The following is a 57,671-nucleotide window of genomic DNA, read 5'->3' as shown; positions in this document are numbered from 1 at the left end:
GGCTCCCTCGTCGCCCGGAGCCTGGTCGCCCCGGAGCGCATGTCCCGGGCGGTGGCCGTCATGTTCGCCGGGCTGACGGTCGCGAACGTGCTCGGTGTGCCGTTCGGCGCGGTGGTCGGCGAGCGCTGGGGGTGGCGGGCGGCGTTCTGGGCCGTCACCGGGATCGGGATGCTCGCGCTGGCGGGCCTCGCCGCCCTCGTGCCGGCCGGGACGGGTGCGGTACCGGGGGCCGTGACGGGCGGCGGTCCACGGGAGCAACTGCGCGCGTTCCGGTCCGCGCAGGTGTGGCTCACCCTCACCGCGACCGCGCTCGGCTACGGCGGGATGTTCGGGGCGTTCAGCTACATCGCCTACACCTTCACCGAGGTCGGCGGGTTCTCCTCGGCCGACGTCGCCTGGCTGCTCATGGTGTACGGCGTCGGCCTGGTCGTCGGGAACGTGGTCGGCGGACGGGCGGCGGACCGGGACCGGGACCGCACGCTGGTGCTCGCGCTGCTCTCGCTGACCGTCACCCTGGCTGTGTTCGGTCTGCTGGCCGGCAGTGCGATCGCGTCCGTGCTCCTGGTGTTCCTGATGGGGTTGACCGGGTTCGCCGCCGTACCCGGCATGATCACCCGGGTGACGGATGCGGCCGGGGGCGCGGCGCTGGCCGCGAGCGCCAACGTGTCCGCGTCCAACGTCGGCAACGCCCTCGGCGCCTGGCTCGGCGGCCTGGCCGTCACGGCCGGCCTCGGCTACACGGCGCCGCTGTACACCGGCGCCGCGCTCACCCTGGCGGCGCTGGTCGTGATGGCCGTCGCCGCGCGCCGGGCCGTTGCTCCCGCCGGGCCGGGCGGCTGAGCACCGGCCGGGCGGCTGAGCACCGGCCGGGCGCCCGGGCGGTCGCTGTCCTTGCCGTGCAGCACCTCGGGCGCCCTGAGCGGCGTCAGACCGGCAGGTGGTGGGTGAACCAGTCGCGGGCAAGATGTGCGACGCGCTCCAGGGTGCCGGGTTCCTCGAACAGGTGGGTCGCGCCGGGGACGACGTCGAGCCGGGTCTCGCCCGGGATCTGCCGGGCCGCCGCCTGGTTCAGCCGCAGGACCTCCCGGTCGAGTTCGCCGACGATCAGGAGGGTCGGCCGGCGGACCGACGCCAGCGCGTCCGGGGCCAGGTCCGGACGGCCGCCCCGGCTGACGACCGCGCGGACGGTGTCCGGACGCGCGGCGGCCGTGACGAGGGCGGCCGCGGCGCCTGTGCTGGCGCCGAAGAGCCCGCGCCCCAGGCCGGCGGCAGGCCCGTACTCCCCGAGCCGGTCGGCGAGGTCGGTCAGGCGTGCGGCGAGCAGCCCGATGTCGAAACGGAGTACCCCCGAAACCGCGTCGGTGCGCTCCTCCTCGCGGGTGAGCAGGTCGGCGAGCACGGTGCCGATCCCCGCGGCGTACAGCTCGCCGGCGACGTACCGGTTGCGGGGGCTGTGCCGGCTGCTGCCGCTTCCGTGCGCGAACAGCACGATTCCCGTGGCCGCCTCCGGGACGGCCACGTCGGCGTCGAGCCACACCCCTGCGGCGGGTATCCGCACGCTCTCCACGACGGCGTTCACGGTCCCTCCTCACCTGCGGGTCCGCCCGCCGGCCCGGGTCCGGCACCGTCTCGGGTGATTGCCCCGGCGGAAGCGGGTACCCGGCCGCCGTGCGAATGCGAACCAATCGCATCAGGCACGCCTAAAAGTTTCATACCCCTCACGGACAAGGGAGGAACAGATGAGCACGGTCAAGGAAACCGTGGACGTCGGCGTCCCGATCCACACGGCATACAACCAATGGACCCAGTTCGGTGACTTCCCGAGCTTCATGGAGGGCGTCGACGAGGTCAGGCAGCTCGACGACCGGCACAACCACTGGACCACCAGCATCGGCGGGGTGCGGCGCGAGTTCGACACCGAGATCGTCGACCAGTTGCCCGACGACCGCATCACCTGGCGGACCGTGGACGGCGACACCAGCCAGCGGGGGACCGTCCGCTTCGAGCCCCTGGACCCGACGCACACCCGGATCGAGCTCACGATGGACGTCGAGCCCTCCGGGATGGCCGAGAAGGGCGCGGACGCGCTCGGCATGATCGACCGGCGGGTCAAGGGGGACCTGCACCGCTTCAAGGACTTCATCGAGCAGCGCGGCGCGGAGAGCGGCGCCTGGCGTGGCCGCATCCGGCCCGGCGACCCCGGCGGCCTTCACTGAGGACGACCGGCGCCAGCGCCGTCCACCGGGAAACCCCGGACCCGCCGCGCGGGTCCGGGGTTTCCCGTCGGTCACTTCGCGCCGCCGCCACCGCCCCCGAAGGACCCGCTGGAGCCGGGCTGCCGGCGGGGGCGGGCCCTGTCCCGGCTGGGCCTGCTGGGCGCGTTGCCGAGCTGGTGCGGGGTGAGCCGCTCACCGCCGTCCGCGGCCCGGGGCACCTCGTTCGGCTCGCGCATGCTCCGCTCCTCGCGCACCGGCCCGGAGTCGGGCAGCTTCGGCTGCTCCGCGGGCCGGGGCGGGGCGGGCTCGCGCCGCCGGACCCCGATGCCGAGGCGCACGGCGCCCATCAGCGCGGCCGTGACGAGCACACCGCACACGACGATGACGATCATCCCCGCCGCCGAGCCGGCGGCGGCCAGTTGCTCCAGTGCTGTGTCCATCAGCGCCGGGTACCCGCCACCAGGCATCGAATGCCCGGCGGCGAGGCGTGGCGGACCCGATGCCCGGCGGGACACCGGTAGCGTCGCCACGAAGCTGACATATCTTCCATGTCGCCATCTGCCCGTCGTGCCGGTTTCCTCGGGACGGCCGAGGAGGACCGTGAGCGAACTCTCGCACCGCGTCGGCACGGTGCCCGCGCCTCCCGCGGCTCCGACCCTGCCGGGCCGCAGACTGCTCGGCTGGCTCTCCACCACCGACCACAAGGTGATCGGCCGCCTGTACATGGTGACGGCGTTCTGCTTCTTCCTGTTCGCCGGGCTGCTGGCGCTGGGCATGCGGGCCGAACTGGCCCACCCCGGGCTGCAGTTCCTGAGCGACCAGACCTACAACCAGTTCGTCACCGTCCACGGCACGATCATGATGCTGCTGTTCGCGACGCCGATGTTCGCGGGGTTCGCCAACGCGGTCATGCCGCTCCAGATCGGCGCCCCTGACCTGGCGTTCCCGCGGCTCAACGCGCTGTCGTACTGGATGTACCTGTTCGGTGGGCTGATCGTGGTCTCCGGGTTCCTGGTGCCCGGCGGGCCGGCCGCGTTCGGCTGGTTCGCGTACGCGCCGCTGAACAGCGCCTACTTCTCCCCCGGCGCGGGCGGCGACCTCTGGGTGACGGGGCTGGTGGTGTCGGGTGTGTCGACGACGCTGACCGCGGTGAACTTCCTCGCCACGGTCCTGTGCCTGCGCGCCCCCGGCATGACCATGTTCCGGATGCCGATGTTCACCTGGAACGTGCTGTTCACGTCGGTCCTGGTGCTGCCCGCGTTCCCCGTGCTCACGGCGGCCCTGCTCGCCCTGGAGTCCGACCGCAAGTTCGGCTCGCACGTCTTCGACGCCCACAACGGCGGTGCGCTGCTGTGGCAGCACCTGTTCTGGTTCTTCGGGCATCCCGAGGTGTACATCGTGGCGCTGCCGTTCTTCGGGATCGTCTCGGAGATCATCCCGGTGTTCTCGCGCAAGCCGCTCTTCGGCTATCTGCCGATGATCGGGGCCACCACCTCGATCACCATGCTGTCCGCGGTCGTCTGGGCGCACCACATGTTCGCGACCGGGGCGGTGCTGCTGCCGTTCTTCTCGATCATGTCGTTCCTGATCGCCGTCCCGACCGGGATCAAGTTCTTCGCCTGGATCGGGACGATGCGCGGCGGCTCGCTCTCCTTCGAGACGCCGATGCTCTGGTCGACGGGTTTCCTGGTGACGTTCCTGCTCGGCGGGTTGAGCGGGGTGCTCGTCGCGTCGCCCCCGCTGGACTTCCACGTCACCGACTCCTACTTCATCGTGGCCCATCTGCACTACGTGCTGTTCGGGACGGTGGTCTTCGCGACGTTCGCCGGGTTCTACTTCTGGTGGCCCAAGTTCACCGGGAAGATGCTCGACGAGCGGCTCGGCAAGGTGCACTTCTGGCTGCTCTTCCCGGGGTTCCAGCTGACGTTCCTGGTGCAGCACTGGCTCGGGGCCGAGGGCATGCCCCGCCGGTACGCGAACTATCTGCCGGCGGACGGGTTCACCCTCCTCAACGCCCTCTCGTCGGCGGGCGCGTTCCTGCTGGGCGTCTCCACGCTGCCGTTCCTCTACAACGTCTGGCGCACCGCCCGCACCGGACGGCGGGTCGAGGAGGACGACCCGTGGGGGTACGGGCGCGGCCTGGAGTGGGCGACGAGCTGCCCGCCGCCGCGGCACAACTTCGTGGCGCTCCCCCGGGTGCGCTCGGAGTCGCCGGCGTTCGACCTGCACCATCCGGAGATCGTGCGGGCGGCGGAGCGGGAGGGGCCGCGGTGAAGGCCGAGGCGCTGCTCTTCGGCGGGGTGGCGGTCTTCTTCGGCGCCGCCGCCGCGCTGTACGGCGTGTGGTCGCACGCCGACCCCACCGGGACGACGGCGCTGGTCGTGGCGTTCGGGATGGCCGCGCTGGTGTCGTTCTTCTGCGCGGTCGGCTACGTCCGGCACGGCCGGCGCCCGCAGGACCGCACGGACGCGGAGGTGGCGGACGCGGCCGGGCCGGTGGACTTCTTCCCGCCGCACAGCTCCTGGCCCGTCGTCACCGCGCTCGGGTTCGCGCTCGCGGCGACCGGGGTGGTGTTCGGGCTGTGGCTGTTCCTCATCGGCCTCGGTGTTCTCGCTCGGGGTGTCGCCGGTCTGGTCTTCCAGCACGTGAACCGGGGGGCCGAACAGGACTGAGCGGCCGGCGCGGGGCGCCCGGCCGGAACGAGGTCACCGGGCGGTGGCCGCTCTCGTAGCCACCGGCGAGGTTCTGCCGCACCTCACCGGTCTCCTCGCCCGCGGCCAGCCGTTCCTGTTCGGCGTGCAGCAGGGCCCGGCACAGCGCGCGGGTGAGGAAGAAGGCGATGACCGGGGCGGCGATCAGCAGGACGCGGAAGATCCAGGTCAGTGCGTTCACCGAGATCCGGAAGGTCTGCGCCATGACGTCGTTGCCGCCGGCCAGCAGCAGCACACCGTAGAAGGTGATGCCGGCGACGCCGAGCCCGGTGCGGGCGGGCCGTTCGCGCGGGCGGTCGCAGAGGTGCTGCTCCTGTCGCCACTCGCCGCTCAGCCGCTGCTCGGCGAAGGGGTAGGCGTACAGCACGAGGAAGAGCAGCGCGGGCAGGACCACGGCCGGCAGCAGCACGTTCCACATGAGGGTGTGCCCGGCGAGGTTCGTCTCCCAGGGCGGGACCAGCCGCAACGAGCCCTCCAGGAAGCCGACGTACCAGTCCGGCTGGGAGCCGGTCGACACCTGGTCGGGGCGGTACGGACCGTACTTCCACACCGGGTTGATCTGGGCGACCCCGGCGAGCACCACCAGCACTCCGCAGACGGCGAGCGACAGGCCGAGGGAGGAGGCCGTGAAGCGCGGGTACAGCGGCTTCCCGACGACGTTGGTGTTCTTGTGGCCGGGGCCGCGCCAGTGGGTGTGCTTGAGCGAGAAGACCAGGATCAGGTGGACGGTGACCAGGGCGATCAGCGCGCCCGGCAGCAGCAGGATGTGCAGGCTGTACAGCCGGGGGACGATGTCGTGGCCGGGGAACTCGGAGCCGAACGCGAACATCGCGAGGTACGTCCCGGCGACCGGGATCGACTGCATGATGCCCTGGGCGATGCGCAGCCCGGTGCCGGACAGGAGGTCGTCGGGCAGGGAGTAGCCGGCGAAGCCCTCGGCGAGGGCGAGCGTGAAGAGCGTGACGCCGACGGCCCAGTTCAGCTCCCGGGGCCGCCGGAAGGCGCCGGTGAAGAAGATCCGCAGCAGGTGCACGCCGATCGCGGCGACGAAGACCAGCGCGGCCCAGTGGTGGGTCTGCCGCATGAGCAGGCCGCCGCGGACGTCGAAGCTGATGCGCAGGGTGGAGTCGAAGGCCCCGGACACGGGCTGCCCGAGCAGGGGGACGTACGACCCCTGATAGACGACGTCCTGCATCCCGGGTGCGAAGAAGAACGTCAGCCACACGCCCGTGAGCACGAGGACGATCAGGCTGTAGAGGGCGATCTCGCCCAGCAGGAACGACCAGTGGTCGGGGAAGGACTTGCGCAGCAGCTGCCCGGCCCCGTCGTGGACGGGCAGCCGGGCGTCGGCCGCGTCCGCGAGCCGCTCCCCCGCCGCGCCGTGCTCGGGATCCACCAAACGCCCTCCTCGCCTCCCGCCATCCCTTGCCCGGGCGGCGCGGGGCGAGCACCCGGCCGGCGCGAAACACTCGCGCGGCCGGGCCGCGGCACCCGATCGGCTGAGAGCGCGGGCGGATCGGGTGTTCTCCCGGCCCTGCCGTCAGGTGTCGGGCCGGGCCGCGCTGATGTCGCCGAGAGCGGACGTCTCGTCGCGTTCGATCGCGAGGTCGCCGATGGCGATGATGCCCACCGGCCGGTCGCCGTCGACGACCGGGAGCCGCCGTACGGCGTGCTCGCGCATCAGCCGGACCGCCCGGTCCAGGCTGTCGTCCGGGGTGACGGTGACCAGGTCCTCGCCGGCCGCCTGCATCACGGCGGTCCGCTCCGGGTCGACGCCCTCGGCGAAGGCCCGCACCACCAGGTCGCGGTCGCTCACCAGGCAGCGCAGGTGTCCGTCCTCGGTGACCACGACCGAGCCGACGCCCTCGTCCCGCAGCACGCGGGCCGCGGAGGTCGCGGGCACCCCGTGCAGGCCGCACCGGCCCGGCACCCGGCGGTGACGGCCGCGACCACGACCGCCCTGACCGTCGCGGCGGTCGGCGGGGTACGGCGACTGCTGGGCACGAGGGGTACGTAGCAGGTCCCCCGGTTTCCGGGAGATTTCCGGCGGCTGTGAGTGCCGAAAGTGATGGTCACGACTTGGGTCCGAGCGCTTGTGCGGTTGTGCGGTGCAGTGGACCATGGCCGAATCGCGCCCCTCCCGAGCACGCTGGAGCTCCCGGTGACCGCTGCCCCTCTCGCACCCGAGCCGGTCGACACGCCGGCCGCCGCCCAGGCGGAACGGCAGAAGCTGCGCAAGCACTTCGGCCGCTTCGACATCCTGTTCTTCCTGCTGTGCACCATCGTCGGGGTGGACACCATCGGTGCCGTGGCCTCGTCCGGTGCCGAGGCGTTCACCTGGCTGATCGTGCTGGCCGTGGTGTTCTTCGTGCCGTCCGCGCTGCTGATCGCCGAGCTCGGGGCGGCCTTCCCCGACGAGGGCGGCCCCTACATCTGGACCAGCCGGGCCTTCGGACGGCTGGCCGGTGCCGTCAACAACTTCCTGTACTGGATCACCAACCCGGTGTGGCTGGGCGGCACCCTCGCCGTCTCCGCCGTCACGGCGTACACCACCTTCTTCAACGGCGGGAAGGAGCTGAGCACCCCCGCCTTCTACGTCTTCACCGTCGTCTTCGTCTGGGTGGGCGTGCTCGCCGCGATCCTCTCCTTCGACGTCGGCAAGTGGATCCCGACCATCGGCGCCTGGAGCCGGTTCGTGCTGCTCGGCCTGTTCACCGTCACCGTCGTGGTCTACGGGATCCAGCACGGTCTGCACGGCTTCGGCATCGGCGATTTCTCGCCGACCTACGCGGGATTCGTCGGCCTGGTGCCGGTCCTGATGTTCAACTACGTCGGCTTCGAGCTGCCCAACACGGCCGGCGACGAGATGACGAACCCGCAGAAGGACATCCCGTACGGCATCTTCCGCAGCGCCGTCCTCTCCGTCCTCCTGTACGCGCTGCCGATCCTCGGCATCCTGCTCGTCCTGCCGGTGAAGGCGATCACCGGCCTCGGCGGTTTCGTCGACGCCATCCGGCAGGTCTTCACGGTGTACGGCGGCCACGTCGGCGCGGACGGCACGGCCACGCTCAGCGGGTTCGGCACCGTGCTCGGCGACCTGGCCGGGATCATGTTCATCCTCACGGTGCTGTCCTCCGGCGTCACCTGGATCATGGGGTCGGACCGCGCCCTGGCCGTCTCCGGCTACGACGGCGCCGCGCCGCGCTTCCTGGGGGTGATCTCCAGCCGGTTCGGCACCCCGGTCCGGGTGAACATCCTCAGCGGCCTGGTCTCCACCGCGGTCCTGATCCTGGCCCACCAGCTGACCAACGGCAGCGCGGCCAAGCTCTTCGGCGCGGTCCTCGGCCTCGCCGTGTCGACCACCCTCGTCAGCTACCTGGGCATCTTCCCGGCGCTGCCGTTCCTGCGCCGCAAGTACCCGGACACGCCCCGCCCGTACCGGACTCCCCTCCCCTGGGTCGTCAGCACGGTCCTCACCCTGCTGATCCTGTTCGCCAGTGTGCAGCTTGTGGCGCCCGGGGCCGGCGACCACTGGTTCGGCGCCGACTACGCGCCGGACGGCTGGACCCACGCCGAGCGCGGGAAGTACCTGCTCACGGAGCTGATCCCGCTCCTCGGCTTCATGTTCCTGGGTGTCGTGTTCTGGGCGCTGGGACGGCCGACCCGGCGGGCTGCCGCCGAAAAGTAGGGCCCGAATGCTTGAACCGTAAACATGTGGTGCCTACGGTTGCGCCCATGCCCCTCATTCGCGAACTGCTGATCGGCGGCAAGGACGTCCCCGCCCTGTCCGGCCGTACCACCGAGGACATCGCCCCCTACACCGGCGAGGTCTACGCCACGGTCGCCGCGGCCGGACCCGAGGACGTGACCCGCGCCGTGGACGCCGCCGACGCGGCCTTCGAGGACTGGGCCGCGCTCGCCCCCTTCGCCCGCCGCGCGATCTTCCTGAAGGCCGCCGACCTGCTGGAGTCGCGCGCGGAGCAGGTCGCCGACCTGATGGCCCAGGAGGTCGGCGGCACCCGGCCGTGGGCAGGCTTCAACGTGGGGCTCGCCGCGAACATCCTGCGCGAGGCGGGGGCCGCGATCACCGCGCCGCGGGGCGAGGTGCTCAGCGCCCAGGAGCCGGGCACCCTGGGGCTCGCGGTACGGGAGCCGCTCGGCGTGGTGGCGGCGTTCGCGCCGTGGAACGCTCCGGTCATCCTCGGCGTCCGGGCGGTCGCGGCGCCGCTCGCCGCCGGCAACACGGTCGTCGTCAAGCCCAGCGAGGACGCGCCGATCGCCTGCGGGCTGCTCGTCGCGGACGTGCTCCGCGAGGCCGGGCTGCCCGACGGCGTGCTGAACGTGGTCACCAACGCCCGGGAGGACGCCGCCGGGATCGCGGAGGCGCTGATCGCCGACCCGCGGGTGCGGGCCGTGAACTTCACCGGCTCCACCGGCGTCGGCCGGATCATCGGCACCCACGCGGCACGGCACCTCAAGCCGGCGGTGCTGGAGCTGGGCGGCAAGAACGCGGTCCTCGTCCTCGCGGACGCCGACGTGGACTACGCGGTGGACGCCGTCACCTTCAGCATGTTCATGAACTCCGGGCAGATCTGCATGTCGGGCGACCGCATCCTCGTCCATGAGTCCCTCGCCGAGGAGTTCACCGGCAAGCTCGGCGCCAAGGTCGCCGCCCTCCCGGCCGGCGATCCGGGCGATCCGCACACCGTGGTGGGCCCGCTGGTCACGGCCGCCGCGGCGGAGCGTGTCGCGGGCCTGGTGGCGGACGCCGTCGGCAAGGGCGCCACCGTGCTCACCGGGGGCGGCCGGCCGGAGGGTGCGGTGCATCCGGCGACCGTCCTCACCGACGTCCCCAAGGACGCCGAGCTGTACCACGCGGAGGCCTTCGGACCGCTGGGCGTCGTCGAGACCTTCGCGGACGACGCTGCCGCGATCGCCCTGGCCAACGACACGGACAACGGCCTGACCTGCGGCATCATCACCGAGAACGCGACGCACGGGCTGGCGGTCGCGCGCCGGATCCGTACCGGGATCGTCCACATCAACGACCAGTCCGTGGCCGACGAGCCGCAGGCCCCCTTCGGCGGGGTGCAGGCCTCCGGGTACGGCCGGTTCGGCGGCCGGTGGGGCATCGAGGCGTTCTCCAACACCCGCTGGGTGACCCTCGCGACCCAGCAGGCGCACTACCCGTTCTGAGCGCCGGGGCCGCCCCGCCGAAGCGGCCCTATGACGGGGCGGGCTCACAGCGGGTCGGTCCAGCCGGCGTCCGAGCGGGTCAGGGTGAACGCGGTCAGGGTGCAGCCGGCCAGGAGCAGGGTGCCGAGCAGCAGCGGCAGGGACGGGTCGCCGAAGCGGACGGCGCAGGCGCCGACGAGGGCTCCCGCGAACATCGCCAGGACCGACAGGGCGCGGCGGCCCGTCCTGCCGCCGGGGCCACCGGCGGCCCTGCTGTCGGCGGCGATGCCGGTGATGGTCATGGTCAGGACGGTCGTGGTCAGGTCCGGTACGGCGAGGGCGCGCGCCGTCGCGTTCTGGATGCCCAGGGCGAGGCCGAGCAGCGCGATCAGCGGGTACCGGGCCCCGGCCGCGCCGAGCGGGGCGTGGTAGCGGGCGACGACGTAGGCGGCCAGGACCAGGGCCGTCTCCAGGACGAGCGCCACGTGCAGGACGCGGCCGCGGTGGGCCCGGCACCAGTGGGCGACGCGGCCGCCCAGCAGGGCGCCCGCCCCGAAGGCGGCCAGCGCGGCGAGCGAGGCGGCCAGGGAGAAGCCGGCGGCGCCCGCGACGGCGAAGCCGGAGAAGACGACGTTGCCCGTCATGTTGGCGACGAAGACATGGCCGAGGACCAGGTAGCTGAAGGCGTCCACGAGGCCGGTCACCACGGTGAGGGCGAGCATCACCGGGGGCAGGGGGCCGTGCCGGTCGGCCGGGTCGGGCAGCACGGTGGCCCGTGCGTCTCGGACTACGGGCCGGACCGCGTCCATGATCGACATGGTGGTCCATTCGGGTCGGGAACCGGGGGCACGCCCGGTGGCGTGCGTCTCCTCCAGCCTCCGGCGGCCCCGGCCGCGCCGTCCAACATATGGATCCGGGCGCAGCGATCGCTCATGCCGATCGACCGTCCACGTGCCGGTCGAGGACGTCGAGGAAGGCGGCGCCGGCCGGCGCGAGGCGGGTGCCGTCGTAGACCACGCAGATGTGGCTCACCGCCCGGTCGTCCACGAGGCGCAGCATCCGGGCGCCGCGGGGCAGTTCGACGGTGGTGCCGAGGCCGAGCAGGGAGCCGGGTCCGACGATGGAGGAGCGGGGGACGACGGTGACGCCCACCCCGCGTACGGCGAGCCGGATCATGTCGTGGATCTGGCCGACCTCGAAGTCCTGCCCCGCCTCGACGCCGGCCCGGGCGAAGGCCGCCTCGACCTGCCGGCGCAGGCCGCTGCCGCGGGAGAACTGGATCAGCGGGTGGCTGTCCGGCAGGTCGGCGAGGTCGATGGCCTCCCGGTCGGCGAGGGCGTGCTCCCGGGGGACGACGGCGACCAGCGGGGCGCTGCCGAGCTCCCGGTGGTCCAGGCCCTCCGGCACCTCCCCGGCGGCCATGCTGACGACGGCGACGTCGAGGGTGCCGGCGAGCACCTCGGCGGCCATCCGGGAGCTGGGCGCGTTGGACACCCGCAGGTCGACGCCGGGATGGCGGGCGCGGTAGTCGGCCGCGACCTCGACCATGTCGAGGGACACGGCCATGGTCTGCACCAGGCCGAGCCGCAGCCTGCCGCGGCGCACCCCGGCCAGCGCGTCGAGGGCGGCCTGGGCGTTGTCGATGTCCGCCAGGATGCGCCGGGCCAGCGGTTCCAGCACTTCACCTGCGGCGGTCAGCCGTACCGACCGGCTCGTGCGGTGGAACAGCGGGGCGCCGACGTCCTTCTCCAGCCGGGCGATCTGCTGGCTGAGCGCGGACTGCGCGACGTAGCACTGGGCGGCGGCCCGGGTGAAGTTGCGGGTGTCCGCGACCGCCAGGAAGTACGTGAGATGCCGCAGCTCCATGCGATCAATCTCTCCTGGCGATGCAGGGCCGTCAATCGATGCGCCCGGCAGATCCCCCGCGCCGGGGGCGGCCCGGGCCGGCCCCCGCTGACTGCCCGTTCGGGCACAGGGCGAGCCGAGAGGGCAGCCCTGCTTGCGGGGGCGCGGTCCCGGCGCGTAAGAAAGCGGCGTACGGAAGCTGGGCAGGCGGGGACCGGGGCGCCCGGACCGGCCTCCACCTCGCGGGGGAGCGGCGACGACATGGCAGGCACCACGAAGGACGACGGCGGCGCTGGTTCCCCGGTCCCCGGTTCGGCCTGGGCGCCGCTGGCGCTGCCGGTGTTCCGGGCGCTGTGGATCGCGCAGTTCGTGTCGAACATCGGCACCTGGATGCAGACGGTCGGCGCGCAGTGGCTGCTGCTGGGCCACGGGGCGGCCCTGGTCACACTCGTGCAGACGGCGTCCAGCCTGCCCGTCGTCCTGCTGGCGCTGCCGTCGGGGGTGCTCGCCGACCGGTTCGACCGGCGTGGGCTGCTGGTCGTCGCCCAGGTCGCCATGTGCGCGGTGGCGGCGGTCCTCGCGGTACTGGCCTTCGCCGGCGCGCTCGCGCCGGGTGCGCTGCTCGCGCTGACGTTCCTGCTGGGCTGCGGCACCGCCCTGATGAGCCCGGCCTGGCAGGCGATCCAGCCGGAACTCGTGGGCCGCGCCCAGCTCGGGCAGGCCTCCGCGCTGGGCGCGGTCAACATGAACCTGGCCCGCGCCATCGGACCGGCCGTCGGCGGTGTGCTGGTCGCGGCGGCGGGCGCGGGGTGGACGTTCGCCTTCAACGCGGTGTCCTACCTGGGCATCGTGGCCGTGCTGCTGCTGTGGAAGCGTCCCGCGGGCGCGTCCGTCCCGGCCGCCGAGGGCGAGGGGTTCTTCACCGCCCTGTACGCGGCCCGCCGGTACGTGTGGAACGCGCCCGGCGTCCGGCGGGTGCTGCTGCGCACCGCGCTGTTCATCCCCGGTGCGGCCGCGGTGTGGTCGCTGCTGCCGCTGGTCGCCGGCGACTCGCTGCACCTGGGCTCCGGCGGCTACGGCCTGCTGCTGGCCGCCGTCGGGTTCGGCGCGGTGGGCGGTGCGTTCCTGCTGCCGCGGCTGCAGAGGCTGCTCGGCGCCAACGGGGTCCTGGCCGCCGGGGCCGTCACCTTCGGGGTGGTCCTGGCCGTCCTGGCCACGGTCCACGTCACCTGGGTGGCCGCGGTCGCGCTGCTGCCCGCGGGGGTGGCCTGGATCGCGGTCCTGTCCACGCTGAACGCCGCGACCCAGACCCGGCTGCCCGGCTGGGTGCGCGCCCGCGGACTCGCCGTGTACCTGCTGGTCTTCCAGGGCGGCCAGGCCCTCGCCGCCCCGTTGTGGGGCACGCTGGCCCAGGGCGCGGGGCTCGGCACCGCGCTGCTCGTGGCCGCGGGGCTGCTCGTGCTCACCGCCGCGACCGTGCCGCTGTGGCCGCTGTACGACGCCGCGCGGATCGACCCGACCCCGTCCGACCACTGGCCGACCCCGCCCCTGGTGTACGAACCCGGACCGGCGGACGGGCCGGTCCTCGTCTCGATCGTCTACCACGTCGCCCCCGACGACCGGGCGCCCTTCGCCCGGGCGATGGAGAACGTCGCCCGCTCCCGGCGCCGGACCGGGGCGCTCACCTGGGGTCTGTACGAGGACGGCACCGAACCCGGCCGGTTCATCGAGAACTACCTCGTCGGGTCGTGGGCGGAGCACCTCGCGCAGCACCACACCCGCCAGACCGTGACCGACCGGCACTTCGAGGAGCAGGCCCGGTCCTACCTGCTGCCCGGCACCGCGCCCGAGGCCACGCACGCCTTCGACGCCGCCGTCGCCGCGGGCAGGGGCCACCGGGCCCCCGCACCGCCGCCGGCTCCGGACGTCTCCCCCGCCTCCGGAGCCGTCCAGGACGGGTAGCCGAAGATCATTGCGCGTACGCTCGTGCCCATGGTTCAGCATCGAATGGTCGACGTGAACGGGATCCGGCTGCACATCGCCGAGGAGGGTTCAGGTCCGCTGGTGGTGCTGCTGCACGGCTTCCCCGAGTCCTGGCACTCCTGGCAGCACCAGTTCGGCCCGCTGGCCGCGGCCGGCTTCCACGTGGTCGCCCCCGACCAGCGCGGGTACGGCAGCAGTGACCGTCCCGCGGACGTCGAGGCGTACGACATCCTCCACCTGGCCGGTGATGTCGTCGGCCTGATCCGGGAGCTGGGCGAGGAGCGGGCGTTCGTCGTCGGGCACGACTGGGGCGCGCCGGTGGCCTGGCACACCGCGCTGTTCCGGCCCGACCTGGTGCGCGGGGTGGCCGGGCTGAGCGTGCCGCCGCCGTTCCGCGGGGCGCAGCCGCCGCTGCGGACCATGGAGCAGAGGTTCGGCGGGCGCTTCTACTGGAACTACTTCGACCGCCCCGGTGTCGCCGACGCCGAGTTCGGCCGCGACCCGCGCGCCACGCTGCGGAAGTTCTTCACCATGGCGTCCGGGGAGGGCGCCGGGACCGGTGAGGTACGGCAGCCGCTGGTCGACCCCGAACGCGGCTGGCTCGCGGACATGCCGGATCCGGAGACCCTGCCGGGGTGGTTCACCGAGGCGGACCTCGACGCGCTCACCGAGAGTTTCTCCCACGGTTTCACCGGCGCCCTCAACTGGTACCGCAACCTCGACCGCAACTGGGAACTGACCGCCCCCTGGCAGGGTGCCGTCGTCACCCCGCCCGCGCTGTACGTCTACGGCGACCGCGACCTGGTCCCGGCGTTCCCCGGCACGCCCGAACTCATCGCCCGCCTGCCCGAGTTGATGCCGAACCTGGTACGCGAGCCGGTCAGGCTGGCGGGCTGCGGGCACTGGACCCAGCAGGAGCGCCCCGACGAGGTGAACGCGGCACTGCTCGACTTCCTGAAGTCCCTCGCCTGAGCGTCTTCCCGCGGCCCGTCAGCGCCGGGCACGACGACCGCGCCCTGCGGTTCCGGCACTCCGGCGTGCGGTTCTTCGACCTGGACCTGCCGGACGTCGTCGCCGACAAGGCCCGGCGTCTGCGGGCGCTGGACACGGACACCACCGGCGTCGTCCTGACCCCGGTGGACTTCGCCACCGACGACGTCGCCGACGTCCTGGCCGGCGCCGGGCACGACGCCCGGCAGCCGACCCTCTTCATCGGCGAGCACCTCGTCCTCTTCCTTCGCCCCGACGCCGTGCAACGCCTCCTGACCGGCGTCTCCGGCCGCGCCGCGAAGGGCAGCACCCTGGGCCTCACGGTCGAGGTGCACCCCGCCGGCCTCGATTCCGCGCTCGTCGTCCCGACGGTGGACGAGGTGATGTTCGGCGGCGCCGGCCCCCTGCACACCATCAAGGACCGCGGAGCCTGGCTGACCCTGTTCGAGCAGCACGGCCGGCGGGTGGAGGGCGCTGCCGAGCCGACGGCCGTCGACCACTTCGAGCTGCCCATGACCGGCCGACGGGTCCAGATCCAGACCCAGTTCCTCACCGCGACGACCGGGTGACGTGGGGCGGTCAGCAGCCTGCCCCTACGATCCTCCCGTGAGCTCGTGGAACAAGACCCTGACCGCGGCAGGCATCACGGACCCGGAACCGCGCCGGGACTACGGCGTCCAGCGCCGCCTGGTGCGGCAGTACCGGCGCAGCGCCTACCTGGCCTGCCGGGTGCTGCTGCCGCCCGCCGTACTGCCCCATGTGGTGGCCGCGACGGCCGTGATGCACCACGGGGACACCCTCCTGGACTCGGGCCCGAAGCCGGAGCGGGCGGCGGCCTGGGACGCCTGGGAGAAGCGGGTGCGCACCGCGCTGGAGACCGGGACCAGTGACGATCCGCTGATCCGCACCCTGCTGCACACCGTCACCGCCCACCCGCGGCACCGGGAGGCCGTGGAGGCGTATCTGGCCACCGCCGCGGCCGAGCTGGCGTTCGAGGGCTTCGCGACGGAGGCCGACTACCAGGCCTACGTGGACGCCTACTCACTGCCCGCCTTCCTGCCGATCGCCGGGCTGCTGGGGCCGGAGAGCGACACGGACGGGCGGTTCCGGGCGGGGTGCCGCACGCTCATCGACGGCAGCCAGCGGCTGGACTTCGTCAACGACCTCGCCGAGGACCTGCGCGAGGGTCATCTGGGCATCCCGGCGGAGACCCTGGAGCGTTTCTCGGTCACGGTGGCGGACCTGGCGGCGGGCCGGGCCTCCGCCGGGCTGCGCGCCCTCGTGGAGCAGCAGGTCGAGGCGGCCCGGGCCGATCTGCGGTCGGGCCGGGAGGTGCTGGGCCTGATGCCGCCCGCCCACCGGCCGATGGTGAGCGCCCTCGTCGACATCGAGCTGATGACCGCCGAGGCGGTACTGGCCCGCGGGACGGGGGTGCTGCGGGGTTCCGCGTCGCCGTCCACGGCGGGCACCCTCAAGCTGCTGCTCGGTGCCCGCCGGGCGGCGGTACGCGCTCAGCGGTAGCAGGTGGTGACGCCCGGGTGCCAGCGGCAGGCGATCCCGGCGAAGCCGCCGTTGTCGACGACGTCGATGCTCAACTCGTCACCGCCGCGCAGGACTCGGCTGTCCTGGACGAGTCCGTCGGCACCGTCCCGGATCGTCTGCACCAGCCACCGGCCGCGGCCGACGGTCAGGGGCACGGTGGCGGTGCGGGCGGCACCGGCGTAGACCCCGCCGAGGAACCAGCGGTCCCCTCCGCGCCGGGCGAGCACTGCCTCCTGCCCCGGGCTGCCGGCCAGCAGCCGGGTGTCGTCCCAGGCGGCGGGCTCCTGGTCGAGGAAGTCCCGGGCGAGGGGCCGTTGGTCGTACGACTCGGGGGTGCCCGCGAACATCTGGAGCCCCGACTCGTAGGCGACGGTGAGCCCGACCTCGGCCGCGTCCGAGTTCGGGCGCAGGCCGACGCGCTGGAAGCCGCCGGGGGTGAAGTCCATGGAGCCGATGACGTTGCGGGTGAAGGGCAGGGTGGTGAGGTGGGCGGCGGTGTTGGTGCGCTTCTCCTCGCCTCCGACGGCCTCCATGCTCATCACCTGGGGCCAGGTCCGCTGGATGCCCTTGGGCAGGGTGGCGCCGTGGAAGTCGACCATGAGGTGGTGGGCGGCGGTCTCCGCGAGGACGGTGTCGTACCACTGGAACATGGACTGCGCCTCGGAGTTCATGAAGTCGATCTTGACTCCCTTGACGCCCCAGTGCTCCAGAGTGGGCAGCCACCGGGCGCGCTCCTCGGGGGTGTCGAGGTCGCGCTGGTGGACCCAGACGATGATCCCGACGCCCTTCGCCCGTGCGTAGTCGACGAGTTGGGGCATCCAGCTGTCGGTCTGCCAGTCCGGGTCGGTGACGTCCCACTCGTCCTTCTTGAAGTACCAGCCGGAGTCGACCGCCTCGTAGGGCCAGTGATGTGCGGCCGCGTAGTCGACGTACGCCTTCTGCGCGTCGAGGCTCTGACCGGCGGTGCGGCCGCCGGCCAGCCAGGTCCACAGCACCGTGCCGGGACGGATCCAGGAGGTGTCGGCGACCTTGGAGGCGGGAGCGAGGTCGTCGGTGAAGGTGGACCGGGTGACGGTGGCGAGGTCCCCGGTGATCATGGCCCGCCAGGGGGTGGTCAGGGACCCCTCGGTGTGCACCTGGCTGTCGGCGAGCCTGACCTGGTACGTGCCGGTGCCCCGGGTGTGGGCGAGCCGGGCGCCGGAGTAGGTGCCGGAGAGGTCGGACTCGGCGAGCAGGGTGTAGCCGCCGTCGGTGGCGAACAGGGCCTGGTCGGAGTATTCGCCGGTCGGGGCGGTCGCGGCGGTGTACTGGTCGAACTGGCCCTCGTTGTCGACCCGGTAGGTGCTGAGCCAGGCGCCCGCGTCCGCCGGCAGGTTGAACGCGGAGGTCTCGCCGAGGACGTCGCCGTACCCGGCGGGCAGGACGTAGCGGTAGGCGATGCCGTCGGCGGCGGCGCGGACGACGAGGTCGAGGCGGGCGCCGGCGGCGGTGGCGAAGGACAGCCGGGTCTCGTTCATGCGTACCCGGCGGTCCAGGCGCTTGCCGGACTTCGCCCGGTAGTGCTCCTCGACCGTCCGGTCCGTGCGGTGCAGGAAGCGCAGCCCCTGGGAGAGGTCGGCCTGCTGGGTGACGATACCGACGGGCGACGGTTCGATCACCGTACGGCCGTCACGGGAGACCGCGAGGCTGAGGGTGCCGGTGGTGTCGTCGAGGGCCATCCGGGCGCGGGGTGCATGGGCCGCCTCGGTCACGGTCCAGGTGTGCGGGGGCCGGTGCTGCGGTTCGGCCCGTGCGGGTGCGGTGGCGAGGAGGGTGGCCGCCAGTCCGGCGCAGAGCGCGGCGGCCACGGTTCTCACGGATCTCGGGGGTGGAACGGCCATGTGAACCCTGCCTTACGGTCGGTGGTTACGGCAGTCCCCACGCCGCGCCCGGTTCGCCGACGGCGACGGGGGCGATGACGAGGTCGGGGCGGGAGCCGGAGTACACGAGGACCTCGCGGCCGCGGGGCAGGTCGATGGCGAGGGTGCCGTCGCCGAGGTCGTGGGTGCGGGCCGCGGTGCCGTCGTCGAGCAGGACGGTAAGCCGGCCGGTCAGGCCGTGCCGGAGCCGGAGGGGCTCGCCGGCCAGACTGCGGATCCGGATGAACCGGGTGCTGCCCGCCTTGCGCACCGCGCTGACCAGGAAGGCGCCCTGGGTGCGGAAGTCGTGCAGGGTGAGGTCGGCCCAGGCGGTCGGGACGGCCGGGAAGACGCGGATGATCCCGCCCCAGCTCTGGCAGAACATGTCGTGCAGGGACTGCGAGGCGGACAGCGGGGTCTCGATGACCGGACCGGCCTCGGTGTAGTGGGTGTTGGCCCGGCAGGGGTAGCGGGTCGTGGGGTCGAAGAACTTCCGCAGGTAGCCGATGGCGGTGTCGCCGTCACCGGTCATCGCGTACATCGAGGCGGCCCCGGTGTAGCTGTAGCCGCGGTGCGCCCCGGTCAGCGCGTGCCAGCGCACGACCGACTTCGTGATCAGGTCGCGGTTCTCCGGCTGGTCCCAGTTGACGAGGTACAGCGGGTACACCATCAGCAGGTGCGAGTAGTGGCGGTGGGACTGGTCGTACGGGGTGTCGGCGCCGATCATGAAACCGTTGCCGTCGACCGGGTACGGGGTGAGCCGGGTGAGAATCTCCTGCCAGCGCGGCTTCAACTCGTCTTCGATGCCCAGCAGTTCGGCGGAGTCGAGGAGGGTCTGGCAGCCCCAGCGGATCAGGGCGAGGTCGTAGTTGGTGTCCTGCGGCGGGACGACCGGGTACTCGGGCGAGAGCGTGCTCGGCAGGTGCAGCCGGCCGTCGCTGCCCGGGGTGAGGAAGTGCCAGTAGTAGGTGATCGTACGGCGCAGCAGCGGGTAGATCGTGTCGCGGAGGAGGGACGTGTCCATGGAGTGGCGGTACGACAGCCAGACGTTGTGCAGCGCCCAGGTGAGGTCGCCGGTCTCGGCGCCGGTTCCCGGCCTGCCCACCTCGCGGTCGGCGAACATGTCGGAGCTGCGGCCGATACCGGAGCTGTCCGGTCGGTAGACGGCCGGCACGTTGGCGGTGAGCTGCTCCTGACTCTGGCGCAGGGTCGTGGCCAGGGAGTCGAGCTCCGGGTGGTTGAAGGCGTGGATCAGCCAGTATTCGAGCTGGACGTTGAGGTTCCACCAGACCGCCGGCCAGGGGGTGGGTTCCAGCCAGGGGCCGGGGGTGGCCATGACCGGGCCGTCGGCGCGGCTGGCGGAGGCGACCTTGTAGAGCTGGATCCAGTGGAAGCTCTGCAGCCGCTGGTCGGGGAACGAGACGAAGCTCTTGCGGTAGAAGGCGTGCCACCACCGGGTGTGGCGTCGCCTGAGCGTGCCGTATGACACCGCACTTCGCAGCCGACGCCGGGAGTCCGCCTCGGCGGCGCTGTCCGACGGGAAGCTGTGCCCGACGCTCAGCAGCAGATCGTCGCCGGTACGGCGGTAGGAGGTGGCCGTCTGTCCGCCGCCGGTCAGGGGTTGCAGGACCTGCTCGGTGCCGTCGGCCGTGGTGCGGGTGGTCCAGGGCGGGTTGGCGGTGTAGCCGGCGGGCGGTGCCTCCTGGATCTTGCGGGGGCTGATGGCCTCCTCGGGGTGGAAGGTCCAGGTGACGCGTTCGCCGCCTGCTGCCGTGGCGCGGACGGCGAGGACCTCGTCGTGGATGAGGGCGGCGAGGGTGAGGGTGCCCGCGGTCGTGGTGACGGTGCCGGTGAGTTCGGCGTTCCAGAGGCTGAGGCGCCAGTCGACGGCGGTGACGGTGCCGACCGGTTCGAGGGTGAGGTGCCCGACGGGCAGCCGGGCGGTGCCCCAGCCGCTGCCGAACTCCGGGCGGTGGTCCTGGACCCGGCCGTGCTGGACGGTGAAGCGGATCTGGTTGGCGCCGGGCTCCTGGTAGACCATGCTGCCGAGCAGCCCGTCACCGAGGAACGGCCCCTCGTACCAGAGGGTCGGCAGCCTGCTCCACAGCAGGTCCTGGCCGCGCAGGAAGCGGTCCCAGGCGCCGTCGGTGGTCATGGTGTTGCGGAGTTTCCAGGGGCGGCGGGCCGCCGGCGCGGCCGGTGCCGCGGCGCCCGTGGCGGCGGGTTCCGTCGACGCCGCGTGGGCGGTTCCGGACAGGGTCACGGCCGCCGCCCCGCCGAGGGCGGTGCCGAGTACGGCTCTGCGGGGCATCGGCGAACGTTGCTCAGGGTGCGAGGTCATCATCGTCCTCCAGACCTGACGGATCATCGATACATCGGGTGTATCGGGGAACCTAAGGACCTGGATTGCACCTGTCAACAGCCTCAACACGGCCGCGATCGCACCCAATTGGGTCAAGGACGGGGCTTGAGCTCGGCGTTCACATCAGTAGCCTCGGCTCAAATCCTTGACTCCTCCGATGTATCGGAGTTGCCTGCCGTCCGTCCAATGCCTGCACGCATGGCCGCCGCCCCGGCCGGCGGCCGGCCGCGGACGTCGTTCACCCACAGCCGGCGGAAGATCCGGGGAACTTCATCCGAACGACAGGCAGGCAGGCAGACGAACAGGCACGCAGCGGCGTTCACCACGTCTGTTCAGCGTCTGTCGGAGGTCTGTTCCAGCCGCTGCTCCGGCCGCTGCTCCGGCCGCGCGGAGGCCGGTCTTCACGGCCTCCGCGACTGGACCGGGTGACCGGCCTCGGCCGTCAGCTCTTGTGCCACTTCTGGTTGGGGGTGCCCGAGCAGGTCCACAGCTGGAGCTTGGTGCCGTTGGCCGTGCCGTTGTCGGTGGCGTCGACGCACTTGTCGGCCAGGGCGCTGACCAGGTCGCCGTGGGCGCTGAGGTAGAAGAGCTGGGCGCGGTTTCCGTTGCACCTGGCGACCTGGATGGCGGTGCCGTTCGCGGTGTTGCCCCAGGCCAGGTCCATGCACAGGCCGAGCGAGCGGACGGTGCCGTCCGACTGGAAGACCCACTTCTGCTTGGCGGCGCCCGAGCAGTCCAGGATCTCCAGCCGGGTGCCGTCGCCGCCCGCGTTGGTGACGTCGATGCACCGGCCGGATCCGGTGCCGACGAGCTTCACGCCGGACACGGTGGTGGTCTTCGTACCGCCGCCTCCCGACGCGGAGCCGCCGGACGAGGACGTGCCCGAGGAGGACGTGCCCGAGGAGGAGGACGTGGTGCCGCCGGAGGTGGAACCGGACGATGTGGAGCCGGACGCCGTGGAGCCGGACGACGTGGAACCGGAGTTCGGGTCCGGGGCCGAGCCGGGGCCGGAGCCGACGGTGCCGCCTCCCGACTGCTGCCCGGTCGAGCCGGTGCCCGTGCCGCCGGCCGATCCGGAAACGCCGGAGGTGGTCTTCCCGGGCTTGTCGGCGGTGACGTGCGAGGGCGTCGCGGACGAGGACGGCGACGGGGACCCGGAACCGGTGGTGCCGGACAGGGGCGTCGGCTCCCCCGCCGCCACCACGTCGGCCGGTGCGGTGTCCGGGTCGGGGAAGAGGTCCACCCGGCTCAGCAGCGGCACGGCCAGGGCGACGACGACGGTGAGCCCGGCCGCCGCGCCGACGGTCGCCCACACCCGCGCGCCCGGCACCAGCCCGCGGCGGGGCACGGCGGGCCGGCGGGCGAAGGTGTCGCTGAAACGTCCCGTCGTCGTGCCGGGCCGTTCCGCCGGGGGCCGGGGTTTGCGAAGGGGCGGCACGTCGTCTCCTGAAGGTCTCGTGCGGGGTCTTGGAACGCCCGGAACAGGCAGGGCACAGGAACAGTAACCAAGGCACGGCACCGATCCGCCCACCCGTCGACGAAGATCCGGCCGAACGTCACCTTCCGTCCACCTATGCCGAATTACCTGTGACGAACCTGTTGAAGTCCGGGACGGGTGCGGCTTCGGGAACTGGCGTTATTCGCGCTAGCGTTCGTGGCTGACACGATTCACAGTGACACAGAGCAACCCGGCAAGACAGCGGAACAGCACAACAGCACCACCGACACCGGAAGGCGGAGGCCGTGAGCCTCATCGACCATGACCGCGCCGACGGCGCGGACCGGACGCTCGGCCTCCTTCTCGCGGAGCGCGACAGTCTGCGCCGCTTCGTGACCGGCATGATGGGGCGCGACCCCCACGGTGCGGAGGACGTCGTCCAGGAAACCCTGTTGCGGGCCTGGCAGTCGGCCGGCCGGCTGGACTGGCGGGACCGGCCCATCCGGATGTGGCTGTTCCGGGTGGCCCGCAACCTCGTGGTCGACGGCCGGCGCCGGGACCGGAGCATCCCGGTGGGGATCACGGCGGCCGACTTCGGCGGCGCCGCCCCGGCACCGGTGCCGGACCACGCCGAACAGGTCGGTGACCGCCGGGTGCTGGTCTCCGCCCTGCGCACCCTCGGACCCGCGCACCGGGAGGCCGTCGTCCGTGTGCATCTGCTGGGCCAGCCCGGCGACGACGTGGCCCGCCGGCTCGGGCTGCCCCCGGGCACGGTCAAGTCCCGTACCCACCACGGCATCCGCGCACTGCGCGCCACCCTCGAATCCCACGGCTGCCACCCGGCCGGGACCGAGCATCTGCGGGGAGAGACGCGATGACCTCCGACACCGTCACCACCCTGCTCGGCCTCGTCGGCGTCCTGGTGCTGGTCCTCGCCGTCACGCACTGGCTGGTCCGGCGCGGCGGCGGCTGGAAGGCCCTGTGGCGCCGGCTCGGCCGTGAGATCGGCCTGACCGCGAAGGCGTTCACGGGTCCGGTCCGCACGGAACTGCGCTACCGGCGCGGCCTGCGCCTGCTGGTGCGGCTGCTGCGCGACCCGGCCGTCTGGGCCGACGCCGAGCGGGCCACGGCGCTGGCCGCGGCCGTCCGGCCCGGGGTACGGCCGTACGGCGTGCTGGCCGGCCCCGAGTGGATGGCCGTGCTGGTCGCGGCGGACGGCGACGCGCTGCGTGAGCCGCCGGCGCCCTGGGCGGCGGACGAGAGCGACCCGCGCCTGTGGTGGATCGACCGTGCGGATCTGACGGACGACAGCGTGGGGTCCGCGGTGCCGCTGCTGGTGTGCGTGGGCCACGACATGGGCCATGCCGTGCTGCTGGACGTGCGTTCCGGTCCGCCCGCGCTGTCCGTGTACGGCCCGTCGCGCGCCGCCCGTCCGGCCCGCGCCGTGCTCCAGGCGCTGGCCGCGCAGCTGGACGCCCGGCTGCCGGAGGGCCGGGTCGCCATCGCCGCCGGGGTGCACCCTCGGCATCCGGGGATGCCGGCCGCGGCGGCCGTCGGGCAGCCCGGCATCGAGGTCGCGGTCTGCGCGGACCCCCTGGAGCGGCCGCTGCCGTCCGGTGTCCGGCTGCTGAGCCTGGGTGTGGCCCGGGGCCGGACCCGGCTGCTGGAGATCGCCCCGGACGCGGTCCTCACGGTGCACGGCGCGCCCGCCGCCGCGCGGGTCGACGTGCTGCCGCTGTCGCGGGCCGTGGCCCGGACGCTGGCCGCGCTGCCGCCGTGCCCGGACCTCCCGGAGGCCGAACCCGCGGATCCCGTGGACACGGTGTCCGCGGCCGACCCCGACCTGCTGCCGGACGAGCCGGACCTCGACTCCGGCGCGGCACCCGTCGCCGAGCCGACCGGGGTCTCCGCGACCCGGCCGGCTCCCGTGCCCGAGCCGGCCGCGGCGCCGGTGCCCGTCCCGGTCGCGGCCGCCGAGAGCGACGACGACTTCGCCGAGCCGAGCGCATCCGAGGCGGCCGGGGTCTCCGCGACCTCGCCGCAGGCGCCGTGACGCCGTAACCGCCGTACCGTCCCCCGATCCCGTACGAACGAACGCCCGGCTGGGAGCCGTGAACCTCACCATCACCACCGTGGACGCCACGGACGGACAGCGCCGCGACCACCAGGTCCGGCTGCCCTCGAACGCCACCGTCGGCGACCTCGCCGCCGCCCTGACCCAGGACGAGGCCGGCACCGCCGGCGGCGCGGACTGGGCGGCGGCCGGTGCGCCGCGGGCCCGGAACCTCTACGCCGACGATCAACGGCTCGACCCCGACACGCCGGTGTCCGGCAGCGGGATCCGGGACGGCGGACTGGTCGGGCTCGGCGGCCCGGCCCGTCCGGCCGACCTGGTCCGGGTCCAGGACGACGGCGCCCCGGACGGGGTTCTCGCCGAGGTGCACCTGGTCTCCGGGCCCGGTGCCGGGCGCACCTGGCAGCTCGGTCCGGGCAGCCACGAGATCGGCACCGACCCGCTGTGCGCGCTGCGCCTCGACGCCGCCGACGGGGTGCCGGAGAGCGGGCTGTGGGTGACCGTCGGCGCGGACGGCACCGCTTCCTGGCAGCGCATCGACACCGGCCCGGAGGCCGCCGTGCGGGCCCGGCTCGCGGCGCCGCCGCCCGACGACGCCGTCACCCAGCTGCGCCGGCCCCGTCCGCAGCCGCCCCGCGAACGCCCGGCGGGGCCCGGCCCGGTGCCGTGGCCGGCCGGTGAGGACCTGACGGTGGGGCCGGTGCTGCTGCGGATGAGCTCCCCGGTCGAGGCGGACGCGGCCGTCACGCCGTCCGCCGACGGCTACGGGGTGGACTACAACCGGCCGCCGCGGATCGCCCCGCACCTGGACGCCGAGCGGGTCCGGCTGCCGCAGCCGCCGTCGCCGCCGCAGAAGCGGCCGTTCCCGACCGTGATGATGATCTCCCCGATCGTCCTCGGCCTGTTCATGGTCAGCATCTTCAAGTCGTACTACTTCCTGGTGTTCCTGTTCCTCAGCCCGATGATGATGCTGTCGAACTGGGCGACCGGCCGCCGTGCGGCCCGCAAGCAGTTCCTGGAGTCGGAGGCGGCCTACGAGCGGCGCCGTGACGTGCTGGAGGAGCAGGTCCGCGACGCGGTGGTCGGCGAGCGCCGGGTGCGGGACAGGACCGGCCCGGACCCGGCGGCCGTGGCCCTGATCGCGACCGGTCCCGGCGGCCGGCTCTGGGAGCGGCGCCGCCGCGACCCGGACCATCTGGTGCTGCGCCTGGGCACGGTGGACCAGCCGTCGGTGCGGGAGCTGGAGGATCCGGCGCGCGACGAGAACCACCGTTCGATCCGCTGGAACATCCCCGACACGCCGATCGGTGTCGACATCGGCGCGCACGGTGTGGTGGGCGTCGCGGGTCCGGCGGCCGAGGTGCAGCCGCTGGCCCGCTGGCTGGTGGCGCAGGCCGGTGTGCTGCACAGCCCGCGCGACCTGAGGATCGTCGTCCTGACCGAGCCGGACCGGGTGGCGGACTGGGCGTGGACGCGCTGGCTGCCGCATCTGAAGCCCGGTACGGCCGGTGGTCCCGTGGTCCTGATCGGCAACGACCCGGAGTCCACCGCCGCCCGCGTCAGCGAACTCGTCTCCCAGGTGCAGTCGCGCCGCCGGCAGGCCGGCAACGAGCGTGACGTGGTCTTCGCCGAGCCCGACGTACTGGTGATCGCGGACGGGGCGCGGCGGCTGCGCGACGTGCCCGGCATGGTGCAGGTGCTCACCGAGGGACCGCGGGTGCGGATCTTCAGCGTCTGCCTGGACGAGCAGGAGCGGCTGCTGCCCGAGGAGAGCACGGGTGTCGTGCTCGCCGCCGACGGGCGGCTGACCCTGCGGCGGCCCGGCGCGCCGGACCTGCCCGCGGTGCGCGCCGACCGGGTCTCCCCCGAGTGGTGCGAGCAGCTGGCCCGGTCGCTGGCCCCGATCAGGGACGTCAGCCCCGAGCACGACGCCGGGCTGCCCCAGCGGGTGCGGCTCCTGGACCTGCTCGGCCAGGAGCCGCCCAACGCGCAGGCGCTGCTGGACCGCTGGCAGACCGACCCGGCCGCCACGTCCTTCATCATCGGCACCGGCTTCGACGGTCCGCTCTCCCTGGACCTGGTGCAGGACGGACCGCACGGCCTGGTCGCCGGTACGACGGGTTCCGGCAAGTCGGAGCTGCTGCAGACGTTCGTCGCCTCGCTGGCCGCGGCCAACCGGCCCGACGAGCTCACCTTCGTACTGGTCGACTACAAGGGCGGCAGCGCGTTCAAGGAGTGCGCCGGCCTGCCGCACACCCTCGGCATGGTCACCGACCTCGACGCCCACCTCGTGGAGCGGGCCCTGGAGTCGCTCGGTGCCGAACTGCGGCGCCGGGAGCAGGTGCTGGCCGCGGCCGACGCCAAGGACCACCCCGAGTACCGGGCCAAGCGGGCCGCCGATCCCTCGCTGGCCCCGCTGCCCCGGCTGCTGCTGGTCATCGACGAGTTCGCCACCCTGGTCCGCGAGGTCCCCGACTTCGTGCCCGGGCTGATCAGCATCGCGCAGCGCGGCCGTTCGCTCGGCATCCACCTGATCCTGGCCACCCAGCGCCCGGCGGGTGTGGTCACCGGTGACATCCGCGCCAACACCAACCTGCGGATCGCGCTGCGGGTCACCGACATGACCGAGAGCCAGGACATCATCGACGTCAAGGACGCCGTCGACATCTCCTCCGGCACCCCCGGCCGTGCCCTGGTACGGCGCGGACCGAAGCAGGCGGACCCGTTCCAGACCGCGTGGGTGGGCGCGGAGCGGCCCCGGCAGGCCCCGGCCGCCGCGGCCGAGCCGGAGGCCGGTCCCCGCCGGCCGGTGCGGTCCGTGGACGTGGGCTGGGACGCCCTCGGCCGGCCCGCCGAACTGCCCGCCGAGGCACGGACGGTGACGGTCGCCTCCGCGCAGGGCCCGGCCCCGACCGACCTCCAGGTGCTCGTCGAGGAGATCCGCACGGCGGCCGACCTGCTCGACGACTTCACCCCGCAGCCCAGCCCGTGGCTGCCCCCGCTCCAGCGCGAACTGACCCTGGACGACCTCGACGAGCTCGGCGCCACCCGCGAGGGCCGGCTGGTGATCCCGTACGCCCTGGAGGACGTGCCGCAGCTCCAGCAGCGCCGGGTGGCCGTGGCCGACCTGGCCACCTTCGGGCACCTGTACGTCATCGGTGCCCCGCGCTCGGGCCGTACCCAGGTGCTGCGGACCATCGCCGGGTCGGCGGCGCGCGCGGCGAGCACCGCCGATGTGCACATCTACGGCATCGACGCGGGCGGCGGCGGACTCACCGCGCTCGGCGCGCTGCCGCACTGCGGTGGCGTGGTCTCCCGGCACGACCTGGAGCGGCTGGGCCGCCTGCTGCACCGCCTGAACCGGGAGCTGACCGAACGGCAGGACCTGGCGCAGACGCACAGCGCGACCGGCATCGCCGAACTGCGCAAGCTGCTGCCGAAGGCCGAACGGCCCGCGCACATCCTGCTGTTCATCGACGGCTGGGACTCGCTCTCGGTCATCATCGACGAGCACGACCACGGCCAGCTGGTGCAGGAGGTGACCCGGCTCATCCGTGAGGGTGCCGCCGCCGGCATCCACGTCGTCGCGACCTCCGAACGCTCCCTGCTGGGCGGGCGGATGGCCGCGCACAACGACCACAAGCTGCTGCTGCGGCAGGGCGACCGCAGTGACTACCAGGCGGTCGGCATGATGCCGAACAAGATCCCCGCCGACATCCCGCCGGGCCGCGGCTGGCACGTCCTCAGCGGCACCGAGACCCAGGTGGCGCAGCTGGCGGCCGGCGGCGGCACCGAGCAGGCCGAGGCGCTGCGCACCATCGGCGAGGCCGCCCGCAAGCGGGACGCCCAGCTGCCCGGGGCCCGGCGGCCGTTCCAGGTCGCGGTGCTGCCGCGCTCGGTGGAGTTCGCCGAGGCCTACGGGCAGGTCGCCCAGAGCGACCGGCGGCCGATGTGGGGGCTGCTCGGCGTCGGCGGCGACGAGGGCGGCCCGGTCGGCACCGACCTGGCGGGTTCGGCCTCGGCGTTCGGGGTGTTCGGCCCGGCCGGGTCGGGGCGCAGCAACACCCTCGCCTCGATCGCGGTGTCCCTGCTGGCCGGTGGCACCTCGCTGGTCGTCCTCACCCCGCGCGAGTCGCCGCTGCGCGCCCTGGAGCGGCACGCCACGGCCACCGTGCTCACCGAGAACGACCCGTCGGCAGACACCGTGCAGGCGGCGCTGGACGCGCTGCCGGGGCCGAAGGTGGTGGTGATCGACGACGCCGACCTGCTCACCGGTTCGGCGGCGGACAAGCTGCTCAAGGAGATCGCCGTCTCGGGCCGCGACCGGGGCCTGGGGCTGGTCTACGCGGCTTCGGCGGAGGGGTTCCAGAGCGGGATGAGCGGCTGGACGCTCGCGGCCCGCAGGGCGCGGCGCGGGCTGCTCCTCGCGCCGAAGAACCTCACCGAGGGCGACCTGGTCGGCGTCCGGCTGATGCCGAGCGTGGTCCGGGCGACGACACACCCCGGCCGGGCGTGGACGGCCGGGCCGAGCGGGGCGCTGCTCGCCCTCCAGGTGCCGCTGACCCCACTGCGGTCCTGACCCCCGCCGCACGGCACGCGAAGGGGCCCTCCCGGGAAGTCCGGGAGGGCCCCTTCGCACGTACGGGCGTTACGAGTTGCTCTGCAGGCTGCTGCTGATGCCCTGGTCGAACTGGATCGCGTTCTCCTTGATGCCGTTGAACATCTCGGAGAAGTCGTTGATGCCCTTCACGGCGGCCAGCAGGCTGGTGTCGAAGTTGTTGTAGGTCGTGCGGATGACCTCGCTGGACTGCTGGAAGACCATGCCGTCGTCGACGAGGGTGTTGACCCGGTTGCGCAGGTTGCTGAGCACCGGCAGCAGGTTCTCGTGGGCGTCGTGCAGCAGGCTCACGACCTCCTCGATCTTGTGGTAGTCGAGGTTGATGCCGTTGTAGCTGGCCATGGGGTTCCTGTCCGTTCCTGTGGGTCGTCTGGAGGGTCAGTTGTCAGTCGTCGTCGGTGGTGCCACCCACCTGCTGCCAGTCCGGCTGGTTGCCGTTGGCGTCCTTGGGGCCGCGCGTGTACTCGGTGCGGTCGCCGTCACTGCCGGTGGTCACCATCGTGCCGCTGCCGTCGGAGTTGAGGTTGGTCTCCGAGTGCACGGTGCTGCCGTCCGGGTACGAGGTGTCCGTGGTGTAGTGGTTGCCGTCGCTGGAGTAGTTGGTGACCGAGGTGTACGTCTTGCCGTCGTAGGTGACGGTGGACTCCTCCTTGATCACGTGGTGCTGGTCGTCGAGCGTGAGGTGCGTGTGGACGCTGCCGCGGTCGGTGGTGACCGTCTGGTCCAGCGGCGGGTCGCCGGGGTCGGTGGCGGAGCAGAAGTCCGGCATCGTGCCGTCCGGGCCGGGCACGCACTGGTCGAGGTGGGACTGCTTGTAGTCCCACAGGTCCTTGTCCCGGAAGTAGTTCTGCAGGCCCAGGTTGCTGCCGGTGATGCCCATGCCCTGGGCCAGTTCGGAGTCGAACGACAGGAACGCCTCGCCCACCGATCCGAAGGCGTTCGCCAGTTCCTTGAGGCCCTTGTCCGCGTGGGACATGGTGCTGCTCGCGTTGGAGTAGAAACCCGAGAGCGCGTCGGCCAGGCTCTGGTCGCCGAGGACCGTCAGGGCCTCGGTGGAGGTGTATCCGTCGTAGTCCGTCTGGCCCAGCCGGGAGAACGTGCTGTTGTCCAGAAGCGGACCGATGTCGCCGGCCAGGTTCTCCAGGTCCCGTTTGGCGTCGTTGAGGACGTTGTACTCGATTTTCAGGCCATCGGCCATGGGGGCCTCCCAGTCACGACTCCGGTCAGTTGGACCACGCCGCACACGCCCCGCCGGTTCACCCCGGACGGCTGCTGTAACCCAGATCACGTGAACCGCGGCGGTCGCTGTGGCGTGGTCCGTTGGGGAGGAACCACCCCGAGCCCCGCAGCTTCCGGGAGGAACCCGTATGCCACGCCCGACCGACTGGAACGCGATCGGGCTGGACAGCGACCCCACACCGGGCGAACCCGACCAGATCCGGACGCTGTCCACCGAGCTCAACCACCTGGGTTCCGAGGCCCGCCGCATCAGCACGGCGATCGACGCGGTGATGAACACCGCCGGCGACAGCGTCTTCGTCGGCGAGGCCGCCGACGCGCTGCGCGGCAAGGTCAACGACCGGCTGCGCGGGCACATCGAGGACGTGGCGCAGTCCTTCGAGAGCGCGGCGACCGCCCTGACCACCTGGGCGGACAAGCTGGTCGACCTGCAGTCCCGGGCCGACGGCGCGCTGAACTCGGGCCGCGGGCTGTCCGAGGACGACCCGGACCGGGAGACCTACGCGTCCACGGCCCGGCAGGCCGGTACCGAGCACGGCGAGGGCGCGGCCACGGCGGCGAGCAGCATCTCGGGTGTCTCCGACATCCAGCTGCCGATCTCCGAGTGCCAGATCTTCTGGGAGGCGTTCCAGTGGCTGGCGATCATCCTGATCATTCCGGCCCTGATCTTCGGCGGCCCGATCGCGCTGCTCGCGCTCGGCGTCAACCTGACCCTGTTCATCAAGACGATCGTCGACTTCGCCAACGGCAACGCGAGCTTCCTCGACCTCTTCCTCGCCGGACTGGGCATCCTGGCGCCCACCACCAAGGCGCTGCCGATCTTCCAGATCATCAAGGGCGTCGCGACGAGCGCGTTCGCCAAGGGCTTCGCCAACATCGCCCGGGGCACCTTCCAGGCCCTGCGCAACCTGTTCACCAACGGCTTCCGCCCCACCACCCTGCTGCTCGGGCTCAAGGACCTGGTGCGGCTCGGCAGCACCTGGGTCTACAAGGGCGGCCTGTGGGTGCTGGACGGCATCCACAACCTGCCCAACGTCATCGGCCGCGGTGTCAACTCCCTCGGCCTGACGGTGGTGCAGGGCTTCAAGGCGATTCCCGGGTTCGTGCGCGGGCTGCCCGAGACGCTCTCCCGGGGCTGGCAGGCGACCAAGGGGTGGGTGGGCCAGGAGTTCGGCGGCACCAAGTGGCTGCGGATCCTCCTGCCCGTGGACGCGGCGGAGATCGGCGAGTACGGCTTCGCGCGCGCCCTGCGGATCGGCCTCTTCGACCGCGGTGTGCTCGGCCAACACGTCTTCGGCGCCCCGATCACCAGCAGCATCGGCCGTACGATCAGCTCGGTCCCGGTCGACCCGCGCACCGTCGACGCCCTGGTCGACATGCCCCGCATCCAGCTGAACGAGGTGCGGTTCGGGGCGGGTTCCGGGCAGGGCAGCATCCACGGCCTCGACCTCCACATCCCGAGCACGCATCTGGACGTGACGTCGACACTGCGGCCGCCGTCCCTGAACCTGGGCGACGTCGGCGCGATCTCCCACCGCGGCAACTTCGGCGTGCACGCGGCGCGCACGGTGGACGCGCTGGTCGACATGCCGCACGTGCAGCTCGGCAACGTGCGCGTGGAGAACTTCGGCGCGCTGGGCGGGCACTCGGAGCTCGGGGTGAGCGCCGGCGCCACGCCGACCGTCACCACCGCGTCCGGCCTGCACGTGCCCGCCTCGGCCGGTGTCCCGGGCGCCACGCACGGCATCACCGGCACGCCGGTCACCGCCGTCTCCGGGGGCGCCCACACCACGCTCACCGGGCTGCCCGGAACACCGGCGAACCTCACCTCGCACGCCGAGGTGCTGCTGCCGGGCGGCGCGCACAACGCCACCCACACCCCGGGCGGCACCGTCCTGACCGGCACCCACGGCACGCCGCCGGTCGCGGCCGCGCTCGGCGACCTGCCGACCGCCAACCCGGCCGCGGGCACCCTGCACTCCGCGTTCACCGGCACCCCGGGCGTGGGCTCCGTGCACGCGCCGGGCACCCCGGGCATCGGCGCCGCCCACACCACGCTGACCGGCACCCCGGGCACGAGCATCGCCCACACCGCGCCGGACTCGGCCCCGGCGCCCGGTTCCCCGCACGACGTGACGGCACCGCACAGCCTGCTCACCGGGCCCACGACCGTGGCGCACCCCTCGCCGACCGGCCTCGGGCACGACGGGCCGGGCGGCGTCGACGCCGGGGTCTCCGCCTTCGACCTCCTGGCCGGCACCCGGCACAACACCCCGCACTCTCCCGTGTCACCCGGCACCGGCGACGCCCTCGCCGACCGCACCACCAGCGCCCTCAGCGCCCACCAGACCCGCCTCCACCTCGACGAACTCGTCCACCGACCGGGCTCGCCGCGCCCCGGATCCGCGGTGGAGCGGCCCCCGCACGGCTCACCGTCCCCGACGCCCGGGACGCCGGACCGGCTCACGGCCGACCCGGCCACCCCGGACCGGTTCGCCACGAGTCCCGGCTTCCCCGACCGGCTCACGGTCGGCGCCGGCACCCACGAGCCGTCTTCCGCGTCCTTCGGTGGCTCCGGGCACCCCGGCTCCGGTGGCGACCCCAGCCGCTCGGCCCTCGACCTCGTCGACACCGGGCGCAGCGCCCGTGCCACCGACGGCCCCGCCTTCGCCGGCACGCCCGCCCACACCGACGCCGACAAGGGGCTGGCCGGGTCTTCCGGCGGCACGTCCGGGCATGCCCCGGAGCACCTGCCGGAACGGGGCGCCGCGTCCTCGTCCCCGGCTTCGGCCTCCGCCGACACCTACAAGCTGCAGTTCGACGAGTCCACCCTCGGTCATACGGTGCACGACTTCGACGGGGTCAAGGTCGTCACCGACCGGATGAGCGCCCCCTACCCGGGCGGCGCGAGCGTCGACTTCGTGAACACGGCCGAGAGGCAGGGCTTCACGATCGACCTGCCGTCCGGCTCCCGCGGGCACTCCGGCGACGCCTTCGACGCCGCGCCCGCCGCCGCCCACGCGGACGGCTTCGACGAACTCCTCAAGGACCCCGACGTCGTCAAGGTGCCCGGCGACCACCAGCTGGCACTCAAGGCACCGCGCACCGGTCGGCCCGAACTCCACGGCGGGGCGGTCGAGTCGGGCCTGTACACCGTGGAGAAGCAGGGCACGGGCTTCGTCGTACGGCAGCTCGACGCCGTCGGGGGCAGCGTGGTGCACAGCTGGACGTTCAAGCGCCTCGGCGGTCTCCGGCTCGCCGAGGAGACCGTGCGGTTCGGCGACGGCCCGTTGGGCGGGGTGAGCGTCAAGGTCGCGGGCAAGTCCGTGGACTCCGTGACCGACGGCGCCGGCACCTGGCCGGCGAAGCTGGGCGGCGACGACGAGATCGTCGTCGCCTCCGCATCCGGCAGCCATGTCTACAGCCGCTCCACCGGCGACCTGCTGCGCTCCGCGACCCCGGACGTCACCCTGCCACCGCGCCCGGCCGGACTCGCCGGCACGTCCGCGGACAGCTGGGACGCCGCCGCCCACGCGGCCCGCGGCCACATGGGCAGGGCCGCGACCGACAACGAGACCAAGCTCTTCATGCAGGGCGTCATCGGCGGCGCGTTCACGTCGAAGAAGGGGTACGCCGGCTACGTCAAGCCCAGCGCCCTGGAGGCCGATCCGGGCCTGGTGGGCAAGGTCAGGCAGTTCAACAAGGTCGCCGGCGACCTGATGTTCGAGGGTCCCAACCAGCGCATGACGGTGTGGCGGGGCGTCTCCATGGACCCGCGGGCCGCGCAGGCCGACGTGTTCGTGGAGCGGCTGCCGGCGTCGACCTCCAACAACCGCGCCTTCCAGGCGGAGTGGGCGAAGAACGGCGTCAACAGCAACCGCGTCGTCTTCGAGATCGACGTCCCGGCCGACCACGGCAAACTTGCCATGGCCTACCCGCCGGGGTACGAGAAGGCCGCCGACGACGCCCTCGCGCTCAACCAGGACCAGTGGGAGGTCACCCTCTCGCCGACCCGGCTGCACCGCACCGGCCCGGCCCGGGTCGAGGACGGCATCACCGTCGTACCGGTACGGGCCGAGCAGATCCCCGAGGCACAGCTCGACAGGCTGATCAACGACAAGTGGTCCGGGCTGCCCTCCGGCGAGGCCTTCGAGGACTTCGGCCGCGCCTTCGGGCAGGACGCGGTGCGTCGCTGGGAGGGGCTCGGCGACGCGATCGTCCGGGAGGGCGGTGACGGCCCGAACGTGCGGACGTTCACCGTCGGCCGGCCCGGCCACGCGGACGAGATGACCATCACCGTCACCCACAAGGTGGACGAGAACGCGGTCTCCGTCACCATCACCGGCGGCGACCGCACCTTCACCAGGGAGTGGAGCGGCACCGGCTTCAGCGACCTCGCCGCCGACCTGCGCGGCCACGTCCTGCACAACAACGAGCTGCTCAGCTCCCTGCCGACGCCCACGTCCTGGGGCAGGGAACTGCCGAGCCCGGCGCACCCCGCCTCGGCCCACACGGACCCGCCCGTCCCCGGCCCGACCCGGGGCACCCCCGACACGACGCCGAGGCCGGGCCAGGACCCGGCGCACTCCGGTGGCCAGGAGCTGCCCGGGCGGGGGCCCCGGCTCACCCCGGCCGAGATCGAGCAGGCGTGGTTCCGGGACGGCGAACGCGTCGACGCCCTCTTCGGGCACGTCGACGACGCGTCACGCGGGGCCCGTCGCGAGGCCTGGCGGGACTACGTGCAGGCACGGTACGACCTGGGCCGCGCCGAGGACCTGCTGCCGCACAACGGGCACGCGGGCAGCTCCCGGGGCCCCACGCCCGACGAGATCCGCGCCCGCGAGAACGCCGGCCTCGCCCAGCAGCGGTACGACGCCACGCACCGGCGTCTGACCGAACTCGGCGTCGACCCGGTGCGGATGGAGGCCGATCTCGGCGCCCTGCGGCAGCTCAGCCTGCAGGAACGGCCCCGGCTGCTCGGCGGCACGGTCACGGCGGCGAACGACACCGCTCCCCCGCCCGCGGCCGCCGCCCACGGCGCCCACGGCGAGAGCGGCGCGGCCACCGTGACCCCGCCCAAACGGCTCAACGAGCTCCTCGCCGACCAGACCAGGGCCCACCAGGAGCTGCAGCAGGCGGAGATCAAGCTGACGCAGACCGGCAAGGAGACCGACAAGATCGCGGAGGCCAGGGCGAACCTGACCGAGGCGGACACGAAGTTCAAGGACGCCACCCGGGAACTGGACGAGGCACTCCAGCACGAACTCGACCACCGCCTGCTCTCCCAGCGTGAACTGAACCAGCTCGTCGACCAGTTCGCGGGCGCGGGCGACATCGACCGGGCCCGGAAGCTGCAGCACCACGCGCAGAGTCTGGACGCCGCCTCCCGCGGCGCGGGGGCCGGCCCCGTCCGCGCCGACCAGTTCATCCGGACCGGCGAGGAGATCGAGTCCCAGTCGGTCACCGTCCGGCGGCTCGCCAACGAACTCGAGTCCCTGGTCGAGGCGGGCGCAACTCCGCACGCCGAGCTCAAGGGTCTCGCCGAAGGGCTGGAACAGGCCGCCAAGGACCTGGACGCGGCCCTCCAGGGCCACGTCACGGACGCCGCCCGCTTCGGGGGCACGTACACCCTGCGCAACCAGCACACTCCCGTGGCCGCCGTCGCCCACCATCTCGCGGAGCTGGTCGACGACGCCGTCAAGGCGGCGCAGCCCGGCGATCGCCTCGTCCTCAAGGGGTTCCTCGGAACCGACGCGTCGGTCGAGCGGATCCAGCACGGCATTCCGGGCCTCCTGCGGCGCTACCGCGAGAACCAGGCGTTCGGCGAGGTGCACAGCGGAGAGCAGTGGAAGGCCGTACTGCCCGGCACCGAGGACCAGTGGCGGAGGGTGTTCGACGACTTCGACGGCTTCGACAGGCTGTCCAGGTCCCAGCAGCACGACTTCGTGCGCACGCTGTCCGAGAAGAACATCAAGGACCTGCGTGACGACTTCGACAGGCTGCTGCAGACGATGCCGGAGGAGGACCGCCCGAAGTTCCGGGAGCTGCGGGACAGGCTCCAGAACCTGCCGTACCGGATCAAGCACGCCACTCCGGCCTACCACGCCATCGCGAACACCGGCGTGATGTCCTCCCAGGGCGACCTGGCCCGGCGGGGCGTCAGGTTCCTCGCGTCCGGCAAGAGTTCGGCGAAGAACACCTCCAACCTGGGCAACGACGACTTCGTGTTCTTCCGCATGGAGGTCGGCGACAAGCCGATGGCGACCCGGTACGGGCCGACCACGCTCGTCTTCGACGCCAAGGTCCTCGAGGAGCGGGGCGGCTGGGTCTCGCTCCACGACCAGCTGCACCCGCTGGACCGCGACACCATGAACCAGCTGAAGTTCGGCGACGACGTCGTCCGCAGTGCGAAGTACGACGAGGGCTTCGACGAGGTGGGCAAGCGGGGCCGCTGGACGTACGAGTACCCCGACCATCCGCCTCGGCAGGTCTCCTTCGAGCAGGAGGTCTTCCACGGCGAGCACGTACGGGAGGCGCTCGCCCTGTCGGTGGTGCGCGAGGTCCACTTCATCGGCGGCGCCTTCCAGGACGACGTCTTCCGGCTGCTCGCCGACACCGCCCGTCCGGAGGAGCTGGGCTCGGTCATCTCCAAGCTGTACCGTCCCGAGGCGAAGTTCGGCTCGGGGCTGCCCATCAACCCGCGCGGGAGCCATGCCACGAGCGAATGGCCGTCGCCGCTGGCGGTCCACGACGCGGACGGCGACGGACGCTACCTCGCCGACGGCACGGTCGACCCGGCGGCGCGGGCCGCCGGCAAGGCCTTCGACGAGGCGTCGGACCGGGTGCGGCAGGCGGACAACGCCCTCAGGAGCGGCAACGCCAAGGCGCAGCGCTACAACCTCAACAAGGCGCAGCCGCACGCCGAGCAGGCGGTCAAGCTGACCCAGGAGTTCCACGAGGCCTCGGCCGGCGAACGCAGGGACATGGCACGGACCCTGCTCGACCAGCGCGAGCAGCTCCTCAAGGACGTCAACGCCCGCCTGGACGCGATGAAGCCGCAGAACAGGCCCGAGGGCAGCAGGACGCAGCCCAAACCGGGCCGGAACCAGGGCGCCGGGACCTCCTCGTCGGCCGCCGTGGCGAACGGCCCCGACCTCGGCGAACTTTCGCAGGCGGCCGAGGACGCGCTCAAGGTCCTGCCGGGCGTCACGGACCACATGAAGAAGATGATCCGGGCACTCGGCAACTCGGACGGCTTCCGGGCCCTGCCGGACTCCAAGGACGGCCTGCAGACCGCGGCCGCCGTCGACCTGGGCAGGACGGGCTTCGACAAGGCGTTCAGGCAGCTGTCCAAGGCGAAACTCGTCCGCGGTGACGCCGCCGGCCTCCACTTCACGGACGAGGGCCGCCGGCTGTTCCTGCCGCCGGCCTCCGACACCAAGGCCCCCGCCGCCACCGGCGACGGCCTCCTGTCCCACGGCCCGGACACCGCCACCCCGGCGCCCCACCACACCGGCACGGACACCACACCCCCGGCACCGCACGACCTCGACACCAAGTCTCCGGCACCGCACGACCTCGACACCAAGTCTCCGGCACCGCACGACCTCGACACCAAGTCCCCGGCACCGCACGACCTCGACACCGAGTCCCTGGCGCCGCACGGCACCGACACGCGGCCGCCGGCACCGCACGGGATCGACGCCGAGCAGGCGCCGCCGCTGGTCAAGGAGGGCGACGCGACCCTCTCCCCCACCACGAACCACGGTGCCGCCACGCACCCCATCGACGCGGAGAGCACGCCCCGGCACCTCTCCGACACCACCACCCCGCCCCTCGCGGACACCGAGACACCCACGCCACCTCACCTCGCCGGCACCGAGACACCCACCCCCCACCTCACGGACACCGACACCACCCCGCCCCACCCCACCGACACCGACGCGGCCGCGGCGCGCCTCGACGACGTGCACCCGGCCGCGCCCCACCACGGCGGCGACGGCGACTTCGCCGCGCCGCCCCCGCGGGACGGCACGCGGCTCGGTGACGCCGTCCTGGACGACATGCTCAGGCCGCCGCCCCGGCGGACCGGCGACACCACCGCGACGCCGGCGCCCGGTACCGCTCACCCGGCCACCCCCGACCTCCTCGACCGCGCCGCCTTCCGCCGCAGCACGTACCGGGAGAACGGCATCCGCGCCCGCTCGCAGATCCGGTACGTCGACCGCGCTCTCGACGCCTTCCACCGCGTCCCCGCCGACCGGTTGGCGCAGCGGGCCGACGCCCTCGACAACCTGGCGGACGCCGCCGACCGCTTCCTGCAGGCCCGGCCGGCGTCGGCCCGCCGCACCGGAGTGGAGCAACTGCTGCACCAGGTGCGGGCCGAGGCGGACGCCTACCGGCTGCTGGACGACGTCCGGCGGCTCGGCGGCGACGGGGACGGGGGCGGGCTGGCCGGCCGCATCCGTGCCGCCCTCGCCGACGGCGGCACGACCCCGCACACGCGGACCGCGCTCCGTACGACACTCGACGGCATGGACCGGTCCGCGCAGGCCCAGCGGCAGAACGACGCCCTGAGCCTGCTGGACACCGCCCCGCCGCTCCGGACCACCGATGACACCACCCGGGCCGCGGCCGTACCCTCCCGGCAGCACGAGGGGACGCCGTGGGCCGAGGACTCGGCGCGGTTCGACGCGCTTCTGGGCGGCGACGGCCGGCCGTTCCGCGAGGCCTGGGTCGAGCTGTCGTCCGCCCGGGCCGAACTCAACCGGGTCGAGGATCTGCGCGCGGCGCCGGGCGGACCCAGCACCTCGCGGGGCGTCAGTGCGTACGACACGCAGCTCAACCGCGAACTGGTCGCCGCCCGGGACCGGTTCCGCACCGCCTACACGAACCTCGAGGGCCTCGGTGTCCCACCGGCCGAGATCGAGGCCCGGATCCACGAGATCGAACTGGCGGCCACCCACCGCGGCGCGACGCTCGGCGCGGGCAAGCTCGACACCCTGCCCGACACCGCCCCGCCCGCGGTCGACCACGTCGCTCTGAACAACTCGGGCACGAGCGGGCCGAACGGGCTGACCGTCGAGCGGAGCGTGGGCGAGGACGGCTCGGTGACGCTGCAGGTACTCGACGAGCACCTGCACGCGGACCCGACCCGCACGGTCGTCACCGGGCCCAACGGCGGCTTCGACGTCCGGCACACCCCGTCGGGCACCGTCGACACCTACACCGCGAACGGCGACCGGATCGCCTACGAGATGCCGCTGCTCGGGGCCGACGGCGCGCCGACGGGCCTGCGTCTGCACACCGGCATCAACGGCCACGGCACCCGTCAGGCCCTGACGGTGCGCGGCCCGGGTGCCGACCGGCTCACCGCCTTCCCGCTGCCCGACGGCGCGGCTCGGATCACCCGTCTCGACACCGGCGCCACCCGGCGTGTGGACGCCCTCGGGCACCACCTCGACGAGGGCGTCCAGCTCACCGGCCGAGACGGCGTCCCCACCGGCGACGACCGGGTGCGGGTCACCGGAGGCGCCGACGCGCACGTCACCGATCTCGCGGGCAACCGGCTGGACCTGCTCGTGCAGGACCTGGGTGACGGGAACGGCCTCAGGGTCACCGACGGGACGACCGGGGTGTCCGTGCGCCACGACGGCCGGGGCCGCCTCCAGGAGACCGGCGTCTCGCTGGCCGACCCGCGGGGCACGCGCGGGCACCGGTTCCTGGCCGATGACGGTACGGGCCGCTTCACGCTGACCGACGAGACCGGTGCCCGGCACCCCCAGACGGTCACCGCACTCCCGGGCGGCTCCGGCTTCCGGGTGACCGACGAGACGAGCGGCGCGACCAGCAGGTTCACGGGCGACGGCCGCTACCAGGACGTCGGCCTCGCCCTGTTCGACCCGGCGGCGAACGCGCGTGGCGGCAGGATCGTCGTACCGGACGGCGCGGGTCACCGTCTCACCGACGCGGCGGGGCAGCCGCTGGCCGAGCGGGTGGTCGCGGTCGACGGCAACCGGCCGCGCACCATCCACGACGTCACCGGCGAGTCCGTGCTGTACAACGCCCATGGCCGGCCGGTGAGCACCTCGACCGCGCTGGCCGACCCGGCCGGCGGGCCGCGGGGCGCCCGGTTCGTCGTGCCGGACGGAGCAGGCGGCCACCGTCTCACCGACGCGGACGGCAACCTGCTGCCCGACACGGTCACCGCGCTCCCGGCCGACGGCGGTTTCCGTACCGTCCACGGCACCGGTCACCGTACCTTCGCGCCCAACGGCGACGTCGCGGGCGACGGGCTGCGGCTGACCGGCCTGGGCGGCGTGCCCGCCGGGCACCTGGACCGGCCGCTCGGCGTGGCTCAGCGCTGGCTGGACGAGGCCTTCGCGCCGGACCCGGCGCGGGCGGTCACCTTCGACGCGGCCGGCCGCATCGAGATCGCGCACGCCGGCGGCGGCCGGCAGGTCTTCGACCAGCACACCGGCCGACTGGTCCAGGAGACGGTCCCGCTGCCCGGCGGCGGCCACCGGACCACCCTGGCCGACGGCTCGTTCACCCGTTACGACGTCCAGGGCGCCGTCACGGCCACCGGCACGCCGCTGCCCGCGGGCCACGGCGGACGCCACCTCGTCGTGACCCCGCCGACCGCGGAGCACCCCGGCGCCTGGCTGGAGGACGCGGCGGGCGCCAGGCTCGCGCACTGGGACGCCGTCCGGCGGCCCGACGGCACCACCCGGATCGTCCTCGACGACCGGACCAGCCCGCGGCACGGCGAGTTCGTGCACCTGGCCGCCGACGGCAGTGTGGCCCGGCAGGGCTTCAACGTGCTGGACAACGGGCGGCGCACGGACTACCGGTACGTCGTCGACCACACCGCGGGCACCTGGGAGCGGACCACCAGGTCGGGTGCGCCCGTCGCGGCCGGATCCTTCCACCACGGCACCGCCGACCTGTCCGGAGCGGCGGGCGGACACGTCAAGCTGCTCAGCTCCACCGGGAAGCAGGTGCCGGTCTTCGAGCGCCGGGTGCTGCCCGCTGCCTCCGGCGACGTGGTCGACTCCTTCCGGCGTACCGACACGATCGCCTTCGCCCGCACCAACCCCCGTACCCACTGGGTGCGCTGGGACGACACCGGCACTCCGGCCGGCACCGGCAGCCGGCACTACGACACGGCGGGCACCGGCTGGCGGGACACCGACGGCTGGGGCCGGACGGTGCGGGAGTACCGCGACGGGCTGCAGAAGTTCAACGGCAGGACCGGCCACACCCTGGCCGTCAACGACGGCGACGGGGCCTGGACCTGGCACCGTTACGACGGCGACGGCAGGGTGCTCGCCTCGGGCCCGCGGACCCGGGAGCACCTCGGCAGCGGCTGGACCGACCGCACCGCGGACGGCCGGATCGCCCAGCAGCAGTGGGGCATGGCCGAGTGGCCCGAGCGGGCCGGCCAGTACCAGGAGCACGCCGTGAACCCGGCCGACGGCAGCCTGCGCGCGACCTGGGAGCGGCACTCCCCGCACGGCAAGGAGGTGGGCAGGCACGAGGCCTTCGACGGCGGCTTCCTGACCACCGACCGCTGGCGCGAACAGCGCCCGCCCACCTGGGTCCGCACCCGCTGGCTGGCCGGGGCCGAGCACGTCCGGCCGCCGTACGCCCATGTCCGGGGCGACGACACCTACCAGTTGTTCACCTGGACGAAGGAGGCGCGCGACGGCGCCACCACCTCCGGGGTGCGGTACGTCGGGATGGACGGCAGCGCGCTGGACCTGGCGGCGGACGGCACCTTCGCGCGCTTCAGCGGCAAGCTGCACGACGGCACGTCCCTGAAGGTCGGCGATCACGCGGCACGCCCCGCCCACCCTCCTGCCAACCCGGGCGACCACCCGTGGCAGGCCGGTGACCTCAGGGGTTATCGCCAACCGCTCGCGAACGACGCGGAGGGCAGGCTCTGGCAGGACGTCCACCAGGACGCCGGCGGTGTCACCCGGACCGTCCGCGAGGGCCGCCCGGGCGGGGTCGTAAGGGAGTTCACCGGGGACCGCACCTGGGTGGACCGGGATCCGCACGGCAACCTCGTCGGGCAGAGCCACGCCAACCCGGACGGCACCGCCGGACGGGTGGTCCAGGGCTCCGGCCGCGCCGACTCGGGCCGCTGGACCTGGCGTGAGCTGGACGCGCACGGCACGGAACTCGGCGGCGGCCGACGGGAGTTCTTCCGGGGCTCGAACGACTCGCGACTGCCCTGGGACGACTCCTACCGGGACTACGACGGCGACGGGAACCTGGTCCGCGAGCGCCGGATGCTGGACTCCGGCCGGTACGTCGACGCCTGGCGGGACGACCAGGGCGCCTGGCGCGTCAGTGCCCACGAACGCAACGGCACGCCCGTCGCCGTGGGCCAGGGCGAGCAGGTCCGCCGCTGGTGGGACGGCCGTGCCTGGCAGGACCGGTGGACGGAGGGCGCCCGGCACTTCCGTGACGAGCTGCGCGTGCCAGGACAGGCCGCGCCCACCGTGCTGCGCGAGACGCCGGTGCACAACGGCGGACCGCTGCGGGTGCGGGCGTACAGCACGACCGTCACGCAGAACACCCCGGCCGGCTCGGTCTGGAAGGAGTTCGACCACGGCAGTGTGGTGCGCGAGCGCAAGGCCGACGGCGGCGGGTTCCTGGAGACGGACGCCTGGCGCGGCCAGTGGAACCGTTACGGCAGGAACGGCGACCTGATCGCCCAGCGCACCGACAGCGGCCTGGTGTTCGAGCGGGACAGCTTCGGCCGGATGCGGCTCACCGGCAACGAGTACGACTTCCGCGGCCCGCTGACGGAGATCCGCGGCTGGGGCCGTACCACCCGTGAGGCCCAGCGCATGCCGTGGTCCGGCACGCTCGTGCCGGGCGGCGACGCGGCGCTGCGCGAGGCGCGGTACGAGCCGTACTGGCAGTCCGTGGCCAAGAAGGCGGCGCTGGAGTTCGGTCAGGAGTTCGTCCTGGAGTTCGGTGCGAACCTCGCCGTCAACGGGATCGTGGCCGCCGTCCAGGACAAGCCGTTCACCGGCAAGGACGCACTCAAGTCGTTCGCCAACGCGGCGGTCGGCGCGAGCATCAAGACGGGTCTGAGCACGGCCGTGCACGAGGGCCGGGTCCTCGGGTTCGAGAAGCTCGGCCGGTTCAAGACGGGCATCGCCAACATCGACGGCGGCAAGCCGTGGACCCGCCGTCCGCTCAACCACGACAAGACCTGGGTCAACGAGTGGGCGGGCAACGAGACGCCGACCCGCTGGCGGGGCGGTATGTACGACTTCTCGTTCGGTGTCATGAGCAGCGCGCTGTCCGGGTGGGTCAACGGCAGCATGAACGCGGCCGTGTGGGGTGTGACGAACGCGGACGGGCAGACCGTGAAGCTGCACGGCGGGGACGCGGTCTGGGAGGGCGGGATCAACGCCGCCGCCTCGGTCACCACGGCGGCCACCACCGGCCTGGTCAAGAACGTGTTCGTGATGAGCACCGGAAGCCGGCTCTTCCACCGCCAGGGCTTCGCCGACTTCTGGATCCAGCTACCCTTCAAGATCTTCGAGAAGACGATCCAGTCGCTGTACCTGACCAGTACGTATCGTGCGAGCATCGACCCGACGTACTACCGGGCACCGTGACCCGGCAGCGGCGAGCACCGAGGACTGAGGAACGTAGATGACCACCCGTCACACCGTGGCGCCCAAGGGGCAGGGCGGCCGGGGCGCGTACCGGACCATCGGCGAGGCGATACGCGCGGCCTCGCCCGGCGATCTGGTGGTGATCGCGCCCGGCACCTGGACCGAGAACCTGGTCCTGGACCGCGCGGTGGTGCTCACGGCCGAGCACGGCCGGGGCAGTGTGGTGATCGCGGCGCCGCCCGGTGAGGCGCCCACGGTGACCGTGGACGGGCCGGACTGCGCCCTGCACAACATCACGGTGTGGGGTTCGGACGCGGGCCTGCCGGCGGTGAGCGTGTCGCCGGGCGCCGGGCTGGTCCTGGAGGAGTGCTCGGTGGAGGGCGGCCGGGTCCAGGTGAAGGGCCCGGAGGACGAGGAGGGCGGTACGACGGCCGTCGTGCTGCGCCGCTGCCGTCTGGAGGGGGCCAGGCTGGCCGGTCTGCACCTGGCGGGCGGGGTCCGTGCCCGCTTGGAGGACACGGCGGTGACCGGCGTCGACGGCACGGGCGTGGTGCTGTCCGGCACCGCGAGCCTGGACGCCGTACGGCTGCGCCTGGAGCGTACGACCGGGTCCGGGATGCGGCTGCGCGGCCGGTCCCGGCTGCGGTTGACCGACTCGGTGCTGGCGGGCAGCGGCCGGGCGGGGCTGCTCCTGGAGGATGCCACCGAGGCCACGGCCGGGGAGTCGCGGATCGAGACGCCCGGTGCGGCGGGGGTGCACCTGACCGGTTCGGCGCGGGCCGAGCTGACCGACTGCCGGATCCGGGGCGCCGCCGCCAGCGGGCTGGTGGTGCAGGAGACCGCGCGGCTGAGCGCCGCGGGCTGTTCCGTGGCCGACGCCGGGGCCAACGGCCTCCTGGTGACGGGTTCGGCCGAGGCGGAGCTGGCCGACTGCCGGATCGACCGGAGCACCTTCAGCGCGGTGCATCTGGCGGGTACGGCCGTCGGGCGGCTCGCCGACTGCCGGGTGCGGGGCGGCTCCGAGCACGGGGTGCACGCCACGGGCGAGGCCCGGATCGAGCTGACCGACTGCGGGATCACCGACGTCGCCATGACCGGGGTCAGCGTCCTGGAGCGGGCGGTGGCCACGCTCACCGGCTGCCGGGTCGCCGGGACCGCCGCCGGGATCGGCATCGGCTCGCCGGCCGGCAGTACGGTCGCGGACACCACGGTGACCGGGACGACGGAGATCGGCGTGCAGGTCGCCAAGGGCGCCGCCGTCTCCCTCGCCGGGATCCGGATCAGCGGCGCGGGAGCCGCCGGTCTGGTGGTCGACGAGGGCGCGCAGGCGACGGTGACGGGCGGCCGGGTCGAGGACTGCGCGGGCTCCGGCGCCGTCGTGTGGACCGGCGCCAGGCCGGAGGTGACCGGGCTGCACATCGACCGGCCGGGCAAGAACGGGGTGTTCCTGGCCGAGGGCGCGGGCGGCACGTTCACCTCGCTCGACGTCACCCGGGCCGGCTTCCCGGCGCTGCACGTCGCCAAGGGCGCCGACCCGGTCTTCCGGCACTGCCGGATCCGGGACTGCGCGGAGGCGCTGGGCACCGACGAGGGTGCCGAGCCGGTTCTGGAGGACTGCACGGCCGACGGCACCCCGCTGACCTTCGGTACCCCGGCCGCCGCCGCGAACGGCAAGCCCGGTGCGGCCCTCTCCTCCCCTTCCGCCGCCAGGGCGGCCGACGGCTCCGACGAGCCGGAGGAGGAGAACCTGGAGGACCTGCTCGGCGAACTCCACGAACTGGTGGGCCTGGACCGGGTGAAGCAGGACGTCGGCTCCCTGGTCAAGCTCATGCAGACGGTCCGCCGCCGCGAGGAGGCCGGTCTTCCGGCCCCGCCGCTCAGCCGCCACCTGGTGTTCGCCGGCAACCCCGGCACCGGCAAGACCACCGTCGCCCGCCTCTACGGCCGCCTCCTCAAGGCCCTCGGGCTGCTGCGCCGGGGTCACCTGATCGAGGTCGACCGGACCGCGCTCGTCGGCGAGTACGTCGGCCACACCGGCCCGAAGACCACCGCCGCCTTCACCCGGGCGCTGGGCGGCGTGCTCTTCATCGACGAGGCCTACTCGCTGGCCCCGGCCTTCGCCGGCAACGACTTCGGCACCGAGGCCGTGGCGACCCTGGTGAAGCTGATGGAGGACCACCGCGACGACGTGGTGGTCATCGCCGCCGGCTACCCCGGCGACATGCACCGCTTCATCGGCTCCAACCCCGGCCTCGCCTCCCGGTTCGGCCGCACCCTCCTCTTCGAGGACTACGAGCCGGCCGAGCTGGTGTCGATCGTCGAGTTCCAGGCGGGGCAGCACCGCTACGAACTGACCCCCACGGCCCGTACCGAGCTGTTCTCCCTGTTCGAGACCATGCCCCGGGGCGAGGGCTTCGGCAACGGCCGCTCGGCCCGCCAGATCTTCCAGGAGATGACCGAGCGCCAGGCCCAGCGCGTCGCCGAGCTCACCGCGCCGACGGCGGAGCAGCTGATCAGCCTGGAGGCCCACGACCTGCCCCACCCGGCCGCCCCCTGACGGCACGCTCCGTTCCGTACAATTCGAGGCCGGACGAAGGTCGAGAAGGGGTCACCCGTGCCCGGTCGTCGGTCCATCACCGAAGCCGAGAAGCTCGCCTCGGCGAAGCTCGGCGGGATCCCGGTCCGCCGGGACCAGATGGCGGCCGTCGCGAACATCCACCGGGCCGCCTCCGCGGTGCGCCGGCACCTGGAGAACTCCGTGCTGCGCGGCTCCGACCTCACCTGGACGGCGTTCGTGGTGCTGTGGGTGGTCCGGGTGTGGGGCGAGTCTGAGACCCGGCACGTGGCGTAGGAGGCCGGGATCTCCAAGGGCACCCTCACCGGCGTGACCCGCACCCGGAGCAGCTGGCCCGGCTCAGGGACGACCCGTCGCTGATCCCGACGGCGGTGGCGGAGTTCCTGCGCTGGGCGTCCCCGGTCTACCACTTCCGCCGTACCGCCACCCGCGACGTCGCGCTCGGCGGCAAGCGGGTCAGGGAGGGCGACAAGGTCGTCATGTGGTCCGCCTCGGGCAACCGCGACGAGGAGGTCTTCGGCAACCCGTACGACTTCGAGGTGGCCCGGCAGCACAACGACCACGTCGCCTTCGGCAAGGGCAACCCGCACCTGTGCCCGGGCAACCTGCTCGCGCGCACCTAGATCCGGATCATGTTCGAGGAATTGATCCCGCGGCTGGCCGGCATCCGGCTGGCCGGCGACGTGCCGCGGATGCGCTCGAACGTCGTCGACGGCATCAAGCGGCTGCCGGTGGAGGTGACCCTCGCCTGACGGCCGGACGGTGTCCCTCGCTCAGAGCGCCGCGGTCCAGGCGTCGACCGTCGTGACCTCGGCCTGCTTCGGGAACACCTTCTCCGTGAGCACCCGGTGCACCTCCGGGTCGGAGTCCAGGCAGCCGTCGGACAGGACGGTGAGCTGGAAGTCGAGGTCCGCGGCCTGGCGCAGGGTGGACAGCACGACGCCGCTGGTGGCGATGCCGGCGAGGACGAGGTGATCGATCTCGCCGGCCCGCAGCACCATGTCGAGGTCGCTGCCGGCGAAGGCGCTGACCCGCCGCTTGGTGACCACCGGCTCGCCGGGCGCGGGAGCCACGTCGGGGTGGACCTGCGTGGCCGGGCCGTCCCCGGCCAGCCGCGGCGCGGCGCCGACGAGGCCGCGGAAGGTCTTGTTGCGGGCGCTGACCTCCGGGTAGCCCGGACGGAAACCGACGACCACGTAGATCACCGGGACGCCGGCGGCCCGGGCCGCGTCGATAGCCCTGCCCAGGCGGGGCAGGTAGTCGTCGTCGGGAAAGCGGTCGACGACGACCTGCTGGACGTCCATGACGAGCAGGGCTTGCTGAGGCACCGTCTCTGTTCCTTCCACGTGGCCCCGTTGGTCATCAAGCGATTACTTGGCAACGTAGACCTCGCTGCGGGATCATGTCAACGCATGATTACTTCGTGGCGGCTCCCGGGGTCCCGGTCCGCCGAGGTGCCCGGGTGGCGTCGAGGAGAGGAGCCGCCGTGCCGTCGGACGAGGTGACCGGCCAGGCCGCCGACGGGGCCCGTCGCCGGGATGCCGCGGCGACCCGGCGGGCCCTGCTGCTGGCCGCCCGGACCCGGTTCACGCGGCTGGGCTACGACCGTACGACGCTGCGGGACGTCGCCGCGGACGCCGGGGTCAACCTGGCGCTCATCAAGCGGTACTTCGGCTCCAAGGAAGGCCTGTTCAAGGCGGCACTGGCGTCGACGCCCCGGTTCCTGGGCGGCGACGGGGAGTTCCCGCGGGACCGGGCGGCGCTGGCCGAGGCGCTGAGCCGGCAGCTGGCGGCCGGGGCGTGGGCGGAGTTCGGCGAGCACCCGGTGCTGATGCTGCTGCGGGACTCCGGGGACGAGCAGGTGACCGAGATGCGTCGGCGCGCTCTGGAGGAGTTCGGGCGGCAGGTGCTCGAGGCGTCGGGCGGCCGGCCGGCACCCGACGCCCGGTTGCGGGCGGAGCTGCTGGTCGCCCTCGGCGTCGGGGTCGCCGTCCTGCGCTCCGCCGTGGGCCTGCGCCCCCTGGCCGACGCGACACCCGAGGACCTCCTGGGCCCCCTCCGCGACGTCGTGGAGGGTCTGCTCGGACCGCCGCCGAAGTGAGCACCCCGCTCGCAGGGGTCACTCGGGCCAGGCGGAGTCCCTGATGACCTCGACGAAGTCGCCGCGCCGGAAGCCGGGGACGTAGTGGGCGAGCACGTCCGCCTTGACGTTGCCGAAGGTGGTGTCGGGGCGGTCCTGGATGCCCTCGGTGAAGGCGGCGAGGATCTGGTTCTTGAAGTCGGGGCGAGGGTGCGCCGCGACGACCGCCGCGCGCTGCTCGTCGGTGACGTCGTGGTAGCCGATGCCCAGCACGTCCAGCTCGACCCCACGGGTGACCAGGGCGATCTCGGGTGCCATGTGCAGCGGGATCTCCGGGGTGGTGTGCAGGGCGATGGCCGTCCAGACCCGGTCGGCGGGCTCGCCGGTGATGCCGTGGGCCCGCAGGAAGGTGCGGGCCTCGTCGGCGCCGTCGATCTCGAAACGCTGGTCGGTGCGGCGCAGGCTCTTGGTGAGGCCCAGGTCGTGGAACATCGCGCCGACGTACAGCAGCTCCGGGTCGAAGCCCAGCCCCAGGGCCCGGCCGCGCAGCGAGCCCCACAGGAAGACCCTCCGGGAGTGGTCGAACACCACCGGGGTGGCGACGTCACGGACCATCTCGGTGGCCTCCCGGACCAGGGTGGTGTCCGGGATCCGCACACCCGCGATCTCTTCGCTCATCGTTCTCAGCCTCCGTACCGGATGGGGGATGTACCTCCAGGTTCCTCCGGCGACGTAGGCTGGGCCATGTCTCTGCTGCCAGGAAAACCACGGATTCGGACATGACGCATCGAGTGGGCTTTGTGGTCTTCGAGGGGGTGACCATGCTCGACGTCAGCGGTCCTTCGGAGGTGCTGCACCAGGTGGGCCGGCACGCCGACCCCTACGAGCTGGTGCTGGTCTCCCCGGAGGGCGGCACGGTGACCACGTCCGCCGGGCTCGCGCTGACCGGCACGGTCCGGGCGGCCGACGCCGGCCCGGTCGACACGGTCCTGGTGGCCGGCGGTGACCGGCTCGCCGAGCGGCCGATCGAGGAGGCGCTGCTCACCACGGCCCGCGACCTGGGCGAGCGGGCGCGCAGGGTCGCGTCGGTGTGCACGGGCGCGTTCGTGCTGGGTGAGCTGGGTCTGCTCGACGGGCGGCGCGCGACCACGCACTGGCGGCACGCGGCCGTCTTCGCCCGCCGGTACCCGCTGGTGCGGGTCGAGCCGGACGCCATCCACATCCGCGACGGGCGGTACGTCACCTCGGCCGGCATCAGCGCGGGCATCGACCTCGCCCTCGCCCTGGTGGAGGACGACCACGGCGCGGACGTGGCCCGGGACGTCGCCCGCGAACTGGTCGTGTTCCTGCAACGCCCGGGCGGCCAGTCGCAGTTCTCCACCGCCATCGCCACCCCGCCCGCCCGCAGCGACCTGCTGCGCACCCTGGTCGCGGCCGTGCTCGCCGATCCGACCGCCGACCACACCCTGCCCGCCATGGCCGCGTCCGCCGCCATCAGCCCCCGGCACCTCACCCGGCTGTTCACCGCGGAACTCGGCACCACGCCCGCGCGCTGGGTCGAGCGGGTCCGCCTGGACCGTGCCCGGCAACTGCTCCTGGCCGGCCACAGCGTCACCGCGGCCGCCCGGCACAGCGGCCTCGGCACCGACGAGACCCTCCGCCGTGCCTTCGCCCGCCACCTGGGCACCACCCCGACCGACTACCGCAGACGCTTCGCCACCACCGGTCCCCCGGAACAGCCGGGGCGCCTGTCATGATCGCCGGTATGGGGACACACGTCACGCCGGCCACGGTGGCCGACTTCCACCGGGTCCTGGCCGATCACCCGCGTTACTGGGGCGAACGCGACCTGCGGTCGCTGCACCTTCCCGCCCTGGTGCGGGAGTTCGGCTCCACCTGTCTGGTCGCCCGGGCCGAGGACGGCATCCGCGGGTACGTCTTCGGGTTCGTCACCCCGGACGGCACCGGGTACGTGCACCTGATCGCCACGCGCGACGACGCCCGTGGCACCGGTCTCGGGCGCCGCCTGTACACGGGGTTCGCCGAGGCGGCGGAACGCCACGGGGCACGGAGGCTGAAGGCGATCACCTCGGTCCGGAACACCGGCTCGATCGCCTTCCACCGCAGCCTCGGCTTCGACGCGGAGATCGTCGACGACTACCACGGCCCCGGCCGTGCCATGGCCGTCTTCCACCGGGATCTGCCCTTCGGCCTCTCGCGTCCCTGACTCACGGCCGCCGCGGCCCGGTCGCGGCGTACCGCTCCGACGACAGTTCGAACACCCGCACCGGCCAGCCGGAGGTGGGGTTCGCGGTCTCCCGGACCGGACGCATCCCCAGCTTGGTCACGATCCGCTCGGAGGCGTCGTTGCCCACCTGGACGATGCTGACGAGCCGCTCCAACCCGCGCTCCTCGAACCCGAACCGTACGGCGGCCACGGCGGCCTCGGTCGCCAGGCCCCGTCCCCAGTGGGAACGCCCCAGCCGCCACCCGACCTCGACCGCCGGCAGCACCTCCGGCAGGAAGCCGGGCACCGAAAGGCCGGTGAACCCGGCCAGTTCGCCCGTGGACCGGAGTTCCACGGCGAACAGTCCGAACCCCCGTGCCTCCCACTCGCTCTCCCAGGCCCGGACCCCGGCGCGGGTCTGCCGTTCGTCACGGACGCTGCCGTCGCGGATCCACCGCATGACCTCGGGGTCGGCGTTGACGGCGGCCATGGGCGCGATGTCCTCCTCGCGCCAGCGACGCAGGAGCAGACGGGGAGTCTTCAGTGTGACCATAAGGTCATTCTCGATCACACCGGCGGGGAGAGCTGGGCACGCACCCACGCGGGGTCCGGGTTGGTGTGCGGCTGCCCCGCCACGACGACGGTCGGCACGGTCTCGTTGCCGTCGTTGGCCGCCCTCACCGCCGCCGCTCCCGCCGGATCGCGCCAGATGTCGACCCAGTGCACCTGCCGGGCGCTGCGCCCCAGCCGGACGCGCAGTCGCATGCAGTACGTGCAGCCCGGCCGCCAGAAGACGACCGGCCGGCCGTCGGCCGCGCTGCGGCGCCGCGCCTCGTCCGCGCCGATCGACCTGGGGAAGACCAGCGGCGAGTTCACGCCCGCGAGCGCCAGGAACGCCAGGAGGAGCACGGCCGCCGTGCCGGGGCTCCCCTTGAGGAGCACGCCGGTCGCGAGGGCCGAACCGCAGAGCACGAACAGCACCGGCAGGGTCCAGGCACGCATCATGGTGACGCAGGCTAGTGGATCGAACGCACGGGTGAAGTCCCGGGCCTGGCAGGTGCGTCGACGCACCTCAGCCGGCACCGTGCCGCCCGCCACGGACCGGCTAGGGGATCAGCACCAGCCGCCCGCGCACCCCGCCCACCGCCAGCCGGGCGTGGGCCTTGGCGGCGTCGTCCAGGGCGAACGTCTCGGCCACCCGGAGGGTCAGCACACCCTCGTCCACGAGCCCCGCCAGCTCCGCGAGGCGTGCCCCGTCCGCGGTCACGGCGACGGAGGCCGTCCGTACCCCGCGCACCGGGACGGGCTCGCCGCCGGGCCGGACACCGACGTAGCCGCCGCCGTCACGCACCCACTCCAGGGCCGGCTCGCCCAGAACCGCCGCGTCCAGCACGGCGTCGTGGCTCCCGGCCCCGACGGCGCCCGCCGTGAAGTGCGCGGCCCCCAGCGACCGCACGAGCTCCTCGTCGGCCTCGCGGGCCAGGGCCGTCACCGAGATCCCCCGGTGGGCGGCGAGTTGGACGGCGAAGCCGCCGACCGCGCCCGCCGCGCCGGTCACCAGGAGGGACTGCCCCGGGGTCAGCTCCAGCAGGTCCAGGGCCTGGGCGGCGGTCAGCCCGTTCAGCGGCAGCGTCGCCGCGTGCACGGCGTCCACCGTGGCCGGTGCCGTGGCCACCGCGTCCGCCTCGACGACGACGTACTCGGCGTGCGAGCCGAGCGGCCGCACGATGCCGGGGTCCAGCGCCACGACCTCGTCGCCGACGCTCCACGCGGTCGCGAGGCCGGCCGCCGCCACGGTTCCGGCGACGTCCCAGCCGAGCCCGATCCGCTTGCCGGCGCCGCCGAAGAAGCCGGCCCGCACACCCGCGTCCACCGGGTTCAGCGCGGCCGCCGCGACCTTGATCCGCACCTGGCTCGGACCCGGCTCGGGCCGCTCCGTCTCCACGACCTCCACGGCCTCGGGCCCGCCGAACGTGTTCACCACTGCTGCGCGCATGACGCCTGGCTCCCTCTACGTCTTTCCTGCTGTGGTCTCTCCTCAGCCGTCTGCAACCCTAGGAAGAGTTACTATCCATTGGTAAGTAGTTACCTGAAGGTGCCTAGGTCCCCCAGGGGTGAGCGATGCCGACGACGACGGCGGCCCAGCGGCGCGAGCAGGCGCGCGTGGCGTACGACGCGTTCCTCCGGGCCTGTCCCACCAACCAGTTGCTCGACCGGATCAGCGACAAGTGGGTCAGCCTGGTCGTCTGCGCACTGGCCCCCGGCGCCATGCGGTACAGCGAACTCGCCCGCAAGATCGCCGGCGTCAGCCCCAAGATGCTCACCCAGACCCTGCGCTCCCTGGAACGGGACGGCATTCTCGCCCGCACGGTGACCCCGGCCGTCCCCGTCCGCGTGGACTACGAACTCACCCCGCTCGGCCGCAGCCTCTCCCTGCTGCTGGCGGGCGTGAAGGACTGGGCGGAGACCCACATCGAAGAGGTCCACGAGGCACGCGAGCGCTATGACGCGGGGGCCGAGGGCTAGGGAGCGCCCGGCTCCGAGGCCGAAAAGCACTGCTCAGGCGCTCGAACGCGCCGCTCGCTACCGCCAGTTCAAGCCGTTGTTCTGATGCGGTCATGACATTCACGTCCCGCGGATGTCAATCTGCTCTCCGAAAGTTCACCGCCTGCTCACAGGCGTCTCACACAACTCCCTTTCCCGGTAACCGACTTCACCGCGCGCGGCAGCGAGGAACCGACCCGCCTCCCAGCCGTGCCACCCACCCGCGCGCCGCCGGACGGCCCCACCAGGCCGACCCGCTCTCCCGGGCCCCACCAGGGCCCGATCACCCCACAGAAGGAGAACGCATGCTCCGGCAGGACCGTCACCACCGTCGCACCAGACACGGCGTGGCCCTGGCACTGACCGCAGCGAGCGCCATGCTCGTGGCCGGGATCCAGAACGGCACCGCCGCGGCCGCACCCGGCGGCCACGCCACCGCCAGGATCCACGCCACGCCCGACGCCGGCGCCGCCCCCGCGCCGCTCTCGCCGGCCAGGCACACGGCACTGCTCAGGACCGCCGCCACGCAGGCCCCCGACACCGCACGGACCCTCGGCCTCGGCAACGGCGAGAAACTGCTCGTCAAGGACGTGACCCAGGACGCCGACGGGACCACCCACACCCGTTACGAACGCACCTACGCGGGCCTGCCGGTCCTCGGCGGCGACCTGATCGTGCACGACAGCGGCGGCCGCCTCACCGTGTCGCGCGCCACGAAGGCGGCCCTCGCGCTGCCCTCCACCAAGGCGAAGGTCTCCTCGGCCACGGCGAAGGCACAGGCGCTCACCACGGCGGCGAAGGCCGGCGGCGAGCACCCCGCACTCGACGGCGCCCCGCGTCTGGTCGTCTGGGCCGCCTCCGGCCACCCCGCCCTGGCCTGGGAGTCCGTGGTCGGCGGCGTCCAGGACGACGGCACCCCCAACGAACTCCACGTGATCACCGACGCGGACACCGGAAAGCAGCTCTTCCGGTACCAGGGCGTCGAAACCGGCACCGGCACCGGCCAGTTCAACGGAACCGTGCCGCTCAGCACCACGCTCTCCGGTTCGACGTACCAGCTCGTCGACGGCGACCGCGCCGGACACCGCACCTACGACCTGAACCAGGGCACCTCCGGAACCGGCACGCTCTTCACCGACGACAACGATGTCTGGGGCGACGGCACCCCGGCCAACCGGCAGACCGCGGGCGTGGACGTCGCCTTCGGCGCGGCGGCCACCTGGGACTACTACAAGAACGTCTTCGGCCGCAACGGCATACGCAACGACGGCGTCGCCGCCTACAGCCGCGCCCATTACGGCAACAACTACGTCAACGCCTTCTGGCAGGACAGCTGCTTCTGCATGACGTACGGCGACGGTTCGGGCAACACCCATCCGCTCACCGCCCTCGACGTCGCCGCCCACGAGATGAGCCACGGCGTGACCGCGGCCACCGCGGGCCTCACCTACTCCGGGGAGTCGGGCGGTCTGAACGAGGCGACCTCCGACATCTTCGCCGCCGCCGTGGAGTTCTACGAGAACCTGCCGGCCGACGTCCCGGACTACCTGGTCGGCGAGAAGATCGACATCAACGGCGACGGCACCCCGCTGCGTTACATGGACAAGCCCTCCAAGGACGGGGCGTCCAGCGACTACTGGAGCTCCTCCCTGGGCGGCCTCGACGTCCACTACTCCTCGGGCCCGGCCAACCACTTCTTCTACCTGCTCTCCGAGGGCAGCGGGGCGAAGACCGTGAACGGGGTCGCCTACGACAGCCCCACCTACGACGGCCGGCCGGTGACCGGGATCGGCATCGACAACGCCCAGCGCGTCTGGTACCGGGCGCTCACCACCTACATGACGTCCAGCACGGACTACGCGGGCGCGCGCACGGCCACCCTCCAGGCCGCGGCCGACCTGTTCGGCGCCTACAGCCCCGCCTACCTCGCCGTGGCCGACGCGTGGGCGGCGATCAACGTGGGCCATCGCATCGCACTGGGCGTCAACATCGCGCCGGTCGCGGACCAGCTCAGCGGCATCGGGCAGGCCGTCTCCCTCCAGACCGACGCGTACACCACCAACTCCGGGGCGGGCCTGACGTACTCGGCGACCGGCCTGCCGGACGGCCTGACGATGAGTGACACGGGCCTGATCTCGGGCACCCCGACCACCCTCGGCACCAGCGACGTCACGGTCACGGTCACCGACGACACCGGGGCGAGCAGCACCGTGAGCTTCTCCTGGGAGGTGGCCTACGTCTACGCCAACGCCACCCGTGTCGACATCCCCGACAACAGCACGGCGGTGGAGTCCCCGGTCACCGTCACCGACCGCACCGGGAACGCCTCGGCGACCACCCAGGTCTACGTGAAGATCATCCACACCTACCGGGGTGACCTGACGGTCGACCTGGTCGGCCCGAACGGAACGGTCTACTCGCTGCTGAACCGCAGCGGCGGCTCCGCCGACAACGTCGACCAGACGTTCACCGTCGACGCCTCCGCACAGCCCCTGAGCGGCACCTGGAAGCTCCGGGTCCAGGACCACGCGGCGATCGACGTCGGCTACATCGAGCAGTGGCGGCTCATCCCCTGAGCCATGCCGCGCCCGGTGACCCCGGCCGGATGTACGGACCCGTTGCCGCGGGACGCCCTCGCGTCCCGCGGCAACGGGCTTCGCCCGGGTGCTGACGGCACCCGTTCGGCGTAACGTATTGTGCGAATGAACCGGTCGCGGGCCATGCGGTCCGATGTCGTCCGTCGGCCCGTTGGTCTCCGTGACGTGCACCCGTATCAGTCAGGAGCGCATCGTGGGGACACCTGTTCGTCGACGCGCGCGTGGCGGCTCCGCCGCCCGGCGCACCTCTGTTGGACTCGTCACCGCCGCGCTCGCCGCCGGTGTGTGCACCGTGCCGGCCGCGGACGCGGCCGCCCGGCCCGCGTCCGCCCTCTCCGCCGCGAGCTGCGCCGACACGGTCTACGCGAAGATGACCCAGGCCCAGCGCGTGGGCCAGCTGTTCATGGGCGGGGTCAACGCCACCCGCCCGAGTGCGACGGACCTCAAGACGCTGCGCACCTACCACGTCGGGTCGGTCATGCTCACCGGACGCAGCAGCGCGGGGACCACCGCGACGCGGAAGGTGGTCGACGCGTTCCGCACGCAGGCGGACACGGTCGGCGGGCACCGGGTCGGGCTGCTCGTCTCCACGGACCAGGAAGGCGGCCAGGTCCAGGTGCTGAGCGGACCCGGTTTCTCGGTCATCCCCAACGCCCTGACCCAGGGCACGTGGAACACCGCGACCCTGCGCAGCCGCGCCGCGACCTGGGCGGGCCAGCTCAAGGCGGCGGGCCTGGACCTCAATCTCGCTCCGGTCGCCGACGTGGTGCCCGCGAGTCTCGGCACCCGCAACGCCCCCATCGGCCACTTCTACCGCGAGTACGGCCACACCCCCTCCGTCGTGACCTCGCACACCGGCGCCTTCGCATCCGGCTTCCGCACGGCCAAGGTGATGACCACCTTCAAGCACTTCCCCGGCCTGGGCCAGGTGACCGGCAACACGGACACCACCGCGAACGTCGTCGACTCGGTGACCACCGCCTCCAGTTCGAGCCTGCAGCCGTTCCAGAGCGGGATCAAGGCGGGGGCGCCGTTCGTGATGATCTCGTCGGCGAAGTACACGAAGATCGACTCGAAGCACATCGCCGCGTTCTCCCCGACCGTCATCAACTCGCTGCTGCGCACCAAGTTCGGCTTCAAGGGCGTCGTCATCTCCGACGACCTCGGCCAGGCGGTCGCGGTCCGCGCCTACACCCCGGCGCAGCGGGCGGTGCAGTTCATCGGCGCCGGTGGCGACATGGTCCTCACGGTGAAGGCGTCGACCGTACCGGCGATGGTCCAGGGCGTGCAGGCCCAGATGGCGAAGGACGCGTCGTTCCGCACCAAGGTCGCCGCCTCCGTGCACCGCGTCCTCACCGCCAAGGCCACCGCCGGCCGCCTCACCTGCAGCTGAGACTCACCTGGAGCCGGGACCGGCTGCCCGGGTGCGCTCGGCGCGCCGGACCCGTTCGGGCAGCGGGGTCCGGTAGTCCGGCAGCAGACGCAGGACACGGAACGCGGACTTCAGGAAGAGCCGGACGACGCGTGCGCGGCCGGGACCCAGCCGGCCGATCCGGTGGAGCCGGCAGATCCGCTCGCCGGCCAGACTGCGGGTCAGGACCTGCCGAACGCCCGTAGGGGTACCGGGAACCATCGTTCGGCGAAGTGGTCCGTCATCGCGGTCGCCACGGCATGTCCGGCTTCCGTAGGTTCGTGGGGCCGCGCGTCGAACTTCTCGGCGAACTCGGTCATCGCGTCCCAGTCCTCGGGAAAACGCTCGTCGGCGAGGGGGCCTGACTCGCGTTCCAGGAGGCGGAAGAGGGTCTGCGCCCACCGGTGGCAGGCGGTCTTCATGGGTCCGCTCGTGCCGGGCGGTCCCAGCGAGGTCTGCTGGCGGTCGCCGTAGGGGGCGAGCAGGACGAGGGGGCGGACGAA

At 73.1% G+C, this 57,671-nt stretch carries 38 protein-coding genes and 2 pseudogenes (2 of these 40 only partly in view); 23 read left to right on the top strand and 17 right to left on the bottom strand.

Annotated elements, in window-relative coordinates; translation table 11 throughout:
* Nucleotides 1–840: the 3' portion of an MFS transporter gene (locus AB0472_RS22620; protein ID WP_366358335.1), read on the top strand. It extends 333 nt beyond the left edge of the window; 840 of the gene's 1,173 nt are visible here — the last part of the coding sequence; its start codon lies beyond the left edge, outside the window; the stop codon is at nt 838–840.
* An 85-nt stretch (nt 841–925) separates the two neighbouring features.
* On the opposite strand, the gene AB0472_RS22615 is transcribed toward AB0472_RS22620, so the two are convergent.
* Nucleotides 926–1,579, bottom strand: a complete 654-nt coding sequence (locus tag AB0472_RS22615; protein ID WP_366358297.1) for a hydrolase — start codon at nt 1,577–1,579, stop codon at nt 926–928.
* Nucleotides 1,580–1,739: 160 nt separating this feature from the next.
* Here AB0472_RS22615 and AB0472_RS22610 point away from each other — a divergent pair, with 160 nt between their 5' ends.
* The gene (locus AB0472_RS22610) at nt 1,740–2,216 is read left to right on the top strand and encodes an SRPBCC family protein (protein ID WP_366358295.1); all 477 of its coding nucleotides are present in this window, start codon (nt 1,740–1,742) and stop codon (nt 2,214–2,216) included.
* Between the two features lie 71 nt (nt 2,217–2,287).
* On the opposite strand, the gene AB0472_RS22605 is transcribed toward AB0472_RS22610, so the two are convergent.
* Nucleotides 2,288–2,656: a DUF6479 family protein gene (locus AB0472_RS22605; protein WP_366358293.1), complete on the bottom strand. Its 369-nt coding sequence runs from the start codon at nt 2,654–2,656 to the stop codon at nt 2,288–2,290.
* 190 nt (nt 2,657–2,846) lie between these two features.
* On the opposite strand from AB0472_RS22605, the gene ctaD reads away from it, so the two are divergent.
* Nucleotides 2,847–4,490 carry a cytochrome c oxidase subunit I gene (ctaD, locus tag AB0472_RS22600; RefSeq protein ID WP_366358333.1) on the top strand — a complete coding sequence of 548 codons (1,644 nt, stop codon included), beginning with the start codon at nt 2,847–2,849 and terminating at the stop codon, nt 4,488–4,490.
* A complete protein-coding gene (locus tag AB0472_RS22595; RefSeq protein ID WP_366358292.1) occupies nt 4,487–4,888 on the top strand; it encodes a cytochrome c oxidase subunit 4 in 402 nt (133 codons plus the stop codon). Before ctaD ends, AB0472_RS22595 begins: the two co-directional genes overlap by 4 nt.
* Here AB0472_RS22595 and AB0472_RS22590 read toward each other — a convergent pair.
* Complete coding sequence (locus AB0472_RS22590; protein WP_366358291.1) at nt 4,809–6,323, bottom strand: ubiquinol-cytochrome c reductase cytochrome b subunit; 1,515 nt, start codon at nt 6,321–6,323, stop codon at nt 4,809–4,811. The two genes, AB0472_RS22595 and AB0472_RS22590, sit on opposite strands and share 80 nt — an antisense overlap.
* 144 nt (nt 6,324–6,467) lie before the next feature.
* Nucleotides 6,468–6,830 carry a CBS domain-containing protein gene (locus AB0472_RS22585; protein ID WP_366358290.1) on the bottom strand — a complete coding sequence of 121 codons (363 nt, stop codon included), beginning with the start codon at nt 6,828–6,830 and terminating at the stop codon, nt 6,468–6,470.
* 258 nt (nt 6,831–7,088) lie between these two features.
* Here AB0472_RS22585 and AB0472_RS22580 point away from each other — a divergent pair, with 258 nt between their 5' ends.
* Nucleotides 7,089–8,615, top strand: coding sequence for an APC family permease (locus AB0472_RS22580; RefSeq protein WP_366358288.1), 1,527 nt, complete (start codon nt 7,089–7,091; stop codon nt 8,613–8,615).
* Between the two features lie 47 nt (nt 8,616–8,662).
* The gene (locus tag AB0472_RS22575; RefSeq protein WP_366358286.1) at nt 8,663–10,123 is read left to right on the top strand and encodes an aldehyde dehydrogenase family protein; all 1,461 of its coding nucleotides are present in this window, start codon (nt 8,663–8,665) and stop codon (nt 10,121–10,123) included.
* A 44-nt stretch (nt 10,124–10,167) separates the two neighbouring features.
* Here AB0472_RS22575 and AB0472_RS22570 read toward each other — a convergent pair whose 3' ends face one another.
* Entirely contained in the window at nt 10,168–10,920 is a 753-nt protein-coding gene (locus tag AB0472_RS22570) for a YoaK family protein (RefSeq protein ID WP_366358284.1), read from the bottom strand.
* A gap of 112 nt (nt 10,921–11,032) precedes the next feature.
* Entirely contained in the window at nt 11,033–11,968 is a 936-nt protein-coding gene (locus tag AB0472_RS22565; RefSeq protein WP_366358282.1) for a LysR family transcriptional regulator, read from the bottom strand.
* Nucleotides 11,969–12,208: 240 nt separating this feature from the next.
* On the opposite strand from AB0472_RS22565, the gene AB0472_RS22560 reads away from it, so the two are divergent.
* Genes AB0472_RS22560 through AB0472_RS22545 form a run of 4 tightly spaced genes read left to right on the top strand, consistent with a single transcriptional unit; the run spans nt 12,209 to nt 16,441 of the window.
* Entirely contained in the window at nt 12,209–13,909 is a 1,701-nt protein-coding gene (locus AB0472_RS22560) for an MFS transporter (protein ID WP_366358280.1), read from the top strand.
* Nucleotides 13,910–13,939: 30 nt separating this feature from the next.
* Entirely contained in the window at nt 13,940–14,902 is a 963-nt protein-coding gene (locus tag AB0472_RS22555; protein ID WP_366358278.1) for an alpha/beta hydrolase, read from the top strand.
* Complete coding sequence (locus tag AB0472_RS22550) at nt 14,824–15,489, top strand: class I SAM-dependent methyltransferase (RefSeq protein WP_366358331.1); 666 nt, start codon at nt 14,824–14,826, stop codon at nt 15,487–15,489. Before AB0472_RS22555 ends, AB0472_RS22550 begins: the two co-directional genes overlap by 79 nt.
* A gap of 37 nt (nt 15,490–15,526) precedes the next feature.
* Entirely contained in the window at nt 15,527–16,441 is a 915-nt protein-coding gene (locus AB0472_RS22545) for a squalene/phytoene synthase family protein (protein WP_366358277.1), read from the top strand.
* Here the strand turns inward: AB0472_RS22545 and AB0472_RS22540 are convergent.
* From AB0472_RS22540 to AB0472_RS22530, 3 genes are all read right to left on the bottom strand, one after another.
* Nucleotides 16,432–18,342: a glycoside hydrolase family 97 catalytic domain-containing protein gene (locus AB0472_RS22540; protein WP_366358275.1), complete on the bottom strand. Its 1,911-nt coding sequence runs from the start codon at nt 18,340–18,342 to the stop codon at nt 16,432–16,434. The two genes, AB0472_RS22545 and AB0472_RS22540, sit on opposite strands and share 10 nt — an antisense overlap.
* A gap of 25 nt (nt 18,343–18,367) precedes the next feature.
* Nucleotides 18,368–20,701 carry a Tat pathway signal sequence domain protein gene (locus tag AB0472_RS22535; protein WP_366358330.1) on the bottom strand — a complete coding sequence of 778 codons (2,334 nt, stop codon included), beginning with the start codon at nt 20,699–20,701 and terminating at the stop codon, nt 18,368–18,370.
* A 463-nt stretch (nt 20,702–21,164) separates the two neighbouring features.
* Nucleotides 21,165–22,160: an RICIN domain-containing protein gene (locus tag AB0472_RS22530; RefSeq protein WP_366358273.1), complete on the bottom strand. Its 996-nt coding sequence runs from the start codon at nt 22,158–22,160 to the stop codon at nt 21,165–21,167.
* A gap of 305 nt (nt 22,161–22,465) precedes the next feature.
* Here AB0472_RS22530 and AB0472_RS22525 point away from each other — a divergent pair, with 305 nt between their 5' ends.
* Genes AB0472_RS22525 through AB0472_RS22515 form a run of 3 tightly spaced genes read left to right on the top strand, consistent with a single transcriptional unit; the run spans nt 22,466 to nt 28,813 of the window.
* Nucleotides 22,466–23,038 carry a sigma-70 family RNA polymerase sigma factor gene (locus tag AB0472_RS22525; RefSeq protein WP_366358271.1) on the top strand — a complete coding sequence of 191 codons (573 nt, stop codon included), beginning with the start codon at nt 22,466–22,468 and terminating at the stop codon, nt 23,036–23,038.
* Nucleotides 23,035–24,213, top strand: coding sequence for a hypothetical protein (locus AB0472_RS22520; protein ID WP_366358269.1), 1,179 nt, complete (start codon nt 23,035–23,037; stop codon nt 24,211–24,213). Before AB0472_RS22525 ends, AB0472_RS22520 begins: the two co-directional genes overlap by 4 nt.
* A gap of 58 nt (nt 24,214–24,271) precedes the next feature.
* Complete coding sequence (locus AB0472_RS22515) at nt 24,272–28,813, top strand: FtsK/SpoIIIE domain-containing protein (protein ID WP_366358267.1); 4,542 nt, start codon at nt 24,272–24,274, stop codon at nt 28,811–28,813.
* 69 nt (nt 28,814–28,882) lie between these two features.
* Here the strand turns inward: AB0472_RS22515 and AB0472_RS22510 are convergent, their stop codons facing one another.
* A complete protein-coding gene (locus AB0472_RS22510) occupies nt 28,883–29,194 on the bottom strand; it encodes a hypothetical protein (protein ID WP_366358265.1) in 312 nt (103 codons plus the stop codon).
* Between the two features lie 43 nt (nt 29,195–29,237).
* Complete coding sequence (locus AB0472_RS22505) at nt 29,238–30,050, bottom strand: hypothetical protein (RefSeq protein ID WP_366358263.1); 813 nt, start codon at nt 30,048–30,050, stop codon at nt 29,238–29,240.
* A 169-nt stretch (nt 30,051–30,219) separates the two neighbouring features.
* Between AB0472_RS22505 and AB0472_RS22500 the strand changes: the two genes are divergently transcribed.
* The 4 genes and pseudogenes from AB0472_RS22500 to AB0472_RS22485 form a co-directional block, all read left to right on the top strand.
* A complete protein-coding gene (locus tag AB0472_RS22500) occupies nt 30,220–43,734 on the top strand; it encodes a hypothetical protein (protein ID WP_366358339.1) in 13,515 nt (4,504 codons plus the stop codon).
* A 37-nt stretch (nt 43,735–43,771) separates the two neighbouring features.
* The gene (locus tag AB0472_RS22495; RefSeq protein WP_366358261.1) at nt 43,772–46,291 is read left to right on the top strand and encodes a right-handed parallel beta-helix repeat-containing protein; all 2,520 of its coding nucleotides are present in this window, start codon (nt 43,772–43,774) and stop codon (nt 46,289–46,291) included.
* 57 nt (nt 46,292–46,348) lie between these two features.
* Nucleotides 46,349–46,582: pseudogene (locus AB0472_RS22490) on the top strand (MarR family transcriptional regulator); the annotation flags it as partial.
* A 44-nt stretch (nt 46,583–46,626) separates the two neighbouring features.
* A pseudogene (locus AB0472_RS22485) lies at nt 46,627–47,061 on the top strand (cytochrome P450); the annotation flags it as partial.
* Nucleotides 47,062–47,082: 21 nt separating this feature from the next.
* Here the strand turns inward: AB0472_RS22485 and AB0472_RS22480 are convergent.
* Nucleotides 47,083–47,637, bottom strand: coding sequence for a cysteine hydrolase (locus AB0472_RS22480; RefSeq protein ID WP_366358259.1), 555 nt, complete (start codon nt 47,635–47,637; stop codon nt 47,083–47,085).
* A 158-nt stretch (nt 47,638–47,795) separates the two neighbouring features.
* Between AB0472_RS22480 and AB0472_RS22475 the strand changes: the two genes are divergently transcribed.
* Nucleotides 47,796–48,410 carry a TetR family transcriptional regulator gene (locus tag AB0472_RS22475; RefSeq protein WP_366358257.1) on the top strand — a complete coding sequence of 205 codons (615 nt, stop codon included), beginning with the start codon at nt 47,796–47,798 and terminating at the stop codon, nt 48,408–48,410.
* A gap of 18 nt (nt 48,411–48,428) precedes the next feature.
* Here the strand turns inward: AB0472_RS22475 and AB0472_RS22470 are convergent, their stop codons facing one another.
* Nucleotides 48,429–49,067, bottom strand: coding sequence for an HD domain-containing protein (locus tag AB0472_RS22470; protein WP_366358255.1), 639 nt, complete (start codon nt 49,065–49,067; stop codon nt 48,429–48,431).
* A 101-nt stretch (nt 49,068–49,168) separates the two neighbouring features.
* On the opposite strand from AB0472_RS22470, the gene AB0472_RS22465 reads away from it, so the two are divergent.
* Together AB0472_RS22465 and AB0472_RS22460 are read left to right on the top strand one after the other, a co-directional pair.
* On the top strand, nt 49,169–50,146 hold the full coding sequence (locus AB0472_RS22465; protein ID WP_366358253.1) for a GlxA family transcriptional regulator: 978 nt from the start codon (nt 49,169–49,171) through the stop codon (nt 50,144–50,146).
* 8 nt (nt 50,147–50,154) lie between these two features.
* The gene (locus AB0472_RS22460; protein WP_366358251.1) at nt 50,155–50,616 is read left to right on the top strand and encodes a GNAT family N-acetyltransferase; all 462 of its coding nucleotides are present in this window, start codon (nt 50,155–50,157) and stop codon (nt 50,614–50,616) included.
* A 1-nt stretch (nt 50,617) separates the two neighbouring features.
* Here AB0472_RS22460 and AB0472_RS22455 read toward each other — a convergent pair whose 3' ends face one another.
* The 3 genes from AB0472_RS22455 to AB0472_RS22445 all read right to left on the bottom strand — a co-directional run bounded on the left by AB0472_RS22455 (nt 50,618) and on the right by AB0472_RS22445 (nt 52,612).
* Complete coding sequence (locus AB0472_RS22455; protein ID WP_366358249.1) at nt 50,618–51,169, bottom strand: GNAT family N-acetyltransferase; 552 nt, start codon at nt 51,167–51,169, stop codon at nt 50,618–50,620.
* Nucleotides 51,170–51,183: 14 nt separating this feature from the next.
* On the bottom strand, nt 51,184–51,621 hold the full coding sequence (locus AB0472_RS22450) for a glutaredoxin domain-containing protein (RefSeq protein WP_366358247.1): 438 nt from the start codon (nt 51,619–51,621) through the stop codon (nt 51,184–51,186).
* 100 nt (nt 51,622–51,721) lie between these two features.
* Nucleotides 51,722–52,612: an NADP-dependent oxidoreductase gene (locus tag AB0472_RS22445; protein ID WP_366358245.1), complete on the bottom strand. Its 891-nt coding sequence runs from the start codon at nt 52,610–52,612 to the stop codon at nt 51,722–51,724.
* Between the two features lie 125 nt (nt 52,613–52,737).
* On the opposite strand from AB0472_RS22445, the gene AB0472_RS22440 reads away from it, so the two are divergent.
* The 3 genes from AB0472_RS22440 to AB0472_RS22430 all read left to right on the top strand — a co-directional run bounded on the left by AB0472_RS22440 (nt 52,738) and on the right by AB0472_RS22430 (nt 57,150).
* Complete coding sequence (locus AB0472_RS22440) at nt 52,738–53,142, top strand: helix-turn-helix domain-containing protein (RefSeq protein WP_366358244.1); 405 nt, start codon at nt 52,738–52,740, stop codon at nt 53,140–53,142.
* Between the two features lie 323 nt (nt 53,143–53,465).
* Nucleotides 53,466–55,736: a M4 family metallopeptidase gene (locus tag AB0472_RS22435; RefSeq protein ID WP_366358242.1), complete on the top strand. Its 2,271-nt coding sequence runs from the start codon at nt 53,466–53,468 to the stop codon at nt 55,734–55,736.
* 214 nt (nt 55,737–55,950) lie between these two features.
* Complete coding sequence (locus AB0472_RS22430; RefSeq protein WP_366358241.1) at nt 55,951–57,150, top strand: glycoside hydrolase family 3 N-terminal domain-containing protein; 1,200 nt, start codon at nt 55,951–55,953, stop codon at nt 57,148–57,150.
* Between the two features lie 200 nt (nt 57,151–57,350).
* On the opposite strand, the gene AB0472_RS22425 is transcribed toward AB0472_RS22430, so the two are convergent.
* Nucleotides 57,351–57,671: the 3' portion of a DUF2236 domain-containing protein gene (locus AB0472_RS22425; protein ID WP_366358239.1), read on the bottom strand. The gene runs 369 nt beyond the window's last position; only the last 321 of its 690 coding nucleotides appear in the window; its start codon lies off the right edge, out of view — the gene reads right to left on this strand; the stop codon is at nt 57,351–57,353.

It is taken from the genome of Streptomyces sp. NPDC086777 (genome assembly GCF_040702065.1).
GTDB lineage: Bacteria > Actinomycetota > Actinomycetes > Streptomycetales > Streptomycetaceae > Streptomyces.
This window is presented reverse-complemented; position numbering and strand designations above follow the sequence as displayed.

What these genes read in the sequence shown, in the direction of transcription:
- AB0472_RS22445 (WP_366358245.1), bottom strand. Translation starts at nt 52,612, where the DNA reads ATGCGCGCAGCAGTGGTGAACACGTTCGGCGGGCCCGAGGCCGTGGAG.
- AB0472_RS22500 (WP_366358339.1), top strand. Translation starts at nt 30,220, where the DNA reads ATGCCACGCCCGACCGACTGGAACGCGATCGGGCTGGACAGCGACCCC.
- AB0472_RS22565 (WP_366358282.1), bottom strand. Translation starts at nt 11,968, where the DNA reads ATGGAGCTGCGGCATCTCACGTACTTCCTGGCGGTCGCGGACACCCGC.
- AB0472_RS22505 (WP_366358263.1), bottom strand. Translation starts at nt 30,050, where the DNA reads ATGGCCGATGGCCTGAAAATCGAGTACAACGTCCTCAACGACGCCAAA.
- AB0472_RS22605 (WP_366358293.1), bottom strand. Translation starts at nt 2,656, where the DNA reads ATGGACACAGCACTGGAGCAACTGGCCGCCGCCGGCTCGGCGGCGGGG.
- AB0472_RS22460 (WP_366358251.1), top strand. Translation starts at nt 50,155, where the DNA reads ATGGGGACACACGTCACGCCGGCCACGGTGGCCGACTTCCACCGGGTC.
- AB0472_RS22570 (WP_366358284.1), bottom strand. Translation starts at nt 10,920, where the DNA reads ATGTCGATCATGGACGCGGTCCGGCCCGTAGTCCGAGACGCACGGGCC.
- AB0472_RS22555 (WP_366358278.1), top strand. Translation starts at nt 13,940, where the DNA reads ATGGTTCAGCATCGAATGGTCGACGTGAACGGGATCCGGCTGCACATC.
- AB0472_RS22520 (WP_366358269.1), top strand. Translation starts at nt 23,035, where the DNA reads ATGACCTCCGACACCGTCACCACCCTGCTCGGCCTCGTCGGCGTCCTG.
- AB0472_RS22610 (WP_366358295.1), top strand. Translation starts at nt 1,740, where the DNA reads ATGAGCACGGTCAAGGAAACCGTGGACGTCGGCGTCCCGATCCACACG.
- AB0472_RS22470 (WP_366358255.1), bottom strand. Translation starts at nt 49,067, where the DNA reads ATGAGCGAAGAGATCGCGGGTGTGCGGATCCCGGACACCACCCTGGTC.
- AB0472_RS22510 (WP_366358265.1), bottom strand. Translation starts at nt 29,194, where the DNA reads ATGGCCAGCTACAACGGCATCAACCTCGACTACCACAAGATCGAGGAG.
- AB0472_RS22455 (WP_366358249.1), bottom strand. Translation starts at nt 51,169, where the DNA reads ATGGTCACACTGAAGACTCCCCGTCTGCTCCTGCGTCGCTGGCGCGAG.
- AB0472_RS22540 (WP_366358275.1), bottom strand. Translation starts at nt 18,342, where the DNA reads ATGGCCGTTCCACCCCCGAGATCCGTGAGAACCGTGGCCGCCGCGCTC.
- AB0472_RS22435 (WP_366358242.1), top strand. Translation starts at nt 53,466, where the DNA reads ATGCTCCGGCAGGACCGTCACCACCGTCGCACCAGACACGGCGTGGCC.
- AB0472_RS22535 (WP_366358330.1), bottom strand. Translation starts at nt 20,701, where the DNA reads ATGACCTCGCACCCTGAGCAACGTTCGCCGATGCCCCGCAGAGCCGTA.
- AB0472_RS22465 (WP_366358253.1), top strand. Translation starts at nt 49,169, where the DNA reads ATGACGCATCGAGTGGGCTTTGTGGTCTTCGAGGGGGTGACCATGCTC.
- AB0472_RS22495 (WP_366358261.1), top strand. Translation starts at nt 43,772, where the DNA reads ATGACCACCCGTCACACCGTGGCGCCCAAGGGGCAGGGCGGCCGGGGC.
- AB0472_RS22560 (WP_366358280.1), top strand. Translation starts at nt 12,209, where the DNA reads ATGGCAGGCACCACGAAGGACGACGGCGGCGCTGGTTCCCCGGTCCCC.
- AB0472_RS22575 (WP_366358286.1), top strand. Translation starts at nt 8,663, where the DNA reads ATGCCCCTCATTCGCGAACTGCTGATCGGCGGCAAGGACGTCCCCGCC.
- AB0472_RS22450 (WP_366358247.1), bottom strand. Translation starts at nt 51,621, where the DNA reads ATGATGCGTGCCTGGACCCTGCCGGTGCTGTTCGTGCTCTGCGGTTCG.
- AB0472_RS22440 (WP_366358244.1), top strand. Translation starts at nt 52,738, where the DNA reads ATGCCGACGACGACGGCGGCCCAGCGGCGCGAGCAGGCGCGCGTGGCG.